The 57,671-nt window shown below is 66.6% G+C and carries 45 protein-coding genes, 1 tRNA gene and 1 pseudogene (1 of these 47 only partly in view); 23 read left to right on the forward strand and 24 right to left on the reverse strand.

Annotated features, from left to right (window positions below; genetic code table 11):
- Window positions 1–103 precede the first annotated feature (103 nt).
- From ASE95_RS11860 to ASE95_RS11870, 3 genes are all read left to right on the forward strand, one after another.
- Complete coding sequence (locus ASE95_RS11860; RefSeq protein WP_056636442.1) at window positions 104–1,000, forward strand: DUF6528 family protein; 897 nt, start codon at window positions 104–106, stop codon at window positions 998–1,000.
- Window positions 901–2,160, forward strand: a complete 1,260-nt coding sequence (locus ASE95_RS11865) for a hypothetical protein (RefSeq protein WP_156348017.1) — start codon at window positions 901–903, stop codon at window positions 2,158–2,160. The genes ASE95_RS11860 and ASE95_RS11865 overlap by 100 nt, the downstream gene beginning before the upstream one ends.
- A 134-nt stretch (window positions 2,161–2,294) precedes the next feature.
- Window positions 2,295–3,347: an ROK family protein gene (locus ASE95_RS11870; RefSeq protein WP_235528297.1), complete on the forward strand. Its 1,053-nt coding sequence runs from the start codon at window positions 2,295–2,297 to the stop codon at window positions 3,345–3,347.
- 45 nt (window positions 3,348–3,392) lie between these two features.
- On the opposite strand, the pseudogene ASE95_RS18040 reads toward ASE95_RS11870, so the two are convergent.
- Window positions 3,393–4,214: pseudogene (locus ASE95_RS18040) on the reverse strand (glycerophosphodiester phosphodiesterase family protein); the annotation flags it as partial.
- A 469-nt stretch (window positions 4,215–4,683) separates the two neighbouring features.
- Between ASE95_RS18040 and ASE95_RS11875 the strand changes: the two are divergent.
- Together ASE95_RS11875 and ASE95_RS11880 are read left to right on the forward strand one after the other, a co-directional pair.
- A complete protein-coding gene (locus ASE95_RS11875; protein WP_056636449.1) occupies window positions 4,684–6,573 on the forward strand; it encodes a hypothetical protein in 1,890 nt (629 codons plus the stop codon).
- Between the two features lie 225 nt (window positions 6,574–6,798).
- Window positions 6,799–9,399, forward strand: a complete 2,601-nt coding sequence (locus ASE95_RS11880) for a TonB-dependent receptor (protein ID WP_162234685.1) — start codon at window positions 6,799–6,801, stop codon at window positions 9,397–9,399.
- Between the two features lie 234 nt (window positions 9,400–9,633).
- Here ASE95_RS11880 and ASE95_RS11885 read toward each other — a convergent pair whose 3' ends face one another.
- A complete protein-coding gene (locus tag ASE95_RS11885) occupies window positions 9,634–10,431 on the reverse strand; it encodes an IclR family transcriptional regulator (RefSeq protein ID WP_056636850.1) in 798 nt (265 codons plus the stop codon).
- 209 nt (window positions 10,432–10,640) lie between these two features.
- Here ASE95_RS11885 and ASE95_RS11890 point away from each other — a divergent pair, with 209 nt between their 5' ends.
- From ASE95_RS11890 to ASE95_RS11900, 3 genes are all read left to right on the forward strand, one after another.
- A complete protein-coding gene (locus tag ASE95_RS11890) occupies window positions 10,641–11,465 on the forward strand; it encodes a FadR/GntR family transcriptional regulator (protein WP_082450106.1) in 825 nt (274 codons plus the stop codon).
- Between the two features lie 61 nt (window positions 11,466–11,526).
- On the forward strand, window positions 11,527–14,397 hold the full coding sequence (locus tag ASE95_RS11895) for a TonB-dependent receptor (RefSeq protein WP_082450107.1): 2,871 nt from the start codon (window positions 11,527–11,529) through the stop codon (window positions 14,395–14,397).
- Window positions 14,398–14,462: 65 nt separating this feature from the next.
- A complete protein-coding gene (locus ASE95_RS11900) occupies window positions 14,463–16,145 on the forward strand; it encodes an alpha-L-fucosidase (RefSeq protein WP_327196717.1) in 1,683 nt (560 codons plus the stop codon).
- A gap of 159 nt (window positions 16,146–16,304) precedes the next feature.
- Here the strand turns inward: ASE95_RS11900 and ASE95_RS17710 are convergent, their stop codons facing one another.
- The 3 genes from ASE95_RS17710 to ASE95_RS11915 all read right to left on the reverse strand — a co-directional run bounded on the left by ASE95_RS17710 (window position 16,305) and on the right by ASE95_RS11915 (window position 19,839).
- Entirely contained in the window at window positions 16,305–16,847 is a 543-nt protein-coding gene (locus ASE95_RS17710) for a hypothetical protein (RefSeq protein WP_156348018.1), read from the reverse strand.
- Window positions 16,848–17,003: 156 nt separating this feature from the next.
- Window positions 17,004–18,074, reverse strand: a complete 1,071-nt coding sequence (locus ASE95_RS11910; RefSeq protein ID WP_056636458.1) for a DUF1176 domain-containing protein — start codon at window positions 18,072–18,074, stop codon at window positions 17,004–17,006.
- Between the two features lie 601 nt (window positions 18,075–18,675).
- Window positions 18,676–19,839: an MFS transporter gene (locus tag ASE95_RS11915; protein ID WP_056636460.1), complete on the reverse strand. Its 1,164-nt coding sequence runs from the start codon at window positions 19,837–19,839 to the stop codon at window positions 18,676–18,678.
- Window positions 19,840–19,935: 96 nt separating this feature from the next.
- On the opposite strand from ASE95_RS11915, the gene ASE95_RS11920 reads away from it, so the two are divergent.
- A complete protein-coding gene (locus tag ASE95_RS11920) occupies window positions 19,936–20,841 on the forward strand; it encodes a LysR family transcriptional regulator (RefSeq protein WP_056636462.1) in 906 nt (301 codons plus the stop codon).
- Window positions 20,842–20,965: 124 nt separating this feature from the next.
- Here the strand turns inward: ASE95_RS11920 and ASE95_RS11925 are convergent.
- A tRNA-Thr gene (locus tag ASE95_RS11925) sits at window positions 20,966–21,040 on the reverse strand.
- A gap of 87 nt (window positions 21,041–21,127) precedes the next feature.
- Between ASE95_RS11925 and ASE95_RS18050 the strand changes: the two genes are divergently transcribed.
- Window positions 21,128–21,265: a hypothetical protein gene (locus ASE95_RS18050; protein WP_200918815.1), complete on the forward strand. Its 138-nt coding sequence runs from the start codon at window positions 21,128–21,130 to the stop codon at window positions 21,263–21,265.
- Window positions 21,266–21,267: 2 nt separating this feature from the next.
- Here the strand turns inward: ASE95_RS18050 and ASE95_RS11930 are convergent, their stop codons facing one another.
- Window positions 21,268–23,067, reverse strand: coding sequence for an aminopeptidase P family protein (locus ASE95_RS11930; protein WP_056636853.1), 1,800 nt, complete (start codon window positions 23,065–23,067; stop codon window positions 21,268–21,270).
- Between the two features lie 148 nt (window positions 23,068–23,215).
- On the opposite strand from ASE95_RS11930, the gene ASE95_RS11935 reads away from it, so the two are divergent.
- The 7 genes from ASE95_RS11935 (at window position 23,216) to ASE95_RS11960 (ending at window position 28,353) form a co-directional block, all read left to right on the forward strand.
- Complete coding sequence (locus ASE95_RS11935) at window positions 23,216–23,785, forward strand: HNH endonuclease (protein WP_056636464.1); 570 nt, start codon at window positions 23,216–23,218, stop codon at window positions 23,783–23,785.
- A gap of 27 nt (window positions 23,786–23,812) precedes the next feature.
- Window positions 23,813–24,250, forward strand: a complete 438-nt coding sequence (locus ASE95_RS11940) for a hypothetical protein (RefSeq protein WP_162234686.1) — start codon at window positions 23,813–23,815, stop codon at window positions 24,248–24,250.
- A gap of 116 nt (window positions 24,251–24,366) precedes the next feature.
- Window positions 24,367–27,039, forward strand: a complete 2,673-nt coding sequence (ppc, locus tag ASE95_RS11945) for a phosphoenolpyruvate carboxylase (protein WP_056636468.1) — start codon at window positions 24,367–24,369, stop codon at window positions 27,037–27,039.
- 133 nt (window positions 27,040–27,172) lie between these two features.
- Window positions 27,173–27,343, forward strand: coding sequence for a hypothetical protein (locus tag ASE95_RS18055; protein ID WP_200918816.1), 171 nt, complete (start codon window positions 27,173–27,175; stop codon window positions 27,341–27,343).
- Window positions 27,340–27,600: a hypothetical protein gene (locus ASE95_RS11950; RefSeq protein WP_056636470.1), complete on the forward strand. Its 261-nt coding sequence runs from the start codon at window positions 27,340–27,342 to the stop codon at window positions 27,598–27,600. Before ASE95_RS18055 ends, ASE95_RS11950 begins: the two co-directional genes overlap by 4 nt.
- The gene (locus tag ASE95_RS11955) at window positions 27,597–28,172 is read left to right on the forward strand and encodes a hypothetical protein (protein ID WP_056636472.1); all 576 of its coding nucleotides are present in this window, start codon (window positions 27,597–27,599) and stop codon (window positions 28,170–28,172) included. The genes ASE95_RS11950 and ASE95_RS11955 overlap by 4 nt, the downstream gene beginning before the upstream one ends.
- Entirely contained in the window at window positions 28,153–28,353 is a 201-nt protein-coding gene (locus ASE95_RS11960; protein ID WP_056636474.1) for a hypothetical protein, read from the forward strand. Before ASE95_RS11955 ends, ASE95_RS11960 begins: the two co-directional genes overlap by 20 nt.
- A gap of 95 nt (window positions 28,354–28,448) precedes the next feature.
- On the opposite strand, the gene pepN is transcribed toward ASE95_RS11960, so the two are convergent.
- Window positions 28,449–31,046: an aminopeptidase N gene (pepN, locus tag ASE95_RS11965; protein WP_056636477.1), complete on the reverse strand. Its 2,598-nt coding sequence runs from the start codon at window positions 31,044–31,046 to the stop codon at window positions 28,449–28,451.
- 126 nt (window positions 31,047–31,172) lie between these two features.
- Here pepN and ASE95_RS11970 point away from each other — a divergent pair, with 126 nt between their 5' ends.
- Both ASE95_RS11970 and ASE95_RS11975 read left to right on the forward strand, forming a co-directional pair.
- A complete protein-coding gene (locus ASE95_RS11970; protein ID WP_082450109.1) occupies window positions 31,173–32,861 on the forward strand; it encodes a M28 family peptidase in 1,689 nt (562 codons plus the stop codon).
- Window positions 32,862–32,945: 84 nt separating this feature from the next.
- Window positions 32,946–33,542, forward strand: coding sequence for a hypothetical protein (locus ASE95_RS11975; protein ID WP_056636479.1), 597 nt, complete (start codon window positions 32,946–32,948; stop codon window positions 33,540–33,542).
- A 162-nt stretch (window positions 33,543–33,704) separates the two neighbouring features.
- On the opposite strand, the gene ASE95_RS17715 is transcribed toward ASE95_RS11975, so the two are convergent.
- The 3 genes from ASE95_RS17715 to ASE95_RS11985 all read right to left on the reverse strand — a co-directional run bounded on the left by ASE95_RS17715 (window position 33,705) and on the right by ASE95_RS11985 (window position 35,667).
- Window positions 33,705–33,869 (reverse strand): hypothetical protein, encoded by a 165-nt coding sequence (locus tag ASE95_RS17715; protein WP_156348019.1) that lies wholly within the window; start codon window positions 33,867–33,869, stop codon window positions 33,705–33,707.
- A 20-nt stretch (window positions 33,870–33,889) separates the two neighbouring features.
- Window positions 33,890–35,191: a UDP-glucose dehydrogenase family protein gene (locus tag ASE95_RS11980; protein WP_056636481.1), complete on the reverse strand. Its 1,302-nt coding sequence runs from the start codon at window positions 35,189–35,191 to the stop codon at window positions 33,890–33,892.
- 83 nt (window positions 35,192–35,274) lie between these two features.
- A complete protein-coding gene (locus ASE95_RS11985; RefSeq protein WP_056636483.1) occupies window positions 35,275–35,667 on the reverse strand; it encodes a hypothetical protein in 393 nt (130 codons plus the stop codon).
- A gap of 84 nt (window positions 35,668–35,751) precedes the next feature.
- Between ASE95_RS11985 and ASE95_RS11990 the strand changes: the two genes are divergently transcribed.
- Together ASE95_RS11990 and ASE95_RS11995 are read left to right on the forward strand one after the other, a co-directional pair.
- On the forward strand, window positions 35,752–36,822 hold the full coding sequence (locus tag ASE95_RS11990) for a polysaccharide pyruvyl transferase family protein (protein ID WP_056636485.1): 1,071 nt from the start codon (window positions 35,752–35,754) through the stop codon (window positions 36,820–36,822).
- A 1-nt stretch (window position 36,823) separates the two neighbouring features.
- Window positions 36,824–38,191, forward strand: a complete 1,368-nt coding sequence (locus ASE95_RS11995; protein WP_235528318.1) for a Coenzyme F420 hydrogenase/dehydrogenase, beta subunit C-terminal domain — start codon at window positions 36,824–36,826, stop codon at window positions 38,189–38,191.
- A gap of 113 nt (window positions 38,192–38,304) precedes the next feature.
- Here ASE95_RS11995 and ASE95_RS12000 read toward each other — a convergent pair whose 3' ends face one another.
- From ASE95_RS12000 to ASE95_RS12035, 8 genes are read right to left on the reverse strand one after another with little or no spacing between them, the layout of a single operon-like run.
- Complete coding sequence (locus tag ASE95_RS12000; protein ID WP_056636489.1) at window positions 38,305–39,975, reverse strand: FAD-dependent oxidoreductase; 1,671 nt, start codon at window positions 39,973–39,975, stop codon at window positions 38,305–38,307.
- Complete coding sequence (locus ASE95_RS12005) at window positions 39,972–40,796, reverse strand: aldo/keto reductase (protein WP_162234687.1); 825 nt, start codon at window positions 40,794–40,796, stop codon at window positions 39,972–39,974. The genes ASE95_RS12000 and ASE95_RS12005 overlap by 4 nt, the downstream gene beginning before the upstream one ends.
- A 2-nt stretch (window positions 40,797–40,798) precedes the next feature.
- Complete coding sequence (locus ASE95_RS12010) at window positions 40,799–41,695, reverse strand: glycoside hydrolase family 16 protein (protein ID WP_056636493.1); 897 nt, start codon at window positions 41,693–41,695, stop codon at window positions 40,799–40,801.
- Window positions 41,671–42,564: a glycosyltransferase gene (locus tag ASE95_RS12015; protein WP_056636495.1), complete on the reverse strand. Its 894-nt coding sequence runs from the start codon at window positions 42,562–42,564 to the stop codon at window positions 41,671–41,673. Before ASE95_RS12015 ends, ASE95_RS12010 begins: the two co-directional genes overlap by 25 nt.
- Entirely contained in the window at window positions 42,561–43,871 is a 1,311-nt protein-coding gene (locus tag ASE95_RS17940) for a lipopolysaccharide biosynthesis protein (protein WP_056636497.1), read from the reverse strand. Before ASE95_RS17940 ends, ASE95_RS12015 begins: the two co-directional genes overlap by 4 nt.
- Window positions 43,872–43,914: 43 nt before the next feature.
- Complete coding sequence (locus ASE95_RS12025; protein ID WP_056636499.1) at window positions 43,915–46,032, reverse strand: GumC family protein; 2,118 nt, start codon at window positions 46,030–46,032, stop codon at window positions 43,915–43,917.
- 32 nt (window positions 46,033–46,064) lie between these two features.
- Window positions 46,065–47,381, reverse strand: coding sequence for an outer membrane beta-barrel protein (locus ASE95_RS12030; protein ID WP_162234688.1), 1,317 nt, complete (start codon window positions 47,379–47,381; stop codon window positions 46,065–46,067).
- Between the two features lie 20 nt (window positions 47,382–47,401).
- Window positions 47,402–47,983 (reverse strand): polysaccharide biosynthesis/export family protein, encoded by a 582-nt coding sequence (locus ASE95_RS12035; RefSeq protein WP_056636502.1) that lies wholly within the window; start codon window positions 47,981–47,983, stop codon window positions 47,402–47,404.
- Window positions 47,984–48,217: 234 nt separating this feature from the next.
- Between ASE95_RS12035 and ASE95_RS12040 the strand changes: the two genes are divergently transcribed.
- Both ASE95_RS12040 and ASE95_RS12045 read left to right on the forward strand, forming a co-directional pair.
- Complete coding sequence (locus ASE95_RS12040) at window positions 48,218–49,363, forward strand: glycosyltransferase (RefSeq protein WP_056636504.1); 1,146 nt, start codon at window positions 48,218–48,220, stop codon at window positions 49,361–49,363.
- A gap of 91 nt (window positions 49,364–49,454) precedes the next feature.
- Complete coding sequence (locus tag ASE95_RS12045) at window positions 49,455–50,447, forward strand: NAD-dependent epimerase/dehydratase family protein (RefSeq protein ID WP_056636857.1); 993 nt, start codon at window positions 49,455–49,457, stop codon at window positions 50,445–50,447.
- Between the two features lie 84 nt (window positions 50,448–50,531).
- Here ASE95_RS12045 and ASE95_RS12050 read toward each other — a convergent pair whose 3' ends face one another.
- The 5 genes from ASE95_RS12050 to ASE95_RS12070 form a co-directional block, all read right to left on the reverse strand.
- Window positions 50,532–51,728, reverse strand: a complete 1,197-nt coding sequence (locus tag ASE95_RS12050; RefSeq protein WP_056636506.1) for a glycosyltransferase — start codon at window positions 51,726–51,728, stop codon at window positions 50,532–50,534.
- 26 nt (window positions 51,729–51,754) lie between these two features.
- Window positions 51,755–53,146: an oligosaccharide flippase family protein gene (locus ASE95_RS12055; protein WP_056636508.1), complete on the reverse strand. Its 1,392-nt coding sequence runs from the start codon at window positions 53,144–53,146 to the stop codon at window positions 51,755–51,757.
- A gap of 140 nt (window positions 53,147–53,286) precedes the next feature.
- Window positions 53,287–54,522, reverse strand: a complete 1,236-nt coding sequence (locus ASE95_RS12060; protein WP_162234689.1) for a DUF1996 domain-containing protein — start codon at window positions 54,520–54,522, stop codon at window positions 53,287–53,289.
- A 208-nt stretch (window positions 54,523–54,730) separates the two neighbouring features.
- Window positions 54,731–56,098, reverse strand: coding sequence for a DUF1501 domain-containing protein (locus ASE95_RS12065; protein WP_056636512.1), 1,368 nt, complete (start codon window positions 56,096–56,098; stop codon window positions 54,731–54,733).
- Window positions 56,099–56,110: 12 nt separating this feature from the next.
- On the reverse strand, window positions 56,111–57,671 hold the 3' portion of the coding sequence (locus tag ASE95_RS12070) for a DUF1800 domain-containing protein (RefSeq protein WP_056636514.1). It continues 242 nt past the right edge of the window; only the last 1,561 of its 1,803 coding nucleotides appear in the window; its start codon lies beyond the right edge, outside the window; the stop codon is at window positions 56,111–56,113.

Genomic DNA, 57,671 nt, shown 5'->3' on the forward strand with positions numbered 1-57,671 from the left:
ATCTCGCAGATCTCGGGGTTCCACGCGGCTTTCAGTTTAAGCACTATGCGTGACAATATGGTGACCGTTGAGTATTATCGCTCCGGGCAACGCGAGGAAGGCAATGAGTACGATGATTCGAATGGCCGCGGCGTCGCTCGCGATGGCCACGCCAGGATCGGCTCAGGCTGCCGAGCGCCTTTATGCCTGTGGCGACGATCAGGTCCGCGAATATGATGTCGACCCCGCATCGGATGCGGGGCCACACGCTACCGAAATCTGGCGGTGGAGCGCCGCAACTGCGGCCGACCTCCCCGCAGCCTATCGGACGCGGCTCCTCGCGCGCATCGACGAATGCAAACCGATCGATGAGGGGCGTGCGATCCTGATTACCGCATCGACGGGCGGTGTCGCCGTGGTCGATCGTGCGAGTGGCCGCGTATCGTTCCGTGCCACCGCGCCGATGGCCCACTCGGCTGCCGTCGTGCCGGGCGGCCGGATCGCCATGGCGCTTTCGCTTCACGCACAGGGCGACCGGCTGCAACTCTACGATCGCAACCGCGGCGGAACGCCGTTGCTCAGCAGGCCTCTGCCGTCGGGGCATGGCGCCGTCTGGGACGAGCAGCATCGCCGGCTGTTCGTCCTGTCGCACGACCTGATCCAGGCCTATAAGGCAGGAGGAGAGCGTGGCGCATCGCACTTGACCGAAACATCCCGCTGGACGCTGCCGGGACGTCGGGATGGACATGATCTGTCGCGCCGCGCCGACGGCGGATATCTCGTGACGACCGATGATGGGGTCTGGACCTTCGACCCGCGCAAGGGCAGCTTCGTGCCGTTCGCGGCGCTCAACCCGAAGCTGAAAGTGAAATCGGTCGACATGCACGGGCATCTCGCCTGGGTGCAGGCGGAGGAAAGCTGGTGGGCGAAGGGCTTCACGATCGCGCGCGCGGACGGCGGCGATCCGGTGCGGGTACCGGTCGAGGGGATGCATCTGTACAAGGTCCGCTGGGTCCGCTGAACTGGGGCCGCGTCTGGCTGGCCTATGGCATCGCTCACGTCGGCAAGAGCCTGTTGTGGACGGCGAGCGACCTGCTGACGATCTATCTGCTCGTATCGCTCTATGGGGTCGATCCAAGGATCGCAGGCGGGCTGTTCCTGGCTGGCCTGGTTGCGAACGGCACCGCCGACCTGTGCGTCGGCCTGTGGCTCGATCGTCATCCGTATCGTGCCGCACCGTTGGCGATGTGTTCGCTGGTGCTGGCCGCCGCCAGCTTTCCCGCCACCATCCTCCTGGCGCCGCATGGGCCATGGGCGTTGCTGGCGGCAACGCTGGTGTTCCGCATCGCTTATGCCGGATGCGACGTCCCGCATAACGCGCTGATGACGCGGTTGGGCAGCACGCCGCCACGCGCGGCCTGGCTGGCGCGCGTGCGGACCATCGGCACCGCGCTCGCGTCGCTGGTCGCCGCATGGGGCGCGCGGGGCACCGATGCGGCTGCGACGGCGACGTCACTCTGGATCATGGCGCTTGCCGCGCTGCTGGTAGGATCGGCGATGGTGCCATTGCTCGCGACGGCGCCGCTCGCCGCGGCGAAAGCGGCACCCACGACACGGGCGTGCCGGCTGACGGGATTGCCGGTGTCGTTTCTCGCCGCAAGCATCATCGGCATCGTTGCGCTTGCCGGCCTGGCAAAGGCGGTACTGCACCTGCCCGCAGCTTCGATCGACGGTTCGATGATCCTTGCGCTGTTGATCGCCGGACGAACGCTATCGGCACTGCTGCCGGTGCCGAACGGCACGACATCGTGTGGATCGACCAGCCTTTGTGGCACCTATCTCGCGGCAGCCGTGATCGCGGCGACCTGCGCATATAGCATCGGGGCCGTCACAGTCGTGCTGCTTGGGTTCGCGATGGGCGCGACGAACCTTGTCGGATGGGCGTTGCTGCCGGCGCTGGCCGACGGCCCCCGCGCTTACGGCGTCTATACCATGACGTCGAAACTGGCGCTCGGCGCAAGCGGCCTCGTGCTGGCCGGCGGGTTGGGCGGCGTCGCGACGTTCGGACCTGCCACCTTCTCCGCTTTCGCTCTGGCGGTCGCTGGTGCCTGCATCATGGCAGCCGTGCTGGCGCGCATTCCCTTGACTCCGCCGGTTCATCACGCCTTCCCAACATCATGACCGGTATTTCCGCAGGCACTTACCCAACGCGCTTCCTTCGTGAGGATGCGCGCCGCACCGCGACAGCGAACGAGCGCGTCATACTCGAACTGTTGTCGCGGATCGGGGCTGCCAGTCGAGCGGATCTCGCGCGCGTGACCGGGTTGGCCCCGCATTCGATTACCCGCCTGGTCGAACCCCTGCTGGCGCGGGGCCTGTTGCAGGAGAGCGCGCCGGTCACAGTGGGGCGGGGCAAGCCGAGCACCCGATTGTCGCTGATCGGGAGCGCCGCTTTCTCGGTCGGCGTCTCGGTCATGACCGACGCAATATCGCTCGTCTTGCTGGACCTTGCCGGCGCGACGGCCGCGGCGCGCAGCGAACGGCTGATCGATCCCGACATTACCCCCGCCTGCGCCCAGATCCGGACGATGGTCGACGCCGCCATCACCGACGCCGGTTGGGACCGTACGGCGCTCGTCGGCATCGGCGTCGGTGTCACCGGCTATTTCATCGGCGATGGTGCGCGGCTCAATCCGCCGCGCCTGCTCGACCCTTGGGCGCTGATCCCGCTGGACACGATCCTGGCGGACGCGCTCGGCCAGAAGATTTGGGTCGACAATGACGGCAATGTCGCTGCGGTGGGCGAGGCCATGCTGGGCCACGGGCGCGCGGTACGCGATTTCGCGTATCTGTACTTCTCGGCCGGTTTCGGAGGCGGCGTGATGTGCAAGGGGCATCCTTTGCGAGGGCACCACGGCAATGCCGGTGAATTCGCGTCGATCCTGCCGGTGGGCTGGTCGCAACCCAACCTCGAGGCGTTGCGGATCGCCTTCATCGACGAAGGGGTGCCATATCCCGATCTGCACGCGATGCTTGCCGCGTTCGATCCCGATCATGTCGCGGTGGATCATTGGCTGGACGCGTGCATTCCGTCGCTGGATCTGGTCGTCTCCTCGATCTCTGCAACGCTCGATCCCGCGATGATCGTACTCGGCGGACGGCTGCCATCGTCACTGGCGCAGCGCATCGTCGAACGCATCTCGATCACCAATCCCGAACGGCGCGGATTTCACCGTCCGGTCCCGCGGATCGTCGCCTCCACCCTCGATGGTGATGCTGCCGCCATCGGCGCCGCGGCCCTGCCGTTGCGCGCGGCGTTCTTCGGCGCTCCCGAAGCCGATGGCACGATCGGGGACGAAGCCAACTGACCGCGCACCGAAGATCGGTCGGGGTGCGGTGACGAACCTTCGCAGCGGCACAGGCTGATCGGGCTGGATGATCGAGACGCCGCTGCGGATCAGGCGTCCCCACACCGCATCAGGGTGACGCATCGCCTCCGCGTCGCCGCCGATGCCTGCAATGAACCCGTCCCACAAGCTGTTGGCCCAGAGCCGTCCGCCAGCGACACGCGCGGCCACCACCACGGGTGTCAGCGCCGCCAGCCGCATGCGCGGGACTTCATAACCGATCGGCTTGCGGGAGCCGCTCGCCTGTCGGGCGATTACCTGCGGCAGATCGTCGCTGCCGGAAAGCATCGGCATGAACCGCACCCGGTCGAACGGCGACAGTGTCGCCAGCGGCGGACTGGCGATGCCGGCGGCCGCCTTGACCAGCACGCGATCCTCCGCTCCGGCACGGTGGACCGCCGCGATCGTCTCGACATGGACCGCATCCTTGATGTCGAGGTTGAGCACGATCCGCCCCGCCGAAGCTGCGAGCATCGCCTCCAGCGTCGGGATGCGATGTTCGGTCAGCACGCTGGACGGACCACCCATATCGCCGCGCAGACGCAGCGCCTGCAACTGCGCCAGCGTCAGGTCCGCGACCTTGCCACGACCGTTCGTCGTGCGATCGACCGTCGCATCGTGGACCATCACCAGATGCCCGTCGCGGGTCATCCGCACGTCGTGCAATGGGCAGGTCGCCACGCGGCGTCGGTCTTTGAATGACCTTGATGCAGCGGTGTCGCCGATCGCGCCGCTTGTCGCATCTGATCGGCTCGTTGCGCAGTCGTCCACCTGAGGTGCGGGGCTGCCGATCGCCTTGAGCAGGCGGGCGGAGTTGTAGGCGGCCATGAGTTCGGCAGGTGCGTCGGAAGCTGCTCCTGGCAATCGTAGTGGAAGAGTTTGGCGGTCGCTTGCTTGATGGTCGGCTCGGTGAGCCGATGCTTGATGTGGTCGCCTCGCAGATCATGTCGAAGCGCATCTGACATGACTATGGAAAAAGCCGATCGCATCCGCTCCGCAAGCTCGATTCCGGAGCGCCGCCGGTGAGGGCATTCACTGCCCTTTTGAACGAGGTGGACACACGGTCATGCGGATGAGGGTGCAGGTCCGTCGTCCTGAGCCTCGACCGCCGGGAATTTGCGTCACCTCCGGCTTTCAGCAGGCGTGGCGTGGTGGTAATCGGCCTAGACCTTAGCTCGCCCGCGAAAAGCCCTCTCGTCTATAAAAATATAATTTGAGAAGCTTCAAAGCTGACCCTACCAGGTGATGAGCGAACCCGGTGATCGCCGGTGATCCGCGATGACATTGGGGGCGGGCGATGACCGATGACGGCGATACGGGCGATTATTCCGCAATGGATGGCCGGCTCAGGCGTCGGCGCGTCCTGACCGGCGGGGCGCTCGTCGCCTGTGCGCCGTTTGCCGACGTCGGCCAGGCCCAGGTGCGCGATTTCGGTCAGGTCGGGGGACGTGCGGGTGGAGACGTTTCTGGGACGCTGGAGCACATGCTCAACATGGTCCACGACAATCCCGGCGAACCGCCATTCGTGACCAGATATCATGACCCGGCGTTTCTGAAGGACAAGGGCTATACCGGACAGGTGCCGCGCACATTCCTGCCGTGTACCGTGACCTATGCGGCGATCGCGCCCGGGCTGATGCCGCCCGGCTCCGCCCAGCGTCGCAAGGTGGAAGCCTATGCCGCGACGCTGGACCTGCTGTTCGCGCGTGCAAAGGCGGCGGGGATGCCGGTGTATCCCTTCACCGACCTGCTCGTGTTGCCGAAGGCGTTGGTCGAGACCGATGGCCCGATGCTGGTCACCGAGGCGCAGCGCGCGGACCATGCTACGTTGGGCGGCGCATCGCTTGCGGCGAACGTCCTGGCGCCGCGCACCGAGCAGTTGTTGCGCGCCCAGATCGCCGAGATCTTCGACCGGTTCCCGACGATCGACGGCATCACCACCCGTTTCGGCGAAACCTATCTGTTCGAATGGCCCGAATATGCCGGCAGCAGCCCGGCACGCACGCCCGAGGAGCAGGCGCGGCTGATCGCGATCCTTCGCGACGAGGTCTGCGTCAAGCGCGGCAAGCGGCTATTCTATCGGACGTGGGATTTCGGGCGCGTGCACACGCAGCCGGCCTTGTATCTGGCGGCGACCGATCCGGTTGAGCCCCACCCGCTACTGACGATGTCGATCAAGCATGTCGGTGCCGATTTCCTGCGCTTGCAGCCGTTCAACCAGACACTGGGGATCGGTCGCCATCGGCAGATCGTCGAAGTCTCGTCCAGTCAGGCGGGCATCTACGGCAAGAATGCACATCCCTATTACTTCGGGCAGGGCGTCATCGACGGGTGGCCGCGTCATCCGTGGATCGACGCGGTCGAGCGGACGCCGTGGCGTTCGCTGCGCGAACTGACCGCGTCGCCGCTGCTGACGGGTGTCTGGACCTGGTCGCGGGGTGACGGATGGCGCGGACCCTATACGCCGGACGAAATGTGGGTCGACCTGGGCGAGGCGGTGATGCGCGGCTTTCGCGACGCGCCCGCCACGCCGGAGCCTGTGCTGTTCGCCGCCGCGGCCCGCGCCGTCACCGGTGTCACCGACCGCGACTTGCCATTGCTGCGCGACCTGTCTCTGCTGTCGGCGTCCGCTTCGCTGGCGGGGCAGGATACCGTGCATATGACGCCCGCCGAATGGAACCGGCGTGCCGGCGTTCTGCCGAAGGATTTCGTCCTGTCCGGATCGTACCCGCAACAATGGTGGTGCCGCGACGACGGCATCTCGGCGATCGACCTCACGCCCGTCATTCTGGCCGGCAAGGCTGCGCCGGTCAGGGCGGAGAAGGCGCGGGCCGTCGCAGACTGGCAGCGGATCGAGGCGTTGTCCCGGCGGATACGGCTGCCTGATCCGACCCGTCAGGCCTTCCTCGAAATCTCCTGCGCCTATGGTCGGATCAAATATGCGTTGTTCGAGCAGATCTGGCTCATGCAGCTGCTGGCGGCCGAGGCCGCCTTGTCCAACCGCCCGCTCGCGCGCGTGCCGATGCGTCGGGCGATCGCCGCGTACGACCATCACTGGGGCGAGTGGGAGGCGCTGCACGCGTCCAGCCCGCTTTGTCCGACGCTCTATTCCGATCGCTCGGTCAAATATGTCGATGCCGCGCCGTTTCGGGAGGTGCTGGACGCCTACAGAAATCAGGTCGCCTGACCTCACCAGTAAAAATGCATTGCATATATCCAAAATGAACGACATCGTTCTCCGATAAGAACAACCGGGGGGGGAATGGCTATGAACAGGTTATCCATGCAATCGTGTCTGTTGGCTGGCGCTGCGACGCTGGCGGTGCCGGCAAGTGCCCAGGTGGGGGCGCCGCCTGTCGACAGGCAAGCAGGGCCGGCGGCTATCGTTGGCGAACCGCTGGCGGAAGATATCGTGGTCACGGGCTTCAGGTCGAGCCTCGCCCGTGCACTGGACGCGAAGCGTAGAGCGACCACCTTCCAGGATTCGATCCTTGCGGAGGAAATCGGCAAGTTCCCCGACAACAACCTGGCGGAATCGCTTCAACGTATTCCCGGCGTTCAGATAGAACGGACGAACGGCGAGGGGACACGCATTTCGCTGCGTGGGTTAGGGCCGGACTATACGCGCACGACGTTGAACGGGCTGCCGATGATGCCGCAGATTGCGACCGATGGCGTCGGCGGCCGTGGCGTCGATTTCGATCTGTTTCCCTCGGAACTATTCTCCCGCATCACCGTGGACAAGACCGCGCGGGCTAGCCTGATCGAGGGTGGCCTGTCCGGAACGGTCGACCTGTCGATCGCGCATCCGTTCGATCGCCCCGGCTTTCACGTCAGCGCGGCTGCGCAGGGACAATATAGCGAACAGGCCGACCGCATCACGCCCAAGGGATCGCTGATCATCAGCAATACCTGGGGCGAGAAGTTCGGCGCGCTCGTCGGCTTCGCCTATTCCAGACGGGACGTCTTCGACAGCATCTACGAAACGCTGAACTTCACCCGGCCCCGTGTCGATGCGAATGGCAATGGCGCGATCGACAATAGCGAGCGCGTCCGGACCGGGTTCCAGTTCAATCCGATCGCCCCCGCCACAACTGCCGGCGTATCGGCTCAGGCCCTGTCCCAGGGATATTTCGCACGCTTGCCGCGCCCCGCCATGTACCTGGGCAGCCGCGAGCGACTGGGGGTGATCGGATCGGTTCAGTTCCGTCCGACGGAGCGCGTGTCGCTGGATCTTGATCTCACTTATGTGCGGCTGTCGAACGATACCGATTTTCATAATAGCGCATTGGCGGTCCGCAATTCCACGCAGATGCGGCCGAGCGGCGTAGCGATCGATGCGAACAACACTGCAACCGCGGCGACCTTCACGAATCCCGACTTTCTTAACATCTCCGGCTTCGACGATACGAAGACGCGCTTCTACCAAAGCGTCCTCCGTGGGCGCTGGGAAATTAGTGACGATTTACTGGTTGATGCCAGTCTGGGCTACGGCAAGTCGATATCGCGCCGGCGGTTCGGGTCATTCCTGTTCGATTATGCGGTGCCGAACAGTTCGACGGTAAGCTACGCGATACCGGATACGCACGAGGCGCTGCCGGTCGTGACCCCCAGCTTCGACATCACCCAGCCGAACGGGTTCAACCTCATCAGCGTCCGCAATCAGCCAAGCTATCGCTACACCGAAAATGTCAGCGCGCATTGGTCGGCCAGGCTGGGCGACGACCAGACGAACCTGCGCGTGGGCGTCGATTACGATCGCGAGAACCGCCAGCGCCAATATATACAGTACAACAATCCCGCGACCTTCTATGCCTCGACCTTCACGCAAGCCGAAGTGTCGGCGCTCACGGAAGCGAGCCCGTCGCGTTACTTCTTCAACGTCGACGACAGGATCGGGTATCGGCGGTTCGTGGCAGGGAACCTGCCTGCGCTCGACCGTCGCTTCAACTTCGACGCCATGCAGGCCGCGGCCCTGGCCACCGACACCGGGCCGACCATCTCGCGAGAAAGCAATCTTGGCATCTACGCCGAGGCCAACGGCATCCTCGACATCGCAGGAAACGATCTGCGTTTGAATGCGGGCGTGCGCGGGGTCAACACCGATCAATATGTGCGGTACATCTTCAACAAGGCGCCCATCACGTCGGATCGAAGCTATTTCGAGTTGCTGCCCTCGTTGAACGCCGCATACAATGTCGGCAAGGACCTGACGCTGCGCTTCGCCGCGGCGCGGACGATGACGCGTCCTAACCCGAACCAGATCGAGCCGGTGACCGGCGTGTCCCTGGCCGGCGACGTGTCGACCGGCAACCCGATGCTGCGCCCGTATTTCTCGAACCAGGTCGATCTGGGGGCCGAATGGTATTACGCGCCGGGTGCGGCACTGACCGTCGCCTTTTTCTACAAGGGCATCGACAATTTCGTTGCGCCCTCCAACTTCCAGGCACCGTTCAGTCAGTCAGGCGTCGATCTCACGACGCTCGATTCCCAGATCCTCAAGGCGCTGACGAGCGGTGGTAACACCATCGTCAACTACTCGACCCAGCAGAATATCGGAGAGCGACAAACCCTGAAGGGGATCGAAGCCGGTTTCCAGCAGCCGCTGTCGATGCTGATCGCCGGGCTGGGCTTCATCGGCAACGTCACCTATGCCGATGCGAATGCGAAGTCCCAGATTCAGGGCCTTTCCCGATACGCCTACAACGTCACCGGCTATTACGAAAAGGGAGCGGTAAACCTCCGCCTTTCGTATAATTATCGGTCGAAATACAACGTTTGCGCCGGCCCCTGTCAGGACTTGCTGCCCGATCCGATCGTGGTGCGTGGCAAGGGGCAGATGGACCTCTCGTCCAGCGTCAAGCTTCCTTTCGCCCAGGATCTGGCGCTAACGTTCGAGGCGCTCAATCTTACCGACGCGGACGAGCGCAGCTATATGGGCGTGGCGAACCGGTTGGTCGGATATCGCAAGCCCGGTCGGCAGGTGTTCTTCGGCGTTCGGGGTTCCTTCTGACTTGTCTGTCGGCCGACACCTGCACGGGTGTCGGCCACCGGGCTTCGCCGTCGGGATGCGCTCTTCGCCGACATGGCCGGGGAGGTAGAATATTCCACATCATCCCGACCCGGTGACTGGTCCGTAGCGTGCGAGCAATGTCGACCGACATGAAGCACGAGTTCCGTCTGCGACGTCTGGCCGATGGCGCAGCAGGGGTTCTATCGATCAGGGCGGCTCGACGCGACGGTCTGTTCAGATGCGGTAGTCGGTCGCGGCGAGTTCAGCGGAGATGGCTCGTGCGATCTCCTTCAATATCGCCAGGCAACCATCGAGATCGACTGGTAACGGTGCCTTGCGCACGAATGGCATCGTCAGCGCCGCAGTCGCCAGATCGCCTCGCATGATCGGGGCGGAGATGTCGGTAACGCCTGGCATGACGGTGCTGTTCTGCTGGAAACTTCCCTGACGCAGGATTTTGTCGGCGTCGCGGCGCAAGCGTACCAGCTGGTTGTCGCTTAGCGCCGGCTGGAACTCACTTTCCCAATTCTCCCGCACGTCATACGGCTGGAACGCATATAGCACCATGCCCGATGCCGCGAGCGGGATGGGACGGCGATAGCCCAAGCGCACCGAGTAGCCGAGCAGACCCGATGATTCCATTCGCGAAATGATGACGATGTCGCCGCCAGCGCGCACCGCGAGGTGGCAGCTCTGCTCGGTCCGGGCCGACAGCGTGCGCATCCAGGGCAGCGCGAATTCCTGCAACGTCTTGATCGGCGCTTGCTCCATGGCGAGCTGAAAAAGTCGCGAGGTCGGCGCGTACCCGCCGCCGTCCACCTGGCGGATGTATCCTCGCCGTTCGAGTACCAGGATCATCCGGAACAGTTCGCCGGTCGATCGGCCGAGTTCTTTGGTGATCGCGCTGAGAGTTAACGGTGTCGGCGCGCGTGACACCAGTTCGAGGACGTCGATGCCCTTGTCCAGCGCCGGGGCACGGTAGCGCTGCGCTTCCTGATCGTCCGCTCGTTCCGTTTCGGGTCGCCTGGGCACGTCAGATCCTTGCCTGTTCTGCACGGTCTAAGCACGCCCGATGGGTACGACGCCAGTCTTTACAGTCGCTTCGCCTGCTTCGGATCAGGTGCCCGCAACGCGGGAAGCCTTCTGCCCCGCAATAACCGGCCTGCGCTCGATCGCGACCTCCGCAAGTGGCGCCACATGCCGCTTGATGACCAGGGCGCACCCTTGTGGTAATGTCAGATATGAGCATCGACGAGAAGCGCAGCGGAAAGCGCACGTCCGCAGGTCCTGTCCTGCCGTCTGGTCAGACAACTAGCGGGGGGGGGAAGCTTTACCGGGTCGTCATTGACACCCTGCAGCAGGAAATCGCATCAGGGGTTTTCCCGACCGGCAGCCGCCTGCCGCCAGAACGCATTCTGGTCGAGCGCTTTCTGGTCAGTCGTCTGACGATTAGGGAGGCGTTGATCGGCATGGAGATACTGGGGCTGGTCGAAGCGCGGCAAGGCTCGGGATTCTACGTCATCGGGGCGACGCCCAAGCCGCAGGTGCAGCCGGACGCGCTCGATATCGGAGCTTTCGAACTCACCGAAGCGCGGCGCATCGTCGAGGTTCAAGCCGCCGCGCTTGCGGCATTGGCAGCCACGGATGAACAGATCGACGACATGAGCAAGATCCTCGAGGAGATGGATCTGGAAAATCGTGAACCAAGACGGGATGACTGGGCGGCGGATCGCAGTTTTCACATGGCTATCGCCAAGGCAACGCAGAATAACGCGATCGTCTTGATGATCGAGATGTTGTGGGATGTCCGCAGCAGATCGCCTCTTTGCCATGCCATGCTGCAGCGGATCAACGCCGCCGGCGGCACACCCCGCATGACGGATCATCGCCTGATCCTGAACGGCATCAAGGCTCGCGATCCCTCCGCCGCACGGGACGCCATGCTGGCCCACCTCGATCGCGTCTTAACCGACTTGCTCGCATTTACGGAAAGTGATGCGATCGAGAAATTGAACGCAGCAAACGCCAGAAAGCGCGCGACGGCAACGCGGAGACTTTCTGTCTGATAACGCTACCACTGGTAAGTAGTTTTTATCAGATGAAATTCTATTTGACACATCTGATCCCATGCGTAATTTGTCCGACATAAGCGGTGGAAACCGTAAATGGAGGAGAGAGTCGATGACAGGTTTCTGTCGGGTCGGGGCGCAGGCGCTTAAAGTTGCACTCCTTGTGGGAGTTGCCGCGTGGCCGCTCGAATTGCTGGCCCAGACGGCTTCGGTTGCCGTTCAGCCTGGCACTTCCGCCCAGACGGTGGCGTCTGTAAGCGGGACCGCCGAGGACGCTGAGCCCGCAGATATCGTCGTGACCGGTTTCCGGCGGTCGCTCCAACTCGCCAACGAGCAGAAACGCAGCGCCGACGTCGTCAGCGACGGCATCTCCGCCGAGGACATCGGCAAGTTCCCGGACCAAAATCTTGCGGAATCCCTTCAGCGGATCACAGGTGTTCAGATCACCCGCAGCCGCGGCGAGGGCTCGTCCGTGAGCATTCGTGGACTGGCGCCGGATTTCGCCCGCACGCAGTATAACGGACGTACGCTGGGCAGTGGTGGAAGCCGGTCATTCGATTTCACCGCCTTGTCCGCGGAGTTCGTCAGCGCGGTCGAGGTCGCCAAGTCGCCGACCGCGGATATGATCGAAGGGGGTCTTGCCGGAACGATCAACGTCAAGACCGCGCATCCGCTTGATATCGGGAAGACCAGCTTCAACGGAACTGTCGAGGGCGTCTACGAGGATAATTCGAAGAAGCTTTCACCGCGGGTTGCCGGTCTCGCCAACTACGTCAACGCATCGAAGACCTTCGGCGTCAACGTCGGCGTCGCTTACGAGCAGCGGAAATATCTGGCCGTGTCCTACGAGGGATATGGTGCCGAAACCGGGGTCGAGGCGCAGCGTAATCCGCCGATCGACTATAATCGCGATGGCGATTTCGGCGATACCTACACGTTCAACCATGCGCAGGCTTATCAGGCGTTTCCCGGAACCCGCAAGCGGCTCTCGGTGGTTGCGGCGGCGCAGTACAAGCCGACCGATGACATCAATGTGTTCGCCGATTACTTCCATTCGGATTTTCGCGACAAGGGGTTGTGGTACGAGAACGCGACACGCTTCACCAACATCGCTCCGGCACTGCCCGGCCGGCCCTATGGCGTGACCGCGAGTACGATCGATACCAGCCTGGTGCCGCAACTCGTTTCGGGATCGCAGGGTTTCATCACGTCCATGACCGCAACCGGCCTGGATCATCGCGCATCCACGTTCAGCCAGGACAGCCGCAAGATTCTGAATTCCTATGCCGCAGGCTTCGACATCACCGACGGCGACATGAAGGTCAGCGGTCAGGCCAGCTACTTCAAGTCGACGACCGACAGCCTGAACAATGGTTTCGCGACGATCTCCCGCGGGGTCGGCACGATCGCGCACCCGGATGGCCTGGGCAGTCCGCCGCAGGTCACCTATGGTGCCGGCTACGATCCCCTCGATCCGTCGACGTTCTTCCTTTTGTCGCAGGATTTCTTCGGCGGTCGCAATTCGGACCGGAACTACGAAGGCCGTCTTGACGCGGAATATACCATCGGCGACGGGTTCCTGAAGTCGTTGAAGGCCGGGCTTTACTATGGCGACCGCCAGAATACGTCGGTCGATGTCCGTTCCAGCGCAAACGCAGCGACGCTTGCGCGGCTATCGGGCGGGAAGCTGGCGCTGGTGCCGAACGTCGAGGGTGCCAGCGGTGCCGTGAACGCCGGCGCTATCCTGAAGCCCGTCTCGTTCGACACCAAGATCCCGTATTATCCCGGCAGCTACCTGGTTACCGATCTCAACGCCTATTACGGTATCATTCCCTATTCGACGGTGATCGGCGCGGTGCCGCCGCAAGTCGTCTCGGGCAGCGGCTATGATGTCGGGGAGCAAACGATGGCGGCCTATGTGCAGGCCGGCTTCGGTTCGGCTGACGGGCGACTTGGCGGCAATCTGGGTGTTCGCTACGTCACCACGCAGACGGTGTCGAACGGGCTGGTGCCCGACCTTGACGGGATCATCATCGAACCGGGCGGCGTCTTCACCACCGTTCCGACCGGCGTGCCGACCAAGGTCAAGGGCGATTACGACTATTTCCTGCCTAGCTTCAACCTGAAGTACGAATTGGCGAACGATCTGATCGTGCGTGGTGCACTGGCTCGCGTCATTGGACGACCCGGGCTTGGCAGCCTGTCGGCGGGCACCAGCGTGAACGCGAATGTGCGCAGCATCAATTCCGGCAACCCCGCGCTTCAGCCTTATCTCTCGGATCAGGCCGATCTGTCGCTCGAATATTATCTGCCCAAGCAGGGGTTGCTCTCTGCTGCGGTATTCTACAAGCACCTGACCAACTATATCATCAATGGGCAAGTAACCCAGACGCTTACTGCTCAGTTGCGAGGCGGCGGTACGCAAACGCTGGTGTTTCGACGTAACCAACCGCTGAATCTCGCATCGGCCGATATCAAGGGCGCCGAAATCGCCGCTCAGATACCGCTCGCCTACATCGGTGACGCATTCGACGGTTTTGGCATGTTCGGAAGCTTCACCTACATCGACGCACCCGAGGTTCCGCAATTCGAGGGAGGGCCGAATGCTCCGTTGAACGGAGTTTCCAAATACAATTATAACGTCGGCGGATATTTTGAGAAATACGGCTTGGGGTTGCGGGGAAGCTATACTTATCGTAGCGAGTACTCGTCGGGGGACGGTAATTTCTTCGGTGACGGCTCGTTTGTGCCGGCGTACGGGCAACTTGATGCATCGCTAAGCTATCAGCTCACGCCGGCGGTTTCACTCAGCGCCGACGTAACCAATCTGCTGGACGCATTGCAGAAGACGGAGAACAATTTCGGGCTGGCCCGCATCCAATCGCAGATCGGTCGACGTATCACCGCCGGGGTACATCTCCGGTTCTGACCGCATCTTTCCCCGATGGTCGGGGAGCACCCGGGACAACAAACGACAGGATCTAAGCGATGACCATGAACCGTCGAGACGCGCTATCCACCTTCGGTCTGGCGGGGAGCATGGCCGGCATCAACGTCGCGATGCCTGGCATGGCGATCGCACAGGCCCGCGGTCCGACGCAGCCTTTCACGGCCGACTGGCCATCGCTGGTCGCGGGCTATCGCGCGCCCGACTGGTTCCGCGACGCGAAATTCGGGATGTGGGCGCATTGGAGTGCACAGTGCGTTCCGGAGGAAGGCGACTGGTACGCCAGGGACATGTATCTCCAAGGCTCTCGCGCGAACAAGGCGCATCTGGCGAAATACGGGCATCCCGCCGACGTCGGCTTCATCGAGATCGTCGCCAAGTGGAAAGGCGAGCGCTGGGATCCCGCGCGCCTGCTCGACCTCTACAAACGCGCCGGCGCGAAGTACTTCGTCGCGCTGGCCAACCATCACGACAATGTCGATACCTATGCGTCCAGTCATCATTCGTGGAACACGACGCGGATCGGGCCCAAAAAGGACATCATCGGCATCTGGGAGAAGCTGACGCGCGAGCGCGGCCTGCGTTTCGGGGTTTCGAACCATAGCGCTCACGCATGGCACTGGTTTCAGAGCGCATACGGCTACGATCCCGAAGGGCCGCGTGCCGGGGAGCGCTACGACGCCTATCGCCTGACTGCCGCGGCGGGCCGTGGCAAGGCATGGGAGGGGCTCGATCCGCAGGCGCTCTACACCGGCCGCACGATGCCGTTGCCCGACGGCATCCGGACGATCCAGGAAGCCAATGCCGTTCACGAGCGGACCGATCGCATCTGGACCGAATGGGCACCTCCTGAAGCGGCGGCCTTCGTCCGCAATTGGGCGTTGCGCTGTCGCGAACTGGTCGACAAATACCGACCCGACCTCATCTATCTCGATAATTTCGACCTTCCGTTCAATCAGGTCGGGCTGGAAATGGCGGCGCATTACTACAACGCCAGCCGGGCCTGGAACGGAGGCAGGCTGGAAGCGGTGCTGAACGTCAAGATGGTGCCGGCCGAAAAGCGCATGGGGCTGGTCGAGGATGTCGAGCGCGGCGGCAAGTCGCAGATCGAGACCTATCCCTGGCAGACCGATACCTGCCTGGGAAACTGGCATTACGACCGCGCGCTGTACGAGCGCGACGGATACAAGAGCGCCGCCACCGTGCTGCACACCCTGTGCGACGTCGTGTCGAAGAACGGCAACCTGCTGCTGAGCGTTCCCGTGCGCGGGGATGGATCCATCGACGAGAAGGAGGAACGGATCGTCGAGGACATCGCCGCCTGGATGGGGCGGTACGGCAGCGCGATTTACGGCAGCCGGCCGTGGCGGCTGCACGGGGAGGGGCCGACCCGGCCCGCATCCGGCATGTTTGCCGAAGGCGGGCCGGTATCGCCATATAATGCGCGCGACATCCGCTATGTCCGGAAGGGTGCGGCCGTGCACGCGCTCGTGCTCGGATGGCCGGAGAACGGCGTCGTGCGGCTGTCGCTGCTCGGCAGTGGTACGCCCATCGGACGCGGCGAGGTGAGGCGAGTGACGTTCCCGGGCGACGATACACCTCTGACCTTCCGGCGGACGGCGGCGGCGCTGGAGGTCGATGTACCAGCGGCGCGGCGCAACGCGATCGGGCTGGCGCTGGTGATCGAGGGGAACGGCCTGACGGCGGGCAGCCTGGGCGAACCGGGCTGATCGGGCAGGAGCGATGCCGTTGAACCGACCCGACCTGTGCGGGGCGACCGGCGGCCGACATATTCCGGCTTGCGGTGCAGGTCCGGTTTAAGGCGTGTCAGGCGCAAGAGGCTGTGTTCCGGTTGCGCGGCCAGCGCGTTCCCGAATGGCCGGATGTCGTCACGGCCGAGGGGCGTCTGCGGGAAAGGCGATTTGGCATCGGCCTTTTTCCGCGAGCAGCGACCTTGCCCGATCGGTCAGCGCGATATGATCGGGCAACAACGCCAATGTCTGTGCCGCCAGCATGGTGCTGCCCACGTTCGCATCAAAGGTAAGAAGGCTGTCGCGAAAGGCGAAGCTCAGGTTCACCGTTGATCCGGCGCTTCGGACATCGACCTGGATGATTTCATCCCACCGCCTGAACCGCAGTCCTGCGATCCGATAGGTGATGCCGTCGGATCCGATGACGAGTTTGGGGTTGAGATTGTTGCTCGCCAACCCGATCCACGGCAGGCTCCGCAATCCGTTGAAGGTGGCGATCAGCGGCACGATCTTCCGACCGTCACCGTCGTCGATGATCGGCAACGGCGTGATCGACGGTCGACCTGATCGCAGCCAGCGCCATACGAGCCATGGCAAACCGAAGGTCACGAGCAGGCCAACGAGAAACAGCAGCGTCTCAACCATGAATTTCTGTGCCGGCTCACTCATCCAGTTTGCCACATGTCGCTCCAGCCAGGTCTCCGGCGGGCCAGAGGTTGTTGGAAAAGGAGACGCCCTGGGCGATCGAAGTGCTCCGGCAAGGCCAGCGTGTCTCTGCGCCGGTCATGATCCGCCTTGCGCTCATCCGGCAGAGCGGCGGCGGCGACGGGATCCGGATCATCGCCGCGTACGATAGAGCACTGGCCAGTCTCCCGGCATCGTACCGCCGCAGCGCGCCTGCCACCGGAACGCCGAGACGCGAAAGACCCTGCCGTCGAACGCCCATTCCGTTGCGCTGCCGCAATCGGCGATGCCCCGTCCCTTGGAAAACTCACTGAAAATGCGAGAATCGGGATCGTAGGCGCCCTCGATATACTCGCCGACGCTGTCGTCATCGGCCGGTGGAGCTGCCGGGGGATCGGGTAGCTTCAGCAACATCGCCGCAGAGGGCCGATCACGGGGGGTGCGGAATACGAGTACGGAGGTCTGGTAGGCGTACCGGCTGCAACCCAGCACGACGATCGCGTCCGATGTCGTCAACGGATAGGCGGCATCTTCGCCATCCGGCTCACGGTCGCATTCATGTCCCGCGAAAATGCCTGAGTGGAACTTCCGCACTGCCGCGACCAGCGCCTTCTGGTTCCTCAGTGGCGGAGCAGGCGGTCCCGTCCGAACGATTGGACGCGGAGCCGGGGGCGGCGTTGCGCTCGCAGGGGCCGGACCGGGACGCATCAGCGCGCTGGCGTTGCCGATCCGGCCCTGCGCCTCATCCATCGTCAGCAGAACCGCCGCCAGTCCCCGTAACGAGAGATGAGCCGTGCCGGTCGAACCCGGCATGAGCCGCGGCGCGTCGACGATGGCGCGAATGAAACGACGCGCCGGATCACCCGAAAGCGTGGCGTTCTCCCCGTCGTCGCCCGGTCGCCACGGCAGGCGGGAAAGCGGCGCTGCGCCGGATGCGTGGAATCTTGCAGGGTCCAGCGGGCGGTCGGCCCACGCCCGCACCGTGATCGCGCCGTTCGGTCCAGCCTGCCGGACAATGTCCATGCCGATATTCTCCGGCTCAACCTCTGCACGCTCCTGGGCCGGATCCGGTGCGTGCCGCGCGAGGCAGCCACGCGTGTTATCGCAGGCGATCAGCCAGTCGCCGATTTCGCGATAGACCGGGCGTACCGTCTGCGCCGTCGCGGTGCCGGAACAGGCAGCCACCAGCGCAATCGCAGCCAGACGGGGTGATACCATCTTCATCTGATCGGCCGTCGATTGCACAGCCCCCCACCTGCGACGGGAAGGAGGCCGGACGGATCAACGGCAGCGTCCGGTATCGCACCATGATCCAGACAGTCGTGCGTTGCCGCGTTACGAGGCGATCCCTGCCGCGTGATCGATGCGCTCACCACGATTGTCACTGCCGCAACGATGAACATCGCATTGCCCCCTCAGGTCAGCCGTCGACACAGAGGGGTAATAGGCCTCGTGCGTTCTTCACGTGACTCCACGAGCTCTGCCGGCCGGTCAAGTGATGCCGTGCGCCGGCATCTAACCGCATCGGCCCCCGCCACTCGTGAGAGCCGCTTCCCGGATTTCAAATTGACGGGAATGCCCACGCCGTCTTGATCGCTGTTGCGCCGTGATGCCCGCCAGTCGACGGTCGCACTGGCGCGGCAACTCACCTGTCCCGGACCGCCATACAGGCCCGGATTGCCCGGCTCGAGGGAAGTGGCATCATCCTGGGTTATGCCGCAACGATCGCCCATGACGCCAGCGGCGGGGTTGCCGCCTTCGGTCGTCGGTAAATCTTGCCGGGCGTGGGATGATGGCTCGGGCTGCGCTTATATCGACGCATGCTTCAGGCAGGACACGACACAGCCCTCCGCCGCCGCCCGACCGCCATCAGCATGACCAGTGCCGCCGCCGCCATTGCCGCGCCCGCCAGCGATACCGCCGGCAGACCCAGCCCCGCCCCGATCACCCCGCCGCCCAGCGCCGCGCCGATCGCGTTGCCGAGGTTGAACGCGCCGATGTTCATCGCCGAGGCGAGGTTCGGCGCGTCGGCGGCGGCCTCCATCACTCGCATCTGTAGCGGCGGCACGATCGCGAAGCTGGCAATGCCCCAGATCAGGATCGCCGCCGCGGCGGGCAACGGCCAGTGCATGACGCCGGCGAATGCCACCAGCGCCGCGGCAAGCACCGCGAAGCTGCCCACCAACGTCCGCTCGATAGATCGATCGGCCAGCCGCCCGCCCAGCGTGTTCCCGATCGTCAGTCCGATGCCATACAGCACCAGCATCGCGGTCACGAAGCCGGTCGAGGCCTGCGTTTCCTCGCGCAGGATCGGCACGATGTAGGTGAAGACCGTGAACATCGCGCTCGCCCCGACGACGGTCAGCGCCAGCGCCGCCAGCACCGGACCGCGCGTGAGAACCCGCAGCTCGGCCCGCATGTCGCTATTCTGCGTGACCGGTAGCGACGGCAGCGCGAGCCGCAGCGACAGCATCGCCACTGCCCCCACGCCGGCGATCCCGGCGAAGGCGGTGCGCCATCCCAGTACTTCGCCAGCCCATGTTGCGAGCGGTACGCCGCCGATCGTCGCCACCGTCAGCCCGGTGAACATCGCCGCCACAGCGCCCGCGCGCTTGTCCGCAGGCACCAGCCCGGCCGCCACGACCGATCCGACGCCGAAGAACGCGCCGTGGTTGAACGAGGTGACGACGCGCGCGATCATCAGCGTCCAATAGCCGTCCGCCAGCGCCGACAGCGCGTTGCCGAGCGTGAAGATGCCCATCAGTCCGACCAGCAACGTCCGCCGGTCGATCCTTGCCGTCGTCAGCGTCATCAGTGGTGCGCCGATCAGCACGCCCATCGCATAGGCGCTGACCAGCAGCCCGGCGGCGGGGATCGACACGCCCAGATCGCTGGCGATGCCGGGCAGCATGCCCATCGGCGCGAACTCGGTCACGCCGATGCCGAATGCGCCCGTTGCGAGCGCGAGCAGGGGGAGATTGAGGCGCATGACGGACGATCCTTTATTGCTCGCGCCGAGATGATGGCTTGCGTGTCCGGTCGGTAGACGGAGAATGGGACCAGCAGCTTTGCTTCGGAGTCACAGATGGACGTCGGCGGTCGATCGGGAGAGATGGCGGTGTTCGCCAGCGTCGCGGCGCAGGGCAGCCTGTCGGCGGCGGCGCGGGCGCTCGGGCTGACACCGTCGGCGGTCAGCCGCATCGTCGCGCGGATCGAGGCACGGCTGGGCGTGCGGCTGCTGGTCCGCACGACGCGCGCGCTGGCGCTAACCGGGGAGGGCGAGGCGTATCTGCGCGCTGCCCGCCGCATCCTCGCCGATCTGGCGGAAATGGAAGGCACCATCGCCGATCAGGCGTCCCCGCGCGGCCGTCTGCGCGTTACAGCGTCGCTGGCGCACGGGCGCCTCTATATCGTGCCGCTGCTAGGCGACTTCACCGTGCGCTATCCGGGGATCCTCGTCGACCTGAACCTGTCGGACCGGATCGTCGACGTGCTTGCCGGGCAGGCGGATGTTGCGGTCCGCTTCGGCCAGCTTGCCGACAGTCCGCTTACCGCGCGCAAGCTGGGCGAGACGGGACGGGTGGTGGTCGCCTCTCCCGCCTATCTGGAACGGCACGGCATGCCGCAGGTTCCCGACGACCTGCTCGCGCACAATTGCCTGAGCTTCAATTTCCGCCGCGCCGAACCCGGCTGGCCGTTCCGCGAAGACGGACGAGACCGGGCATTGGCGGTGACCGGCCAGATCGAGGCGAACAACGGCGAATCGCTTGCCCAGCTCGCGCGCGCCGGCGTCGGTATCGCGAGGGTCGGGCGGTTCGCGGTGGAGGACGACCTTGCCGCAGGCCGACTGGTGCCGCTGCTGGAAGCGTACAACCCGCAGGACCGTGAGCCGCTCCATGCCCTGTTCGTCGGCGGATCGACCATGCCGGCGCGGGTGCGCGTGTTCGTCGATTTTCTGGCCGAGAGACTCGGTGCGCGCGGCACCGGATAAGCGCCGGCGACGGGGCCAAAACCCGCCAGCGGCGAACTTTGCTGACAATGGCCCGCTTCAACCCATAGTCAGCAGCCTCTTTCGAGGCCTGCTTCCGCCAAATGACGGTAATGTTGAGAAAAAATGGTGCTGCCGGTGAGGATTGAACTCACGACCTCAGCCTTACCAAGGATGCGCTCTACCACTGAGCTACGGCAGCACTTCTCGCGTCACCGCGGGAGCGGGCCTAAGAGCCGACGTCGCCGCCGTTGTCAAGGCTGTTCGGCAAGCGTAGTGCATATTCGCGATGACCGATCGGGACGAACGCGCCGCGCGATTGGCCGCGCAGTTGAGGGCCAACCTGCGCCGACGCAAGGAGCAGGCGCGCGCCGGGGATGCGGAGGCATCCGCCGGCGCGGCGCAGAAGCGCGAAGACACGCTTTGACATCAACCGGCTAGCGGCGCGCAGCGGGTCGCCAGCCACGCGCGATCGTGATCGGGCAGCAACGGCGACAACGCGCCCTGGACCCAGGCGTGGTAATCGTCGACCCACGCCGTCTCCCGCTCGGTCAGCAGCGCCGCGTCGATCAAGTTCCGGTCGAGCGGAGCGAGCGTCAGCGTCTCGAACGCCAGCATCTCGGCCTCGCCTTCCGGCACCGCGCGCGCGACGACCAGCAGCAGGTTTTCGATGCGGATGCCGAACGCGCCTGCCTTGTAATAAGCCGGTTCGTTCGACAGGATCATGCCCGCCCGCAGCGGCTCGGACGGGCCGCCGCCGGGATAGCTCGGCTTGGCGATCCGCGCCGGACCCTCGTGCACCGACAGGAAGCTGCCGACGCCGTGCCCAGTGCCGTGGGCGTAATCCAGCCCCGCCTGCCACAGCGGCCCCCTGGCCAGCGCATCCAGTTGCCCGCCGGTCGTGCCGTGGGGGAAGACCGCGGTGGCGAGTGCGATATGGCCCTGCAGGACGCGGGTGTAGCGATCGCGCATTTCGGGCGTGGGGGCGCCGATCGGAACCACGCGCGTCAGGTCGGTGGTGCCGTCGTCATACTGCCCGCCCGAATCGATCAAGTACAATTGTCCCGGCTCGATCGCCCGGTTCGACTCCCCGGTCACATGATAATGCGGCAGCGCGCCGTTCGGGCCGGTTGCGGAGATCGTGTCGAACGACAGGTCGCGGAGCATGCCACCCTCCTCGCGCAGCGCAAGCAACTGCGCCGCCGCCGACAATTCGGTCTGGCCCCCGCGCGGGCCCGCGTCGGCGATCCAGCACAGGAACCGCGTCACCGCTGCCCCGTCGCGGAGCGAGGCGGCGCGGTGCCCGGCGATCTCCACCGGGTTCTTGCACGCCTTGGCCACGATCGTCGGGTCGCGCCGCGCGATCGTGGTTCCGCCGCCGGCCTCCACGCCATCGAAGATCGCCGCGACGGCCAGTGACGGATCGATCGCGACGGTGCGGCCTGCAAAGCCGCGCAACGCGTCGGCGAAGGCGTGTCTGTCGCAAAGCCGGACGGCATTGCCGAGATGCTCCCGCACCGCCGCGCCGACCTTGTCCGGCGCGACGAACAGGTCGGCGGTGCCGTCGGCGTGAACGATCGCATAGGATAGCGCGACCGGCGTGCGCGCGACGTCGCGCCCGCGCACGTTGAACAGCCAGGCGATCGACTCGAGCGCCGGCACGACCAGTGCGTCGGCGCGCTCGCGGGCCAGCCAGTCGGCCACCTCCGCGCGCTTGGCCGCGGAGGACACACCGGCCAGGGTATCGGGCTGGACGGTCAGTTCGGCGGCGGACGGGGCAGGGCGATCATGCCAGATCGCGTCGATCGGATTGGCATCGACCGCCACCAGCGTGATATCGACCCGCCCTAGCGCCGCGTGCAGATCGACGATCGAGGCGCGGGTGTGCAGCCACGGGTCGTAGCCGATCCGTGCGCCCTGCGGCGCATGATCGGCCAGCCAGCCGGCGACGCTGTGTTCCGGCACGCCGACGAAATCCCAGTCGGTGCCCGACACCTGCTCGCGCACCTGGATCGTGTAGCGGCCGTCGGTGAAGATCGCCGCGCGCTGCATCAACACGGCGGCGCTGCCTGCCGATCCCTCGAACCCGGTCAGCCACGCCAGCCGCTGCGCATAGCCGCCGACATATTCGCTCATATGTTCGTCGGTCAGCGGCACGATGAAGCCGTCGAGGTTGGTGGCGGACAGTTGCGCACGCAGCGCGGGAAGGCGGTCGGGATGCGTCGTCATGCCGGACTGGTGCCACAGCCCGCCCGATCCCGCCAGCACCGCCGCAGCGGGCGCTTGATGCCGTACCGCCGTCCTGTCATCATGGCGTCATGCCACGGCGCGAAAGCACGCGGCACGATGAGTTAAGGTTCAAGGAGGACGTCCCGACGTGTTCCATCCCGACCTGATGCGGCATCCGGACTCGTGTCCGACGCTGGTGCTCAATGCCGATTACACGCCGCTATCCTATTATCCGCTCAGCATCTGGCCGTGGCAGACCGCGATCAAGGCGGTATTCCTGGAGCGGGTCGACATCGTCGCGCATTACGAGCGGGAGGTGCACAGCCCGACGCGTACGATGCAGCTGCCGTCGGTCATCGCGCTGCGGCAATTCGTCCGGCCCTCCCAATTCCCCGCCTTCACGCGGTTCAACCTGTTCCTGCGTGACGCTTTCGCGTGCCAATATTGCGGCAGCCATGCGCGCGATCTGACGTTCGATCACGTCGTGCCGCGCGCGCAGGGCGGTAGAACCTTGTGGGAAAACGTTGTTACCGCCTGTGCGCCGTGCAATCTGAAAAAGGGCGGGCGTACCCCGAAGCAGGCGGCGATGCCGCTGCGGATCGATCCGATCCGTCCCACCAGCTGGCAGTTGCAGGAACATGGTCGTCGCTTTCCGCCCAATTATCTGCATGAGACGTGGCACGACTGGCTATATTGGGATGTAGAGCTGGACGCGTAGCATTCGGGAGCCGGGACGGACATGCAGGTGAAGATAGTGGGTGCCGCGGCATTTGCGGGCGCGTTGATGCTTGCGGGATGTTCTGGCGGCGAAAAGGAACCGAGTGCCGAGCAGCAGGCAGCGTTGACCAATTACGTGCCGCCGTTCGTCATGTCGCGGCTCGACTTCGGTGGCGTGGTGGAACGGCGTTTTCGCCGGCTGGACGTCAACAACGACGACCGGCTGTCCCGCAACGAAGTCACCAAACGGCTGGCTGCGCGCTTCGACGAAATCGATCGCAACAAGGATGGGGCGATCTCCAACGAGGAGGGTAGCACGTGGATGATGGCGCGCTTCGATGCGCAGGACATCAACCACGACGGCATCGTCACCAGCGACGAACGCGAGCGCGCGCGCGAACTGAAGGACGCCGACCTGCCCACCCCGGCCGAGGAGCCGGCGAAGGCATCCGGCACGCCGAAGTAAGCGCCGCCAGCCACTTGCGTGCGGCGCCCGCGCAGGTGACCTGATCGACCGCAATGCGGGCCCGGACCGTGGCTTACCCCATTGACCCGGCTCGTACCGCGGCGCAGCAATAGCGTATGAGCACGCTGCCCCCGATCACGAACAATCCCGATGTCCGCTATCTCGGCCGCGTGCTGGGCGACGTCATTCGCGCTTACGGAGGGGAGGCGTTGTTCGAGCGGACCGAGGCGATCCGTTCCGCTTCGGTCGAGCGGCATCGTGGCAATCACCAGGCATCGCCCGATGCGGAACTGGGCGCACTCGATCTGGACGAGACGCTCGATTTCGTGCGCGGCTTCATGCTGTTCTCGATGCTCGCCAATCTTGCCGAAGACCGACAGGGTATCGCCGCGGAGGAGGGCGCGGACGTCGCCGCGGCGCTGGCGCGCCTGGAGGCTGCCGGGGTCGGGCACGATCGTGTGCGCACGCTGCTCGAACAGGCGCTGGTCGCTCCGGTGCTGACCGCGCATCCCACCGAGGTGCGGCGCAAGAGCATGATCGATCACCGCAATCGCATCGCGCAGTTGATGGCGTTGCGCGATCGCGGGGTGGAGACGACGCCGGACGGCGATCTGGTCGACGAAGCGATCGTGCGGCAGGTCGCGCTGTTGTGGCAGACCCGCGTGCTGCGACGCGAGCGGCTGTACGTCGTCGACGAGGTGGAGACGGCGCTCAGCTATCTGCGCGACGTGTTCCTGCCGGTCATCCCGGCGCTGTACCAGCGCTGGGATCGCGCGATGGGCGGGCGAGTCCCGGCGTTCCTGCGGCCGGGCAGCTGGATCGGCGGCGATCGCGACGGCAACCCGTTCGTCACCGCCGGTTCGTTGCGTAGCGCCCTGTCGCGCGCCGCTCAGGCGGTGCTCGGCTTCTACCTCGAACAATTGCATGCGATGGGCGCGGAGCTGTCGATCTCCGCGCATCATGCCACGGTCGATGCCGGGGTGCTGGCATTGGCCGAGAAAAGCGGCGACACCGGCAAGACGCGCAGTGACGAGCCGTACCGCCGCGCGCTGGCCGGCATCTACGCGCGTACCGCCGCGACCTACCGTGAACTGACCGGGCAGCCGGCACCGCGTCCGGGCCACCTGACCGGCGAACCCTATGCCGATCCGGGTGCCCTGCGCGCCGACCTGATCGCGATCGCGCGGCCGTTGTCGGAGGGTGGCGATGGGCTGCTCGGCAGCGGCGGTGCGATCGGGCGGCTGATCCGTGCGGTCGACGTATTCGGTTTCCATCTCGCCACGCTCGACCTGCGGCAGAACAGCGCAGTGCACGAACGGGTCGTGGGCGAGATGCTGAGGGTCGCCGGCGTGTGCGCCGATTATGCCGCGCTCGACGAGGATTCGCGGGTCATGCTGCTGCGTCAGGAACTGGCGACGCCGCGCCCCTTGACGACGCGCTTCGCCGATTATTCGGAGGAGACCGCCGGCGAACTCGCGATCGTGCAGGCCGCCGCGAATGCGCACGCCACCTTCGGCCCCGCGGCGATCCGCCAATATATCGTCTCGATGACCAAGTCGGTGTCCGACCTGCTCGAAGTGCATTTGCTGCTCAAGGAAGTCGGTCTCTACCGCCCCGGCCCTCCGGCTGCGGCGACGGTCATGGCAGTACCCCTGTTCGAAACGATCGAGGACCTGGAAGCGGCGCCGGCGATCATGGCCGAATGGTTCGCGATTCCCGAAGTGCGGACGATCGCCACTGCGCGCGGCCATCAGGAAGTGATGATCGGCTATTCCGACAGCAACAAGGATGGCGGCTATCTCACGTCCACGTGGCAATTATCCAAGGCATCGACGGCGTTGAAGCCCGTGTTCGATGCGGCGGGCGTTGGGATGCAGTTGTTCCACGGGCGCGGCGGCGCAGTGGGGCGCGGCGGCGGCAGCAGCTTCGCGGCGATCCGCGCGCAACCGCCCGGCACGGTACAGGGCCGCATCCGCATCACCGAACAGGGCGAAGTGATCGCGGGCAAATACGGCACGCGCGAGAGCGCCGCGACCAACCTGGAGGCGATGGCGTCGGCAACCTTGCTCGCCAGCCTCGAACCGGAGGCGCTGTCGAACGGTGACAATGCGACGTTCGCCGCGGCGATGGACAAGCTCTCGGGCGACGCATTCCGCGCCTATCGCGGGCTGGTGTACGAGACCGAAGGTTTCCGCACCTTCTTCCGTCAGATGACGCCGATCGCGGAGATCGCCGGGCTGAAGATCGGCAGCCGTCCCGCCAGCCGCAAGCAATCCGACGCGATCGAGGATCTGCGCGCGATCCCTTGGGTGTTCAGCTGGGCGCAGGCGCGCGTGATGCTGCCGGGCTGGTACGGCGTCGGGCAGGCGATCGCCGCGTTCGAGGATCGTGCCCTGCTTCGCGACATGGCGCAGGGCTGGCCGTTGTTCGCCGCGACGCTGGCGAACATGGAGATGGTGCTGGCCAAGTCCGACATGGGTCTGGCCAGGCGCTACGCCGGGCTGGTCGAGGACGAAGGGTTGCGCGACCATGTCTTCGGGCGGATCAGTGATGGCTGGCAACAGACGCACGACGGGCTGCTCGACGTTACCGGACAGGCCCATCTGCTCGAACGTCATCGTGCGCTCGATGCGTCGATTCGCCTGCGGCTGCCCTATATCGAGCCGCTGAACCTGCTTCAGATCGAGCTGATGAAGCGCCACCGCGCCGGCGAGGCCGACGAGCGCGTGCGGGAGGGCATCCTGCTGTCGATCAATGCCATCGCCACCGCATTGCGTAACTCGGGCTGATGCGCGCTGAGCGGCAGGCACGTCATTAGGACATAACGTGTATCCATGTTACAAGATGTTATCGTCGGTAAACAGCCCCAAGCGCCGATGACTGAGAGCCCGTGCGCTCCCGCTTGTGATCAGGGAGCCGCTCATGGACCTCAATTATCTTTTCCATCGGCATCAGGTGTCGTTGATGATGTCCGCCGCTGCCGTCGGTCTGGAAGCACGTAGCGCGCATGCGCAACTGGCGCGGCGCTATGCCACCCGGATCGCCAGCGCGCAAAGCGACGGCGGCGTCCACAATCTGTTCGTCGCCGCATGAGCGAAGAGCAACCGCGCGCGACCCGCACGTTCCGCGCCGCGCGCGTCCGCTACGACCCGGCACGGGCCGAGCGGCAGGGCCGGGTGACGCGGCTGGCGATCGAGCGACTGGGCGCTTCGGCCGCCTTGCCGTTCCTCAACGCCGACCATGCGGATCTGGGCGCGCGTCCGCTTGATCTTGCCGGGGAGAGCGCCGAATCGTGCGCGCGGGTGGAGGCGTTGATCGCCGCGCTCGATCCGGCCGCCGCGGCGGCGTGACCCCCGGCGACGCGGCACCTCCGGCACCGGACGTCGATCCGCGCGACGCCGCTGCCGCGACGCTGGCGCGCGCCACGGCCTTCCTGCGTGCGCAGGCGCATCAATCGTGGCTCGATCAGCCTTGGTGCGATCGGCAGCGGATGGTTCGCTCGCGCGTGATCGGCAACTGGATCGGCGAACTCGACCGGTTGCTCCACGTCCTGCTCGACGCCGCGGCCGACCGCGCCGGTCATCCGGTCAGCACGCGACAGCGCAACACCGCCAACAAGCTGGTGACGTTCTGTGCGGAGGCGTCATGGGGCATGGCGCGACTGGACGGCATGGCCCGCGCGCGCGCCACGTTCCGCTATACGCAGGGTGCGGCACGGCGGGCCGACGTACGCGGCGGCAGTCACATGACGGTGGGCTGGTCCGGACCGGGCGGCGCATTACGCCGCTTCCGCATCGGAGAGCGGATACACTTGGGCGGCAACGCGTTGGTGGAAGTCTGCGATCTTTACGACGAATTGGCTGCGCAGGTTGTGCGTGCGCCGTTCGTGCAACGCAAGGGGCTTGGTCATCAAGGAATATGAACGCTTCGAGGCGATCGCCGCCCAGCATCGTCGTGACGGCAATGATGCCACGCTCGACAACGTACGCGAGCGCTGCCAGCGCTCGGAAGATGCGTGGCTTAAAATGGCGGCGCAGTCGCGTCGGACCGAATTGCGCCGCGAAGAGCGTGATCGCAAGACGGTGATGATGGCGGAGGCGTAACGCCTCTTCCGCCTCCGATCGTTCCATGCGGGCGGCGGCTGTTCCGCCGCCTGATGGTACATCGAGCGGCAAACGCCGGTTCGACCCTGCCGCGGTTATCCGTCCAGACTCTTCGACGCCTGTTCGAACAGATCCTTGCTGATGCCGGGGGTCGCCACGATTCTTTCCAGTTCGGCCCGCATCGCCGTGCCTCGAACCGCGTCGAACCGACGCCAGCGACCCAGCGGTGGCAGCAACCGCGCCGACGTCTGCGGGTTAAGTTTGTCCAGCGCCAGCAATTGTTCGGTCAGCCACCGATACCCCGCGCCACCCTCGGCATGGAAGGCGCGCTGGTTGACCGCGAACGCGCCCACCAGCGCACGGGCACGGTTGGGATTGGCGAGGCTGAAATCGGGATGCTCCGCCAGTTCGGCGACGCGCGCCGGCGTATCGTCGCGTGATGACAGTCCCTGTGTCTGGAACCATTTGTCGAGCACCAGCGGATTGCCGGCATAGCGGTTGTAGAACTGGTCCAGCGCGGCGTCGCGCTCCGCCGAATGGCCGTTGGCAAGTACCGCCAGCGCGCCTTGCCTATCGGTCATATTGTCCGCGTTCTCGAACTGCGTCCACGCCAGCGCCGCCGCATCCGCCGCGCCCGACGCCGCGATATAGCCGAGCGCGACACTACGCAGCCGCCGGATGCCCTTGTCCTCGGGTGTGTAGGCATAGGGGCGGAGCAGGGCGGGATCGCACGCCGCGCGCCAGCGGCCCTCAAGCCCACGGCCGAGCGCCCGGCGCAGCGTCTCGCGGGCGCGGAAGATCGCGTCGGGATCGACGACGCCCAACTGGTCGCCGATGAAATTCTCCGCGGGCAGCAATACCGCCTCGGCGACGAACGCGCGATCGAGCGACGGATCCTCGAGCGTATCCGCCACCGCCGCCACCACGGCGTGCGCATCGGCCTCGCCCTCCACCGCGGCGGCGATCAGCGTGTCGAGCATCAACTGCTGCATCGCCTCGTAGCGCGCGAACGCATCATCGTCGTGCCGCGCCAGGAACGCCAGATCGGCGGCGCTGCGGTCGCTCTCCACGATCACCGGGGCGGAGAAGCCACGGTTGAGCGACACGACGGGCCGCTCGGTGACCGTCTCGAAGGTTACGCTGGCACTGGCGTCTGACAGCACGACCAACTGCTCCTCGCCCAGCGGTTGCCCGGTTTCGCCTCCGAACAAGCGCACGCGCAGCGGCAGTACCTGCGGATGCTTGACCGGCTGCCCCGGCGTCGCCGGTACCTTTTGCGCCAGATTCAGCGTCGCGCGCCCGCTCCCTGCCTCGTGCAGCAACGTCGCCGAAACGCGCGGGGTGCCCGCCTGGCTATACCACAGCCGGAATTGCGTCAGGTCGATCCCGCCCGCTTCCTCCATGCTGGCGACGAAATCCTCGCAGGTGGCGGCGGTCCCGTCGAAGCGGTCGAAATACCGGTCGGTCGCGGTGCGGAATCGCTGCGGCCCCAGCATCGTCGCCATCATCCGGATCAGCTCGGCACCCTTGTTGTAGATCGTGGCGGTGTAGAAGTTGCTGATCTCGATATAGCTTTCCGGGCGTACCGGATGCGCCAGCGGGCCGGCATCCTCGGGGAATTGCGCGGCGCGCAACACACGCACGTCCTCGATCCGCCGCACCGCCGCCGACCCCTGATCGGCGGAGAACCCCTGGTCGCGGTAGACGGTGAAGCCTTCCTTCAGGCTCAGCTGGAACCAGTCGCGGCAGGTGATGCGATTGCCCGACCAGTTATGGAAATATTCGTGCGCGACGACCGCGGCGATCGCGTCGTAATCGTAATCGGTGGCAGTGTCGGGATCGGCAAGGATGTAGCGGCTGTTGAAGATATTCAGCCCCTTGTTCTCCATCGCACCGAAATTGAAGTCGTCGACCGCGACGATGTTGAACACGTCCAGATCGTATTCTCGGCCATAGACGCGCTCGTCCCACGCCATCGACAGCTTCAACGCGGCCAGCGCATGGTCGGTCTTGGGCAGGTCGACCGCCCGTACCCAGATGCCGAGCCGGACTTCGCGCCCCGACCGGGTGGTGAAGGAGTCGGCATTGACCGTCAGGTCGCCTGCGACCAGCGCGAACAGATAGGACGGCTTTGGCCATGGGTCGTGCCATTCCGCCCAGTGCGTCCCGTCGTCGTTATCGCCCGCGCCGACGGGATCGCCGTTGCCGAGCAGCACCGGGAAGCGCGCCTTGTCGGCGGTCATCCGCGTGCGATAGACCGACAGCACGTCGGGCCGGTCCGGGAACCAGGTGATCCGGCGGAAACCCTCGGCCTCGCATTGCGTGCACAGGTTGCCGCCCGAGGCGTACAGCCCCATCAGCTGCGTGTTGCGATCGGGCGCGATCTCCACCTCGGTCTCGACGACATGCGCATCGCCGGTCAGCAGGATGACCAGTTGTTCGCCCTCGATCCGCCAATCGTCGGTCGCGGCTCCGTCCACCCGCACCGACAGCGGTATCTGCCCGGCACCATCCAGCCGCAGCGGGGCGTCGTGCGCGCCGTTGCGCCGCACGTCCAGCCGCGCGGTGACCCGCGTCGCGATCGGATCGAGCGCGAAATCCAGCGCCACCTCCGGCACCGCCCAGGCGGGCGGCGCGTAATCTTCGCGCCGCGTGACGGCAGGAACGGCGAGGGTGGTGCGTGCATCGGCCATGGCGCAACTATACAAGTGCCGTCGCCGCGTTCCATCCGAAAGCGCGGCACGCAGCGAGATCGTCTCGACGGCAACCATTTGCGTGCCTAAGATGCGTGGTTCCTTCCCCCCTGTCCGGGCGTTTCCATGTACCGTTCCCTTGCGTTTCCGTTGCTTGCGGCGTGTGCCGCGAACGTCGCGGCCCAGACGCCGCCACCCCGCACTGCTTCGATCGCTTCCGCCGCGAAGGCGGATCTTGCGAAACGCAACGCCGCGCTGAACGCGCCGCTGCCCGCCGATCAGGCCGCGATGAAGGCGCACGTCATGTTTCTCGCGTCGGATGCGATGAAGGGCCGCGATGTCGGCACGCCGGAATATGACATCGCCGCGCATTACGTCGCCGCGCAATTCTACGCCGCCGGGCTGAAGCCGATGGGCGACGACGGCGGCTATCTCCAGGCGGTGCCGCTGACCGGCTACAAGGCCGACGGGCAGGGCCGCGTCGCCTGGACACCGGCCGGGGGCAGCGCGCAGCCGCTGGTGTTCGGCAAGGATTATGCACCCGCCGCCAACCCCGCGGCGAAGGCAACCAGCGTCAGCGCGCCGGTGGTGTTCGTCGGCTACGGTCTGGAAGCAGCGCAATATGGCGTGAACGATTATGCCGGTGTGGATGTGCGCGGCAAGATCGTCGCCTATGTCGGCGGCGTGCCCGCCGGCCTGCCCAGCGAGGTCGCCGCCACCTTCGGCAGCGCGGCCGCGCGACAGGCCGCCGCCGCGCAGCACGGCGCGGTCGGGGTGATCGCGATCGCCGACCTGCGCAAGGCAGGGCGCGGTGCCCCGTCCTTCGCCTCCGTCACCAAGGGGTATGCGGCGGAGCGGATCACCTGGGCGCTGCCCGACGGCACCGGCAGCACCGCGACCCCCGCGGTGCCGTTGCTCGGTACGCTGTCGAGCAGCGGCGCGGCCAAGGTTTTCGGCGCTCAGTGGCGCGCGCTCGCCAAGGCCGCGGCGCGCAAGACGCTGAAGGTTCGCCCGGTCGCCGCCGCAGGTACGCTGTCGGTCGCGACGACCACCGCTTTCCGGCCGATCGCCAGCAGCAACGTCGTCGGCATGATCCGCGGCAGCGACCCGGCGCTGTCTGCGCAGACGGTGGTCCTGTCCGCGCACCTCGACCATGTCGGGGTCGGCACGGCGGTGAACGGCGACACGATCTACAACGGCGCGCTCGATGACGGGATCGGCATCGCCAGCCTGATCGAGGAGGCCAGGCGCTTCAAGAACGCGCCCGCGCCGAAGCGCAGCATCATCTTCCTGGCGGTCACGGCCGAGGAAAAGGGTCTGGTCGGCAGCGACTATTTCGCCAACCATCCGCCGGTCCCGATCCGCGACATCGTCGCCGACGTGAACCTCGACATGCCGATCCTCACTTATCGGTTCGAGGATATGGTCGCGTTCGGCGGCGATCACTCCACGCTTGGTCCGATCATCGCGCGCGCGGTCGCCGGGATCGGCGTCGGCCTTTCGCCAGATCCGATGCCCGAACAGGCGATCTTCGTGCGCAGCGACCATTATCGCTTCGTTCAGAAGGGGGTGCCGTCGGTGTTCCTGTGGCCGGGCTACAAGGGGCCGGGCAAGAAGGCGGTCGAGACCTTCATGGAAAATTGCTACCACAAGCCCTGCGATGACCTGACCCAGCCGATCCTGTGGGATCAGGGCGTCCGCTTCGTCGATGCTAATTATCGCATCGCTCGCGAGATCGCCGACGCGCCGGAGCGTCCGATGTGGAACAAGGGCGATTACTTCGGCACCCTGTTCGGCGGGCCGATGCTGCCATAACGGCGCGCCCGCCTTGCCAAGCGCGGCGGGGCGGGCGATGGTGACGGGCGATCAAGGAGGACCGGCGATCGGGGGAGACGGGTCATGACGAACGGACGAAGTGACATCCTCCGTCGCACCACCATCGAGCTTGGCCCGCTCCGCATCACGCGTGAGTATCGCTGCGTGCCGCTGGACCCGAACTACCCATTTGCGGACGCGCCGCGCGCGCGTTCAGGTGGCGGCTGGCGGGCCGCCGCGGCGCTCGGCGTCGTGCTGGCGGTCAGTGCGGGGGGACTGTCGGTCGCCGCCACCCGCGCCCCGATGCCGCGTCCACCAGGCTATTCGATCAGCCTGCCGGTGCCCCAACACGCGATTGCGGCGGCCCGGCCGCTGTCGACGAAACGCGTGGTGGCGCCGGCAACGGCACCGGTTCCCGTCCGCTCCACGGTCGTAGCCCCGGCGGCGGCGCACGATCTGCCGGACGATACCGGCAGTCGCGCCGCCGCCATCGCCGCGGCGATGCGCAGTGGAGAAGTGCAGGAATGGTTTGAGGCGGCCGGGCAACTTCACGGCTTCGTCGTCGTCGGAGAGGCGAGTGCGGAGGGAACGCAGACCTGTCGTGCGCTGTCCGTCCTTACCCGTGCACCCGGCGGCGCGGACCGGGTCGATCAACGCCGCGCGTGCCTGCCGACCGGGTGAAGCCGGAGCGAGGGGACGACATCCACCACGGGGCCGGCTGCGTCGCGACGGATCGGCATCAAAGGCCCGGAACCGTAGCGCCTCGCGTGATCGTCACGCACCGTGCCGGCCTCAAGCCGGTGCGGAACCTGCGTAACCGCCGGAAAGTGGCGCCACCCGCAATCAATCGACATCCAGTACTTCACGACTGTCGGACTGCTCGCCGACGAAGATGATCCGTCCGTTCGTCATCGCGAGCGTGGCGGAGCAATGACGGCGTTTGTCGCGATCCGGCTGACTGGCGATCCGCCCCGGCACCGATACACGCCGGAATAGGGGAGCGGCCAAAACCGCCCCCCACCAGCCGATTACCGCCCGATGCTGGTGTAGCGGAAGCCCTGCGCCGCCACTTCGGCCGGCGTGTAGATGTTGCGCAGGTCGATCAGCACCGGCTCCTTCAGCAGCGACTTGACCCGCGGCAGATCCAGCGCGCGGAACTCGTCCCACTCGGTCACGATCGCCAGCGCATCGGCACCCTCGATCGCCTGATACGGGCCGTCGCAATATTCGATGTTCTCCAGCACCAGCTTGGCCTGCTCGGTGCCTTCGGGATCGAACGCCTTCACCTTGGCCCCGGCATCCTGCAATGCCTGGATCACCGCGATCGCGGGCGAATCGCGCATGTCGTCGGTGTTCGGCTTGAAGGTCAGGCCCAGCACCGCGATGGTCTTGCCGCGCACGTCGTCGCCCATCGCGTGGATGATCTTGCGCCCCATCGCGCGCTTGCGGTTGTCGTTGACCGCCACGACGGCCTCGACGATCCGCTGCGGCGCATCGTAATCCTGGCTGGTCTTCAGCAGCGCCAGCGTGTCCTTCGGGAAGCACGACCCGCCGTAACCGGGGCCGGCATGCAGGAACTTCGAACCGATGCGATTGTCCAGCCCGATGCCGCGGCTGACGTCCTTCACGTCGGCGCCGACCTTCTCGCACAGGTCCGCTATTTCGTTGATGAAGGTGATCTTGGTCGCCAGGAACGCGTTGCCGGCATATTTGATCAGCTCGGCGGTGCGGCGTGCGGTCACCAGGATCGGCGCGGCGTTCAGGTACAACGGGCGATAGACCTGCCGCATCACCTCGGTGGCGCGATCGTCCTCCGAGCCGATCACGATGCGGTCGGGGCGCTTGAAATCGTCGATCGCCGCGCCTTCGCGCAGGAATTCCGGGTTGGAGACGACGCCGAACTCGGCACCCGGCGCGGCCTCGCGAATGATCCGCTCCACCTCGTCGCCGGTGCCGACCGGCACGGTCGACTTGGTGACGATCACGCTATAGCCGGTCAGCGCTTCGCCGATCTCCTTGGCGGCGGCGAAGACGTAGGACAGATCGGCGTGGCCGTCGCCGCGGCGGGTGGGCGTGCCGACGCCGATGAAGATCGCATCGGCCCCCGCAACCGCTTCCTTCAGGTCGGTGGTGAACTTCAGCCGCCCGGCCGCGACGTTGCGCGCGACGAGGTCTTCGAGACCCGGCTCGTAGATCGGCATCTTGCCGGCCAGCAGCCGCTCGATCTTGCCGTTGTCCTTGTCGACGCAGATCACGTCATGGCCGAAGTCGGCGAAGCATGTGCCTGAAACCAGGCCCACATAGCCCGAGCCGATCATGGTAATGCGCAAGACGGTCGCTCCTTCGAATGGACCGCCAGGCGGCGGCAATCATCCCCGACCGCTACCGGCAAGCAGGCCATCAAGGCAAGCGTTCAGGTGGATGCAATCGGTGCACGCCTGCTTGCCGTCGACGAAACCGCACCGGTTCGGGACGGGGTCGCCGTCGCGATCGCACGACGCAACCGCCGGCGACGCCATGCCCCGACCGCAGTGATCGCCGCCGGCCACAACATCGTCAGCGCGAAGTCGGACAGCGTGTCGCCCCATGTCCATCGTGCGCCGGCGGCCAGCCAGTCCATCGCCTCGTTGCCGAGTTCCGCGGCCAGCACCACCTGCAGCGCCACGATCGCGCCGCGACCGGGCGGGGCAGCCGTCAGCACCGCCAGATAGATCGCCATCCCGACATGGACGTGGAGCAATGCCGCCGATCCCGCCTGCGCGACAATCAGGTCGATGATCGACTTGTAGAAGTGCACCAGATCCATGTGACCGGCCTAACACGGATAAGTTGCCAAAGCGTCATCGCTCGCCCGCCGGAACCCTGCCGCTTCCCGGCGATTGACGCCGCAATGAGCGAATCGTCCGCGCAGGTCGGCGTACTGACCTTTCACCGTTGCATCAATTATGGATCCTACTGGCAGGCGCGATGCCTGGTGGAGGGGCTGCGCGTCATGGGCCATGATGCGCATCTGCTCGACCACCACAGCCCGGCGGTGGTGCGCGCCGAATGGCGGTGCGCGCTGCAACCGACGCTGCCGGAGCGGACCCGACGCGAGGATCTTCGCGCCTACAAGGCCAAGGCGCGGCGGTTCGTCGACGCGATCGATCGCCTGCCGCGCTCGGCGGGATTCGCGCTCGACGATCCTGCGGCACTTCCCCCGTATCGCGCGATTGTCGTCGGCAGCGACGAGGTGTGGAACTTCCGCCATCCCTGGTATGCCAGCACGCCATTGTTCTTCGGCGAGGGGCTGCATCCTCAGCGCCTGGTGTCCTATGCCGCCAGCTTCGGTAACCACGATGCCGCCGACGGTATCGGTGGCGAATGGGCGGAGCGGTTGCGGCGGTTCACGGCGGTGTCGGTGCGCGACGCGAACGCAGAGGATCTCGTGCGGCAGGCACTCGGCGAAACACCGCCGCTGGTGCTCGACCCCGTCCTGCAATTCGCTGACCGCGTGCCGCGCGACGCCGTGGACGACGCGCCTTATGCCCTGATCTACGGGCATGGATTTCCCGAATGGCTGGCGCAGGCGCTGCGTCGCTGGAGCAAGCGGCACGGTATCCGGCTGCACAGCCTCGGCTACCGCAACGACTGGGCCGACGTGCAGGAGATCGATGCCGGGCCGGAGGCGTTCGCGGCGCGCGTTGCCGGGGCGAGTGCGCTGGTGACCAATTTCTTCCACGGTTGCGTGTTCGCATTGGTCAACGGCACTCCGTTCGTCACCGCGCCCTCGCCGTACCGCTTCAACAAGGTTCGCGATCTCGCCGCGGCGCTCGACGCCCGCCGCCACATCGTCGCGCCCGGGACGCCGGATGCGGAATATGATGCGCTGCTGACCGAGCCGCACGATCCGCGGATCGCCGCGCAGGTCACCCGCCTGCGCACCGCCTCGACCGATTTCCTGGCCGCCGCGCTTGGCTGAAGTGCTATCCCGCCGCGACATCGTGCAGTCCGGCCTGTGCATCGGCTGCGGCGGGTGCAGCGGGGCGGGGGAGATGGTCATGGACCGCGACGGGCTATGGAAGCCCGATGCCACCGCGCCAGATTATGCCACCCCCGACGCCGTATTCACCGCGCGCTGTCCGTTCTCGCCAGCGGCCGCCGCGAACGAGGATGTCATCGCAGCCGACCGTTTCGCTGCGCCGGTACAGCGCACCGACCTGCTCGGTCGCTTCGAATCGACATGGGTCGGCCATGTCGCCGAAGGTGGCTTTCGCGAGAACGGCAGCTCGGGTGGGATGGTCAGCTGGGTCGCCGCGGAGCTGTTGCGTACCGGCACGGTCGATGCCGTCGCGCACGTTTCGCCGGTCCCCGACCCGCAGCATGACGGACGCTTCTTCACCTATCGCCTGTCACGTAACGCCGCCGAACTCGCCGGTGGCGCGAAGTCGCGTTACTATCCGGCCGAACTCTCGGCGGTGATCGCGGCGATCCGCGCGACGCCGGGGCGCTATGCGATCGTCGGCGTGCCGTGCTTCATCAAGGCGGTTCACCTGCTGCGCCGCACCGATCCCGTCATCGCAGAGCGTGTGACGCACCTGCTCGGGCTGTTCTGTGGACATCAGAAGAGCGCGCGGCTGGTCGACAGCTTCGCATGGCAGCTTGGCGCACCGATCGAACGCGTCCGGGCGGTCGACTACCGGATCAAGGATGCCGGCCGCCCCGCCAACTGGTATCGCGCGCACCTGACGCTCGACGACGGCAGCGCACGGGCGGAGGATTGGTGGCACCTCGCGGACGGTGACTGGGGTGCGGGCTTCTTCCAGAATCCGGCATGCGACTGGTGCGACGACGTGGTCGCCGAAACCGCCGACGTCGCCTTCGGGGATGCCTGGGTGGAGCCTTATTCCTCGGACGGGCGCGGCACCAATGTGGTGATCGCGCGCGCGCCGCAGGTTCATGCGATGATCGCCGCCGCGGTCGCCGACGGGCGGCTGGCGTTGACCGGCGTCGACGCGGCGTTCGTCGAACAGACGCAAGCCGCCGGTTTCCGCCACCGCCGCGAAGGGCTGGCCTATCGCCTCACTTGGGGACGGCGTGGCATCCGGCCGGTCAAGCGCGTCGCGCCCGCCGCGGCGCTGCCGCTGCGTCGCAAGCTGGTCTACCGGATGCGTCACGCCATCGCCCGCGACAGCCACCGGTTCGCGCGCGCCGCTTTGCGGCTGGGCCGCCCGGCGCTGTACACGACATGGGCGCGCCAGATGCTGGCGGTGTACCGCGGGCTGGCATGGTCGCATGGCCGGTTGGGCGGCTGGATCGACCGGGTGCTCCCCGACGCCCGCCCGCGTTAGCCGTCAGGCGCATCGGCGCTTTGTCGGCCGCCGGCTCCGCAAGCCCGGCTGTCGGCCGACCGGGCGCCGGTCGTTCCCCGTCGGGCGGCCGAACCTCGATCTGCCCCGGCCGGTCAGCGGGAAGCGCGCAGGTGCTCCGCCAGCCGCAGCGTCAGGGCGAGCAGCGTCAGGGTCGGATTGGCGAAGCTGGATGTCGGGAACGCCGCTGCCCCCGCGATGTACAGCCCGCGTGTCCCGAACACCTCGGCGTTGGCGTCGCACACGCCGTCCGTCGGCGTATCGGCCATGCGGGCTGTGCCGATATGATGCCCGCCGACCGGCACCGGATGGTCGCTCCACGCCTCCGCTTCGGCATCGCCCAGCGTGATCGTCGCCGTGCCGCTGCGGTTCACCGCCGCCGCGATCGTGCGCACGCCCGCGATCATCCGCGCGCGATCGTCCGCGGTGCAGCGCCAGTCGATGATCGCCCGCCGCATGCCGGACGGATCGCGCTGTTCGCCCAGCATCACGCGGCTGTCGCGATGCGGCTCCTGCTCACCGTTCAGGTCGAGCGGGTAGACCCCGCCGCGCTCGGCCAGCAGCACGCTGGGCAGCTTGCGCCGCGCCAGGATGCGCCGTCGCGTCCAGTCGATGCCGAACGCCGCCAGCCGGGGCGCGCCCAGCAGCACGTTGCGCAGGTGCGCGGCGTGGAAGCTGGCCGACGATCCGCCGCGCCGCGCCCGCGCGTCGTGCTCCAGCGCGGTCATCTTGCGCGCATATTCGGGGACGATCATGTTTTTGGCGAGGTACATCGCCGACAGGACGGGGTGGCGGTGCGCCGGATCGACGATGCCGGGATGCGCGGGACGCAGCACCATGCCGGCCAGCCGCTCGCGGCGCTGCGCCTCGGGCGCCAGCCACAGATATCGCCGGCAATAGATGCCGTCGTGGGAGCGGAAATAGTCGAAATGTGCATGGCCCGCCGGGGGATGGAAGGCGATGGTGCCCAGCGTCCCCTCCAGATGGCATTGATAATAACGGCCGACCAGATCGTGCTCGTTGCCCAGCCCGCCGCTGCGCGCTTCGTCGCTGGCCAGCAGCAGCCGCGCGGTTTCGATCCCGCCGGCGGCCACGACGACCGTCGACGCTGCGACGATAACCCGCGTGTCGCCTTCCAGCCGCAACCGCACGCCGGTGGCGGTCGCGCCCTCGTCATCGGTCAGGATCTGCTCGACCGCGGCATGCGTCAGCACGCGCAACCGCGCCGCCTCCGTCAGCCGTTTGCGATACCACCCGCCGAAATCGGTCGGATGGCTGAACCGCTCGATGCGCTCCACCACCGTATCCGCGCCGGCATCCGGCATCGCGGGATCCAGCCGCGGTTCGGCGGCGGCGGCCGTAAACTCCGCCGCACCCGCTTCGGCCAGCGCCATCGCCTGCGGGTAGAAGCGCGCGACCTCCTCATAGGCGATCGGCCAGCGCGCCGCCGGCATCCAGTCGCGCGTTTCGAAATCGATCGGATCGAACGGGATGCAGCGTCCGCCCCATACCGCGCTGGTCCCGCCCAGCTGCCGCCGCCGGTACATCTCCCCCGGCGAGTGCGCGGGCGGCGACACCGATTGCGCGCGCAGGAAATCCTGACCGACCTTGTCGAAGCGATCGCCGCCCGCCTCGATCAGCACCACGTCGCGGCCGGCGTCCGCCAGCGCGAGCGCCAGCGTGATCCCGGCCGGTCCACCGCCGACGATCGCGACATTCGCCTCGATCCGTTCCGGCAATCCCGCGCGGCGGGCGTCGATGATCATCGTGCCGCCTCCCGGTTGGATCCGCGGGCGATCGCCGCCAGCGCGCGCAGATGCTCGACACGCCCGGTCCCGACGACCGTGCAGGCGACCGCGGGATGCGCGATCGCGCGCGCTACCGCCTGCGCCGGGGTCAACCCGGGTTGCTGCGTCACCACCTCGCGCGCCAGCACCAGATGCCCGCGCGCCGCGATCGTCTCGGCGCGCTTGCCCAGCGTCGTCAGCACGTTCCACGGCAACTCCAGCGTGTCGTAGCCGGGCTGGTCGAGCGCCGCGTCCAACGTTGCCAGATCGTCGCACGATACGCCGATCCGCAAGGCCTTGCCCGCCGCGCGCGCCGCGACCAGCGCCAGCGCCAGTTCGGCGTCGCCGGCGACATGCGCGGGCGGGCTGTGCAGCAGAAACGCCTCGACCCGGTCGGTGCGCAGCCGGCGCAGCGACGCTTCCAGGCTGGCGACGATCGCGCGCGGGCGCCAATCGGCGCGCATCGCCTCGCTGCGCTGCGCGGTCACGGTGTTGGCCGGGCCGGCGCGCCGCGCCAGCAACGCGCGCACCAGCGGCTTGGCGGTGCGCAACAGCCGGTATTTGGCCGAGAAGGTCTGCCCGCCCTTGGTGACGACGAAGGCCGTATCGCGCCGCCCGGCGATCGCGCGCCCGATGATCCGCTCGCTGTCGCCCTGACCATAGATACTGGCGGTGTCGATGACGTTGACGCCCAGGTCGAGCGCGATCCGCACCAGCCGCTCGCTCTCCGCGGCGGGCGCGGGATTGCCGAACGAGCCGAACTTGCTGCCGCCCAGCCCCAGCCGCGTGATCCCCGTCATGCTCAACGCTCCGCCAGTCGGTAACCGCGCACCCGGTCGATCCGCATCCGCGCCGGCCATTGCTGGTCGGCGGCGGGCGCGCCCGGCCACTTGCCGCCGATCGCCAGATTCAGCAACAGATACAACGGCTGATGGAAGTCCCGGTTGGGCACCCGCCGCACTTCGTGATCGTCGAAATACCAGATCAGCTCCCTGGGCGTGACCATCATGCCGTAATCGTGGAATTGCGACAGGTCGGTGCCGCTCTGCCACGGCATGCCGTCGCCCTTCTTCTGCTGGTTCGGCAGGTCCGGGAACCAGGTGAAGTACAGCTTTCCCGGTTCGCCGATCGATTCGAAGACGTCGATCTCGATCGGGGCGGGTTGTTGCTGCTTGCCCCCCTTGAGCGCCGGAACGGGGAGCAGCCAGAACGCCGGCCAGATGCCCTTGCCGCTGGGGAACGCCACCCGTGCCTCGACATAGCCGTAGGTGAACTGGAACGACCGCTCGGTCGTGATCAAACCCGAGAGATAGGGCAGGTGGTTCGTTGCCGGGTCGGCGCGATACGGGTTGGGGCGCGCCGCGATCGTCAGCACACCCGGCTTCCACTCGAACGCCGACATGCCTTCGGCCGGATCGCCGTAATATTCCAGCTCGCCGTTGGGGACAAGGGTGCGCGGTTCCGAACCCTTTTCGGCGCGGGTCGGCTGGACGCCGAACCAGTAGTTGGTCTTCCACCGGCCGCGCGGATTGGTGGTGGCGTTCCAGAAATCCGGCGCCCGGTCGAACTCTTCGGTGAAGATCGGGCGCAGCAGCTTGCGGTCCAGCGCCGCGCCGGCGCCGGTCGCGGACCAGCCGGCGAGGATCGCGGCGCCCAGCAGCGCCAGCCGCACGATCATCGCCACACCGATCCGCCGCATTCGCGGATATAGGCGGCGGTCCTGCGCGAGATCGCCTTGCGCTCCGGTCTGCCGTCCCGCTTGCGCCAGTTCAGGAACTGCCGCACCGCGCCCGTGACGCTCGCCTGTCCGCGCTGGCGCAACAGCAGATAGGGCGTGAAGAGCGCCGCGTTCACCAGCACCTCAGGGAACGGCATCCGCAGGTAGCTGATGATGTATTTGTTCGCCAACCGCTGCGTCTGCACCCGCTTCTTGGCATCGCGCCCGTCGGGATGCTCCAGTTCCTCGCAACTGACCGCCGGGTCGTAGCGGATTCGCCATCCGGCATCGATGATCCGGTACGACAGCTCGATCTCTTCGAGACCATAGAAGAAATCGGGCAGGAAGCCGCCGACCTCGCGCAGGCACGCGGTGCGGAACGCCACGCATCCGCCGACGAAGCGGAAGGTAAGGAACGGTTGCGTCAGGTCGACGTCCTTGCGGGTGTGCGGGATCAGGTCGACCCGGCGGCGGGTCTCGCCGCGGACGTGCTTGCGTACGGTGATCGCGCCGAGCCGCTCGTCCTCTGCGAACCGGGCGGCGAACAGGTCGAGCATCGCTGGCGTCTCGACCATGACATCGTCGTCGAGCAGCACGACATATTCCCCGCGCGCCGCATCGAACCCGTCGTTGCGCGCGTGCACGCCCTTGTTGCCGCCCGAGAAAAGATACTGATGATGCGCGAACGGCGCCAGCAGCGCGTCGCGCGTCCCGCGCTCGGCATTGTTGTCGACCAGGATCACCTCGTAATCGTCGCGCGGGCCAAGGCACGTCGCCAGCCTTGTCAGACAGTCGGCGAGGATCTGGTCGCGCGCATAGGTGAGCACGACGACGGAGAAGAGAATGGTCACGTCGATAACTCCGACAAGGTGCCGTGGCGGACATGGCGGCGCAGGGCGTGTCGCTCCGCGATGCCGAGCAGGACGATATTGGCCAGCTGGCTCGCCGCGATCGCGATCGCCATGCCCGCCACGCCGTGCGGGATCGCCAGCACCAGCGCGGCCAGCGTGACGATCGCGGTGGCGGCGCGCGTTACGAACATCGTCCGGCTGGCGCGCAGCACGATCAGCAGCGTTTCGGACGGCTGGTTGAGGCAGAACAGGAAGAACGCCGCGCACAGCAACTGCACCTCACGCTCCACCCCGGCATATTGGCCGTGGAAGACCAGCGCGATCAGCGGATGCGCGAACAGCGCCACGACGGCGAGGTACCCCCCGGTCATGACGATCAGCGTGCGCCGCGTGCCGCCGATCGCCCGCCGCAGCCCCGCCGCACCGTCGTTGGCGAGCGCGGCGGCGGCACGCGGCTTGTCGATCGAATCGATCGCCGAGACGATGCTGACCGCCGGATTGGTTAGCGTGCGCGCCGCGGTGAACACCGCCGCCGCACCCGGCCCGAGCAGCGCGCCGATCAGGATCACGACCGTTGCGGTGCTGTAGACGGTGTAGGGGAAGATGTTGAGCGACAGCCAGCCGGCGAACCGGGCGTGCGGCGCGAACATCCGCCACGCGCGCCGGGCCGCGGGCCGGGCGGGGCGCAGCACCAACAGCGCGGGCAGCGTCGCAACGACGGCCGCCACTCCCCATGCCGCAGCCCCCGCCGCCGCATCGGCGCGCCACCGCGCCGCGATCAGCGCACCTGCGATCAGCGCGACGAAGAACAGGGCGGAGACGATCGCGGCCAGCCACGCACGTTCCTGTTTATAGAACCAGCGGCGTACGAAATCGGCGGCGAGCAGCGGCGGGGTGATCGCCGCGCCCAGCATCAGCGGTTCGGCCAGCCAGCGCTGCGACGGCAAAGCGACCCGCACCGTAGCGGCGATGGCGAGCAGCGCGATCGCCAGCGCCAGCGCCGCAGCGACGTTCAGCCACCACCAACCGGAATGATAGGCGCGGTCGGCGCCGGCATCGCCGGGTTCGCGATGTTCGGTGACATAGGGGAGGGTGATCGCCGAGCGATGGAAGCCGGCGACGAAATAATAGGCGCCGATCGCCACGCCGACCGCGCCGAACGCGTCCGGCGCGAGGCTGCGGCCGAGGATCGCGCTCGCGACGATGCTGCCCAGACCCTGAAAGCCCTGGTCGGCCAGCGCGAACAGTCGCGCCAGCCGCCGGTCACGCAGCCGTGTCGGCAGCGTGTGAAGCAGTGAGGATGCCATCTGGCGCGGCCGGCGCGATGCGGGTGGTGCGGTCGCGCCCGCGTCAAGACTGGGCGTAATAGTCCTTCATGTAATCGGCGTAGTAGCTTGGGTCACCGAAGCCGGACTGGGACTGCACCTTCAGATTGACCATCGTCAGCGCGACGCCGGTCACCCCCGCACCGACCGAGGTGATCTGGTGCAGCGCCGCGCGGGCGGCGCGTGCCGGGGTCGAGCGCCAGCGGACCAGCAGCGCGAGCGCATCGAAATGGTGCGCCAGCACGCGGGTGTCGGCCACGGCCAGCACCGGCGCGGTATCGACGACGATATGTTCGTAGCGGCGACGCAGCTCGGCGATCAGCGCGCTGAAGTCCGGCGTCTCGAAGATGTGCGACGACGTGCCGATCGTCGGTGCCAGCGGCAGCACGTCCAGCCCGGTCGCTTCCTCGCGCACGATCACCTGATCCAGCGTGGCGGTACCCGCCAGCACTTCGCTCAGGCCGATCTGCGCCTGCGGAGCGAGCGCGACCGTGACCGAGCGGCGGCGGAGGTCGGTGTCGAGCAGCAACGTGCGCGAACCGCCCGTCGCCAGCACCCGCGCGACCGACATCGACGTGGTGGTCTTGCCCTCCTTGGGAAGCGCCGAGGTGATGCCAAGAACCTTGCCGCCCTGCACGCCCGAGACCGTAAAGCTCATGCTGGTCGCAAGGTTGCGGAACGCTTCGGTATAGGCCGACAACGGGTGGAGCAGCGTCGCCTCCGCCGGGTCGCTGGTGCGCGGCTTCTCGATCGAGCTGGCCGGCGTCGGCACGCTGTTGAAATAGTCGACGCCGAGCATCGTCTCGATATCGTCGACCGTGTCGAGGCCCTGCACCCAGCGTTCGCGGATGTAGGCGATGGCGAGACCGACCGCCAGGCCGAGCACCGCACCCATGAACATCAGCACCGGCACGTTGGGCGAGCTGGGCTTCAGCGGCAACGCCGCCGGGGCGGCCAGCCGGCTGTCCGCGCGCATGATCGACTGCTGGGCATTCTGCTGCGTGCTGGTGGTCAGCAATTGCTGATAGGCATCACGCGCGTTCTGCGCCGTGCGCTGCAATTCGGCGAGATCCACCGACGAACGCACGTTGTTGGCAAGGCGCGACTGCGCGGCGGCGAGGCTCGCCTCCAGCGAGGCGGTGGTCGAACCCGCCGCCTGCGTCGCATTGCCGGCCGAGCGCGACAGGTCGCGCATCTCACGCGACAGCTGCCCGTCGATCGCGTCGAGTTCCTTGCGTGCGTCGGCAAGCGCCGGATACCGTTCGCCATAACGCGACTGGAGCGCGGCGACGCGCGCCGCGACTTGCGCGCGCTGCTGGCGCAGCGTCGACATGGTCGCGGTGCTGTACGGGCTGTTCGTGCCGCCGCCGACGATGGTCGAGCCGCTGACCGCGCTGCGGGCGCGTGCCGCGGCTTCCTCAGCGCGCGCCGAGGCCAGCTGGCCGCGGATCGAGGAGATTTCCTGTTCGGCGGTCACCGAATCCGGCTGGCCGAGCAGGTTGTTGCGCACGCGGTAAGCGGCGACCTCCGCATCGGCGCGCTCGACCTTGCTGCGCAATTCTTCCAGCTGGCTGTTCAGACGGCCGTCGACCTCGCGATATTGCGCGATCTTGGTTTCCATGTCCTCGGTCATGAACGACTGCGCGAAGGCGTTGGCGATCTGCATCGCCTTCAGCGGGTTCTTGTCGGTGTAGCCGACCTCGAACAACGAGGTGGTGCCGACGCGCGCGGCGCTCATGTTCGCGAGCAGCGCACCGGCGATCGCCTGCTTGCCGGTCGCGGCATCGGTGGCGAAGTCCTTGGCGGCGTCGCGCAATTCGGGGTCGCGATCCAGCTTGAGCTGCTCGACGACGCGCACAGCCACGGGCAGCGACTTCATCGTCTGCACCTCGGCATCGATCTTGGCATCGCGGCCCAGATCGGAAAGCTGCGCCTGCGGCGCGCCGGCGACAGCGTTCTGCGGTGTATATTCCAGCTGCGCCGACGCGGTGTAGCGCCGCGGCAGCACCTTGCTGACCGCCCATGCCAGCACCACGGCCACGATCACGCAGGCCAGAATGATCGGCAGGTGCCGTTTCAGGCGGGAAAAGAGGCCGGCCAGATCCTGGCGTTCCTCAGGCCGCATGTTCGTTGCATCCGCCATCGCTTACCCTTTTTACTTGCCGTTCGTCCGGCTCAGCGCCGCAACGTCAGGCTCAGCCCTGCGCGTACTTCGTTGAAACGTTGACCCAATTGAGCCCCGCCGCTGTCACGGTTCGAGTAATCGATCGACGGTGTCAGCACCATCGATCGATTGAGCGTGTACACCGCGCTTGCCCCAACGTGGAACAGCGTGTCGTCGCGATCGATGCGCGAAAAATCGTCACGTTCCAGATCGACGCGCCCGACCAGGATCAGGCTGCGCAACAATTCGTGATCGATCTCCGCGGCCAGTCGCGACGCGGTGTAGCCGGGCGATCCCTGCACGATCGCGTCGCGCACGTCGCGCCGTGCCGACACGCTGATCGTGGTCAGCTGGGTGACGAGGTAGTCGACCTGCGCATCGAAGGCGAGGCCGCTGAGCGTCGACACGCCGGCGGTGTCGTAATGCCGCGTCAGGTAACCCACGCCCAACCGGGTGCGGATCAACGGCGTGACGTCGAACGCCGCGCCACCGACCACCCGCAACTCGTCGCCGCTGCGATCGAAGTCGAAATTCACCACCTTGTAGTCGTGGAGCGTATAGACGCCCTGCACGAACAGCGAGGTGACCGGCGAGATGTTGTATTCGGCGCGCGCGGTCAGCCGGGTCGCGGTGCGATCCAGATAATCCTGATCGATCATCGTGCCGTCCAGCGCGCGCGTATCGCTGTAATCCAGCCGCGTGACGTTGACATCGCCCATCAACTGCAGACGGTTGAGGCCGTAGGTGCCGCGCAGCGATGCCACCTGACGGTCGAGCGGCACCGAAGCCGCCGCGAACCGCGGGAAATCACCCGACAATTGGTTGATGTAGATGCGATCGGCGTTCACCGCCGCCCGCAGGTTCGACTCGCCGACGATATCGAGCCGGCTTTCGATCCCGACGTCGTAGCCATCCTCGTTCTTGATCGAATAATCGAGGAAGCGGCGGAAGTTGCCGCGCACATGGCCAAGCAGCTGGTGACGCGACCACGTGCTGCGCGCGTCAAGCCGCGGGGCGACGATCGCATAGGCGTCCGACACCGCGTCGTTGGTCGCACCGAACACGTTGCTGGTGGCGTTTGCGGAAACGTCGACTTGCGGGAAGACCAGGAACGCGCCGGCGCGCACGCCGAGCGGGTCGATCTCGGGATGCGGGCGTTGCAGCACCGTCACCCGGTCCGTCTGTGGCAGGTCGAACGGGATGCCGGTGTCGAGCACCGCGCGCGATACCTGCGCATGCGCCGTCGGCGCGCCGACGGTCAGCGCCGCGATCAGCAGGGTGCCGGCCGTCAGCAGCCATGGCGCGGCCATGCGCGCCGAAATGGACATCGCCGGACGCATCGGGACGATCAGAAAAACCGCTCGGCGACGCGGATCGTGTCGCCCGGACGCACCGCCAGTTCCGGCGACGCCTCGACCTTGGCCTCACCGCCGCCGCTTTCGGCGCGAATGAAGACCTGGTTCTGCTGCGCGCGGTAGCTATAGCCACCGGCGAGCGCCACCGCCGCCTCCAGCGTCATCCCGGTCTGATAGGGATATTGCCCCGGCTTGTTGACCTCGCCCAGAATGTAGAACGGACGGTAGGTCAGGATCGAGCCGGTGACGCTGGGATTGCGCAGGTAACCCTCGGACAGCCGCTGGCGGATCTGCGCACTCAGCTGGTCGATCGTCATGCCCTGCGCCTTGACCGCACCGATCAGCGGCACGTCGATCGTGCCGGCCGGGTTGATCGCGTAATTGCGGCTGAGATCGGCCTCGCCATAGACGGCAAGCGCGATCTGGTCGCCCACGCCCAGCTGGTAGGTGGCGTCCACTGGGGACGCGCGGTCGCGCCCCAGCGAGGAGGCGGTCTGCAACGGAAGGTCGCTGCCGCGCCCGGCGCATCCCGCCAGCAGCGCTACTGCCGACAGCATCATCGCCAGCCTGGTCATATCGGTTGTTCCCCCGGGTCAATGCCGCAAGTGCGAAGTGGCGCCGTGGTAAGCGATGTCGCTGCAAATGCAAGCGATCTTGCCGCCCGATTTGGGACGGCGTCCCCAAGCCTTCTTGCAGGAACGCGTGCATCCGCTATGGCTTAGCGCGAACACGGGGGCTTCTTCGCCGTAGGGCCAAAGCGTACGGCAAAAGCCGTCGTCAGGCAGGATTAGGGATCGGCAAACGCTAGCATGATCGGGGTGTACGCCATCGCTGCCGTGCTGTTGCTGGTGCTCGCCGTGCACCCGTTCCTCATCTATCCGGCCACGCTGCGGCTCTTTCCGCGTCGCGCGCCAGCCATTTTGTCCCAAAACGGGGCAGAGCGGCCGCCGCTCGCGATCTGCATGTCCGCCTATAACGAAGCGCGGTCGATCCGTCCGCGACTGGAACGGCTGATCGAGGCGGCGCAGGCTTATGGGCCGGCGACGATCCACGTCTATGCCGACGGGCCGCGCGACGGCACGATCGAGATCCTGCGCGAATATGCCGATCGCATCGACCTGATCGTGTCGCACGAGCGCAAGGGCAAGACGGCGGGCATGAACCTGCTGGTGACGCGCTCGACCGCCGGGCTGTTGATGTTCACCGACGCCAACGTGATGCACGACGTGGACGTGATCGCGCCACTGATCGCGCCGTTCGCGGACCCGGACGTCGGCTGCGTCAGCGCACGGCTGGTATATTCCAACCCCGACGACAGCCCCGCCGCGGCGACCGGCGCCGCGTACTGGCGGGCCGAGGAAGCGATCAAGGCGATCGAAAGCGGCACCGTGGGGCTGATCGGCGTCGATGGCGCGATGTTCGTCCTGCGCCGCGAACTGCACCGGCCGCCGCCGCCGCACCTGATCGACGATCTGTACCTCAGCCTGGTCGTGCTGGCGCAGGGCAAGCGCTTGCTGAGTTCCCCCGACGCGCTGGTCTACGAACGCAGCGCCACGGAGGCGGAGGAGGAACTGGTGCGCAAGCGGCGCATCGCGTGCCAGGCGATCAACGTCCATCGCGCGCTCTGGCCCGAATTGCGCCGCCTGCCGTGGCCCGCGCTGTACGGTTATGCATCGCACCGGATGCTCAAGTGGGTGACGCCGTTCCTGTTGTTGGGCGCGCTGCTGTGCGCGTTGCCGGTCGCGGTCGCGCTGCTCGGGCTGGAGTGGGTGCTGGGGCTGGCGGTCGGCGGAACGATCGCGCTGGGAGCGGCGCATGCGCTGCGCATCGGCGTCGCGCAACGCGTGGTCGCCGCGCTGCTCAGCCTGTTCGGCGTCGCGCTGGGCGTGATCGATTCGGTGTGGAGCGGCAAGACCTACGCCGTGTGGCAACCCGCGGAGTCGGTACGCGAATAAGGCGTGGCGAGTTGCCGCGGACGACGCCCGCCTCTACGACGCGGGTGCAGCATGAACGCGCCGTCGCGGGCGCCGATCGAAGGAAAATATGATGAGCGGCCGCACCGATCCGATACTGGTCACCGGCACCGCCGGCTTCATCGGCCATGCCGTCGCACACCGGCTGCTCGATCGCGGGGAGCGCGTGATCGGCGTCGACATCGTCAATGATTATTACGATCCCGCGCTGAAAGAAGCGCGGCTCGCGACGTTCCAGGGGCGCAACACCTTCGACTTCCACCGCGCCGACATCGCCGATGTCGAGGCGATGGCTGCGATCGTCCGCGATCAGGGCGTGCGCCGCGTCGTCCACCTCGCCGCGCAGGCGGGCGTACGCTACAGCCTGGAGAACCCGTTCGCCTACGAACGTTCCAACCTGGCCGGTCACCTGTCGATCATGGAGGCGTGTCGCCACGCCGAGGGGTTCGAGCATCTGGTCTACGCCAGCTCCAGCTCGGTCTATGGCGACAAGCCGATGGGCGGGGCGGGTTTCACCGAGGACGAGCCGGCGACCGACCCGGTCTCGCTCTACGCCGCGACGAAGCGCGCGTGCGAGCTGATGAGCCAGTCCTACGCCAAGCTCTACGGCTTCCCGCAGACCGGCCTGCGCTTCTTCACCGTCTATGGCCCGTGGGGCCGCCCCGACATGGCCTATTTCTCGTTCACGCAGAAGATCATGCGGGGCGAATCGATCGAGGTGTTCGGCGAGGGGAAGATGGCACGCGACTTCACCTATATCGACGACATCGTCGACGGGATCGTCGGCGCGCTGGACCACCCGCCCGCAACCGGCGAGCATCGCGTGCTCAACATCGGTGACAGCCACCCGGTCGGCCTGATGGAGATGATCGAGACGCTGGAGGACGCGATCGGCCACAAGGCGGAAAAGGTGATGCGCCCGATGCAGCCCGGCGACGTCACCGCCACCTATGCCGACGTGTCGAAGCTGCATGCGCTGACCGGTTACCAGCCCAAGGTGATGCTGCGCGAGGGGCTGCAACGCTTCGCCGAATGGTATCGCGGCTATTATGGGCCGACGGCGTAAGGCCAGACGCCGCCACGCCATCGCAGGGGTGGCGAAGCGATCCTGACCGATCCCGGACCCGGGGAGAGACGGAACGGCGGACGCTTACGGCGCCGTCACGGCCTTCTGCGCCGCCAGCGTCATGTCGCGCAGGTATGTCGATCCCCGTCCTTCCTCCACCCACCGGGTGATCATCGTGCTCCAGTCCGCAGCGATCGTGACGCGTGCCCAGGTCGCCTCGGCCGCCTGCGACAGCGCGGCGTAGAGCGAATCGTCGCGAAGCAGCCGCGCGACCTGCCGCGCCAGATCGCGGTGGTCGCGCTGGGTGAACAGCAGTGCGTCGACACCGTCCGCAAAGGCGGTGGCGAAGATCGGATGGTCGCTGCACACGATCGGCGTGCGCGATGCGATCGCCTCGAACAGCACCAGCGGAAACCCTTCCTGGAAGTCGTGGCGGCTGGGCACGATCACCGCGTCGCTTTCGCCCATGATGTCGAACGCGCGGTCGTTGTCGATCAAGCCGGTCATGTGCACCCGGTCGGCGATGCCGAGTTCGGTCGCGAGATCCTGCATCGCCGCCACCTCGCCGCCACCGACGATCGTCGCCTGCACGTCGATGCCGTCGTCGCGCAACGTCGCGACGGCGCGCAGCAGGTCGCCGACGCCCTTGCTCTCGTTGATGCTGCCCACATAGCAGATCGACTTCGCATCCATCGCGTTGCGGGTGCGGGCCGGACGCTGCGCCGGGCTGCGATGGAAGGGGATGTTCCACGCCAGCAATTTGTCGCGGCGGACCCCGGAGCGGGCCAGCAATTCCGTCGCCGGCGCGCAATGGTTGGCGACGAAATCGAAGCGCGGGCGGTTCAGCAGGAAACGCAGCAGCGTGAGGTTGGTGCGGGGCCGCAGCCCCGGCACGTTGAACGAGCTGGCCATCACCGACAGCGCGCGCTTGCGCGATCGCCAGATGTGATAATGCAGCGCCAGGCTGGGGAAGTGGCAGATCACCGCCGGGTTGGGATCGCGCCGGAACGCCTCGACCAGCACGAGATCGCGGTGATGCTGCCCGCCCAGCGCGGTGACGCGGACGTTGGGCAGGATCTCCCGCGGGGGATGGGCGGCTGCGCAGAAGCTGTAGATGTCGACCGGCCGGCCCCGCGCACCGATCGCGGCGAAGGTGCGGATCAATTCGTCGTGAGTGGCGTAGGATTGCGGCTCGCCCGCCGCATGGCGTCGCGCCGCCTCGACGAAATCACCGGCGTAGAAATAGGCGGATACCCCGCCGTTCGTGTCGCTGTTCTCCATACCCGCGCCCCCCTTCGGCGTAACCCTCAATGCAAGATGATCCGGAACAGGTCGGCCGGCGGCCCGGTGAGATGGATCTGGAACGTCACCCAGCGAAAGGCATAGGCGAGCGCCAGCAGCAGCGCGGTCGCCGCCACGTCCTGGCGCATGAACGTCACCCGTTCCCGCGCCTGCCCGATCATCAGGCACAGGTAACGCAGCACCTCCGCCGCCACGGTCGCACCCGCCGCGGCGACGACGCCGTAATGCGTCAGCCCCCATGGCAGGAAGGCGACCAGCCCGACCAGCTTGGCGACGCTGCCCAGCGCGCCGTAACGCGGCTTGCCCAGCCCGAGCATCAGATTCTCGTTCAGCGTGCACAGGATGGTCATCCACGCCGCCAGGCTCACCCACGGCAGCAACTGCGCCGCGCCCCGATAGCGATCGTCGTAGATCACCGAGATCACGACATCGGACAGGGCGATGAACCCGGCGACCGCGACCAGCGCCGCAGCGAGGAATTGCAGACGGCGATGCGCCAGCTTGCCCTGCAATTCGGCCCCGCGCACCGTCGACGCCGCCACGCTGGGGAAGATGATCTCGCTGCCCAGCTTGACGCTGAACAGCGCGAACACGTCCGACAGGCTGCGCGCCACGCCGTAGATGCCCAGCATCGCGAAGCTGACGTATTTCGCCAGCACCAGCCGGTCGAAGTTCGACGCCAGGAAGAAGATCACCGAGGAGACGAACACCCATTTGCCGAAACCGACGATCTCGCGCGCATAGCCGACGTCGATCATCAGCCGGTGCTTGATCTCCGGCTTGATGAAATAATACAGCACCGCCGGCACCATCGAAGCCAGGATGCTGCCGCCCAGCAACCCCCAGATATCGGGCGACAGCCACGAGGCGAGGATCAGCAGGACCGAAGCGATCGCGGCCGAGGCGATCTCGAACGGCACTGTGCGGTGCACCGCCATTTCCTTCACCGACAGCGGCAGCCCGATCGAGGTCACGCCGGTCAGGATAAGGAACACCGACATGAACGGCAGCACCATCTGCAGCGTCGGGTCCTTGTAGAAATGGTCGAACACCGGCAGCAGCAACAGCGCGACGAGCGCGAGCACCACGCCGCGCAGCAGCTGCAACGTCCAGGCGGTGTTGTAGAAGCGCGGGTCGGTGGCGTTGCGGCTGCTCACCACGTTCTGGGTGATGCCGATGTCGGTGAACAGTTCGATTCCGATCCGCAGCGACGTGACCAGGATCATGATGCCGAACAACTCCGGCGCCAGGATGCGCGTCAGCACCACGTTGGTGACGAAGCGGATGACCAGCACCATCATATAGCCGGAGGTCGCCCAGCCGAGCCGCTTGAGCAGCACCTCTGGCACATGCACGCGGGCGAACATGCGGGCGCGGAGCGTGGAAACGTCGGTCATGAAGGTCGTGTTACCCGTGAAAAGGCGATGGTCGCGCGCAGCCGGCGGGCCGTCGTCCGGCGGTTACCCGAAAATGGCTTCATGAACACCCGATGTGATCCGCAACGATCGCGACCGGCAGGAAAAAAGCCGACCGGAGACTAAGGCGTCGCGGCCGTGGTGCCGCCCGGTCGCGCCGGCACCGGCACCAGCCGTTGCGCGGTCTTCCACGAAAATTCGCCGCTCTGCACCAGCGCGCGCCCATTGCCGAGATCGCCGCTGTTGCAGCTCAGCAGCTGGTTGATGCAATGATCGGTCCACGCCGCCATGACATCGTCGTCCCACGCACCGAACCAGTCGGCGTGGAAGGTGGACCCCGCCGGCATCCGCTCCATGCCGGGCATCTCGTCCGACGACAGATACCATGTGTCGGCGCGCTGCGCGTCGACCGAATACCACGCGCCCATCGTGAAGGCCGGGATGACATAGGGATGCGATCCCGGGCATTTGGGATAACCCCAGCTGCCATAGCTGGTGTAGGCGACGTGGTCGCGGTGGTTGGCGCTGTCCAGCCGCTTGCCGTCCCAGCAATCGGGGGCGTTGATGACCGCGCCCAGCCGGTTGCCCGCGGGGCAATTCGCCGCCGCCTCGGTGATGGTCGCATAATGGCCGGGGGTCGCGGTCGGGCCGTCGCAGTTGAAATAGCCCGCACCGGTCGAGCGCGTGTTCGTCACCATGTCGTAGCCGAAGATGAAGCGCAGCCCGCGCGGCAACGCGACGCATTCCTTCCCCTGTCGCGCGCAATTCGGGTCCCGGTCGGGCATCCGCTTGTAATAGATCGAGACGTAGTCGGGCCGCACGACATGCCCCTTGCCGTCCAGCATCGCCGGCATCCAATAGGCCGAGCGGTTCAGGATGTTGACGCAGGTGCTCTGCCCGGTGGTGCGCAGGCTGGCATAGGTGGAGGCGGCGTTACCGGCGGTGTTGCCGAACCATTGGTGCAGGTGGCTCTTGCCGGGCTGATCGGGATAGACGATCGGGTCGTCGTAATTGACGTGGCCGGGCTGGCAGATGAAGCGGAATGCGCCGACCACGTCGGGCCGGCCCGACGGCGGTATCACCCCGGTGCCTCCGGTGGGTTGCAGTAGCGTGGCGACGCGCACGGTCGACGGGATCGCATCGGGCACCGCCGACACGTCCTCGCTCAACACCGGGCGGATCAGGTCGCCGTGCCGGCTGCCGACATTGTGCGAACCGCTGCCCTTCTGCTTCTTCGCCAGCGCGGCCTCGTTGGGCGTGCGCAGTTCGTACCCGACCTCGTCGGCGCGCAACTGTGCGGGACCGGGTGCGGCGCATGCCAGCAACGACAGGACGGCGATCATCGGGCGGCGGTACACGGTCGGTCTCCAGCAGGCGCGGCCACCATAGGGCATCCGCCGCACACGAACAAACGACCTGTCGGCTGTCCTACGCACGCCGGCTCGGTTAGTATCGCGGGCGGATCGGACATCGCCTTTCCCGCTTCCGACGGTGGGTCCCGAAAAGTCGCGTCAGTGTCTCAACATTCGCAACATTCGCCGACGATGGTACCGCGTATTCAATGCTTTAGCCGTAGAGGCCGATCGGGCCGCGTCCGTTGGTCGACCACGTGTTCCAGTTCGGGACGACATAGCCCATGTCGCCGTCCGCGACGCCGTGCCACTTCAGGATCGCGCCCAGATATTCCTCCTGCGCCATCGTCGGCAGGAAGCGGCCCTCGTTGCTGATGTCGTCGGCGCCGCCCAGCGTCGGATCGGGGTAGCGGCCGAACACGCTCTTGGGGGTCACCCCGCCGCCGATCACCAGATGGTTGTTGCCCCACGCATGGTCGCTGCCCAGTTGCGCATTGCCGCGATAGGTGCGCCCGAAGTCGCTCATCGTGAAAGCCGTGACGTTGTCCTGCAGGCTGAGCGCCTCCATCGCCTTGTAGAACGCCGACAGCGCCAGCGCGAGGTCGCGCAGCAGGTTGGCGTGGATGCCGGTGGCGACGCTGCCATTCGCGACCTGGTTGTCGTGGGTGTCGTACCCGCCCTGCGACACGAAGAACGACTGGCGCGTATGCCCGAAGGTGGAGCGGGCCTCGATCATCCGCGCCACGCGCTTCAGCTGTTGCGACACGTCGGAGGTCAGCGCTGCCCCGGTCGCGGGATCGACGAAGAACGCCTCGACGCTGCCGGTCGCGCCCAGCACCGCGCTGGTCGCCGCGGTCATCGCATAGGCGTCGGTCACGGTCTGCGCGGTGGAGGCGGTGACGTCGTCGAGGCCGGTGCCGCCCGCCAGGCTGGCCACGGCAGCCTCGACCGCGCTGTTGCCGCTATCCCAACGCGTCAGCACCGATCGCGACGGCAGCACCAGCGGCTGCGCCTGCTGCCCGATCAGCGCGACATTGTTGCCCGCGAACGAGATCACCGGCGGCACGCCGCTGCCCGTGCTCATCCGGTCGTGCAGGCGGCCCATGAAGCCGTCGCGGTTGACGCTCTGCGCGCGCAACCCCTGCCAATGCTCCTGCTCGTCGGAATGGCTCATCAGGTTTGACGGACGCAGATCCGGCCGGCTGAGGTAGGTCGCCTTGGTCAGCGGCGTGGCCAAGGTGCCGGCGTTCAGGACCAGCGCCATCGCACCCTTGTCCCAGATCGGCGCAAGGCTGGCCATCGCCTGATGCAGGCCAAGGCCGCTGCCGGCCAGCGGCGTCACCGCCGAGGGTGGCAGCGCGATGGTCTGCCGCGCGCTGACATAGGCACCGTAAGCGGCCGGATCGGTCGGGACCAGCATGTTCCAGCCGTCGTTGCCGCCGAACAGGAACACGCCGACCATCGCGCGGAAACCGCTGCCGGGCGCACCGTAAGCAACGCCGCGGCCGAACATGCCGAGCGCGGCGGCCGCGCCGGCGCTCATCGCCATATGGTGGAAATGGCGGCGGGAGATCAGGGTCATGGGATCGGATCCTCAGCGATCGACGAGGAAATTGGGGCTGGATGCGGCGATGTAGAGCAAGGCCTGCGCGCGCTTGCGGGCCTGTATCTGCGCGTCGCGGTGCGTGATCGACAGCGCGGCGGCGCGCATCGCCTGCTTCTGCGCCGACGTGGCGGAGTTGTTCAGCATCAGCAGGTTGACGACGGCGACCAGCCGGTCCGGATCGGTGCCGATCGCCTCCCATCCGCCCCACAACGGTGCGGTGCCGGTGAAATTGTTCAGGTTGTTGTTGAAGTTCCAGTCGCCGCGGTTCGCATCGCCGCGCATCGTCCATTCGTGGACGAGGTTCTGGATCGCGACCGTCCCGCCCGCCGACAAAAGCTTCGACGCCGGGCTGACCAGCCCGTTGCTGCGCGCCAGCGGGTAATCGGGCGGGTAGAAGTTGAAGACCGACGGTGCCTGGAACACTGGCTGGCCGATCGCGGTATCGCGGATCGTCATGCTGACGCCGTCGGTCTGAAGCCCTAGCGCGCGCACGACGGCGGTCATCACCAGCACCGGCTCCTTCACCTTGCCCGCGCCGCCGCCGCGCGGCTCGTCGCCGCGTGCTTCGGGATCGAGCAGGATCGCGCGCACCACCGCCTTCAGGTCGCCGCGCACGCCCTTGCCGTTGTCGACGAACACCGCGCCGATCCGCGTTACGTAAGCGGGCGAGGGATTGGACTTCACCAGATTCTGGATCAGCATCTTCGCGATGCGGGGCGGCGTGCTGGGATGGGCGAAGGCGGCATCCAGCGCGATCCGCACGCTCTCCGCCGGCGTTGCGCCCGCAGGTACGGTCGCGCCCAGGAACGATTTGGCCTGCGTGTCATAGGCCCAGTTGACCGGGCGAACGACCATCGGTTGGGAATAATCGATGCCGGCCCAGTCGGTGCGCCCGTTGGCCCGCGTATAGGTCCAGCCGGTCAGCGCGCGCGACACGCCCCTGACGTCTTCGGCGGTGTAATTGGGTACCAGCGCGCCGTTGCCGGCCAGCACCGGCGTGCCGTCCGCGTGCAGCTGCATCGGCCCCATCGTGAAGATCTGCAGCATCTCACGCGCGTAGTTTTCCGACGGCGCGCTGCGCACGCTGTCGGCCATCGACAGGTACCAGCCCATCGAGCCGTGCAACGTGACCTTGCCGAGCAGATCGCGGTAGTTGCCGAACGCGCCGTCGAGCAGCAATTGCTGATAGGCGGCGATGCCCGAGGTGCTGTTCACGGTATTGCCGGAGATGACGAGGATCTGCGACAGCGCGAACGCCACCCGCTGCCTCAACTGGTCGGGCGCGAGCGTGGCGTCGGCGTAGAAGCGCGCGGCGACCGGCACGCGCGTGAAGTGGTTCTGCCAGCAATTGGCGATCGTGCGATCCGAGCAGTAATCGTTCGGCACCCATCTCACGAGATCGGCATAGGTGCTGCCGCGCACCCGGAACTGTTCGTCGATCCAGCCGGGGATGCCGAGTTCGGCGATCCGCAACACCAGCTGCGGCGTCGCACCGAACGAGGCCTGGCGCGTCAGGCGCAGGACGTCGACCGGCACCGCCGCGGCACCG

This window comes from Sphingomonas sp. Leaf231 (genome assembly GCF_001421995.1).
Classification (GTDB): domain Bacteria; phylum Pseudomonadota; class Alphaproteobacteria; order Sphingomonadales; family Sphingomonadaceae; genus Sphingomonas.

What these genes read in the sequence shown, in the direction of transcription:
- ASE95_RS11860 (WP_056636442.1), top strand. Translation starts at nt 104, where the DNA reads ATGAGTACGATGATTCGAATGGCCGCGGCGTCGCTCGCGATGGCCACG.
- ASE95_RS11875 (WP_056636449.1), top strand. Translation starts at nt 4,684, where the DNA reads ATGACCGATGACGGCGATACGGGCGATTATTCCGCAATGGATGGCCGG.
- ASE95_RS11890 (WP_082450106.1), top strand. Translation starts at nt 10,641, where the DNA reads ATGAGCATCGACGAGAAGCGCAGCGGAAAGCGCACGTCCGCAGGTCCT.
- ASE95_RS11895 (WP_082450107.1), top strand. Translation starts at nt 11,527, where the DNA reads ATGCGTAATTTGTCCGACATAAGCGGTGGAAACCGTAAATGGAGGAGA.
- ASE95_RS11900 (WP_327196717.1), top strand. Translation starts at nt 14,463, where the DNA reads ATGAACCGTCGAGACGCGCTATCCACCTTCGGTCTGGCGGGGAGCATG.
- ASE95_RS11910 (WP_056636458.1), bottom strand. Translation starts at nt 18,074, where the DNA reads ATGAAGATGGTATCACCCCGTCTGGCTGCGATTGCGCTGGTGGCTGCC.
- ASE95_RS11915 (WP_056636460.1), bottom strand. Translation starts at nt 19,839, where the DNA reads ATGCGCCTCAATCTCCCCCTGCTCGCGCTCGCAACGGGCGCATTCGGC.
- ASE95_RS11920 (WP_056636462.1), top strand. Translation starts at nt 19,936, where the DNA reads ATGGACGTCGGCGGTCGATCGGGAGAGATGGCGGTGTTCGCCAGCGTC.
- ASE95_RS18050 (WP_200918815.1), top strand. Translation starts at nt 21,128, where the DNA reads ATGACCGATCGGGACGAACGCGCCGCGCGATTGGCCGCGCAGTTGAGG.
- ASE95_RS11930 (WP_056636853.1), bottom strand. Translation starts at nt 23,067, where the DNA reads ATGACGACGCATCCCGACCGCCTTCCCGCGCTGCGTGCGCAACTGTCC.
- ppc (WP_056636468.1), top strand. Translation starts at nt 24,367, where the DNA reads ATGAGCACGCTGCCCCCGATCACGAACAATCCCGATGTCCGCTATCTC.
- ASE95_RS18055 (WP_200918816.1), top strand. Translation starts at nt 27,173, where the DNA reads ATGGACCTCAATTATCTTTTCCATCGGCATCAGGTGTCGTTGATGATG.
- ASE95_RS11950 (WP_056636470.1), top strand. Translation starts at nt 27,340, where the DNA reads ATGAGCGAAGAGCAACCGCGCGCGACCCGCACGTTCCGCGCCGCGCGC.
- pepN (WP_056636477.1), bottom strand. Translation starts at nt 31,046, where the DNA reads ATGGCCGATGCACGCACCACCCTCGCCGTTCCTGCCGTCACGCGGCGC.
- ASE95_RS11970 (WP_082450109.1), top strand. Translation starts at nt 31,173, where the DNA reads ATGTACCGTTCCCTTGCGTTTCCGTTGCTTGCGGCGTGTGCCGCGAAC.
- ASE95_RS11975 (WP_056636479.1), top strand. Translation starts at nt 32,946, where the DNA reads ATGACGAACGGACGAAGTGACATCCTCCGTCGCACCACCATCGAGCTT.
- ASE95_RS11985 (WP_056636483.1), bottom strand. Translation starts at nt 35,667, where the DNA reads ATGGATCTGGTGCACTTCTACAAGTCGATCATCGACCTGATTGTCGCG.
- ASE95_RS11990 (WP_056636485.1), top strand. Translation starts at nt 35,752, where the DNA reads ATGAGCGAATCGTCCGCGCAGGTCGGCGTACTGACCTTTCACCGTTGC.
- ASE95_RS12000 (WP_056636489.1), bottom strand. Translation starts at nt 39,975, where the DNA reads ATGATCATCGACGCCCGCCGCGCGGGATTGCCGGAACGGATCGAGGCG.
- ASE95_RS12005 (WP_162234687.1), bottom strand. Translation starts at nt 40,796, where the DNA reads ATGACGGGGATCACGCGGCTGGGGCTGGGCGGCAGCAAGTTCGGCTCG.
- ASE95_RS12010 (WP_056636493.1), bottom strand. Translation starts at nt 41,695, where the DNA reads ATGCGGCGGATCGGTGTGGCGATGATCGTGCGGCTGGCGCTGCTGGGC.
- ASE95_RS17940 (WP_056636497.1), bottom strand. Translation starts at nt 43,871, where the DNA reads ATGGCATCCTCACTGCTTCACACGCTGCCGACACGGCTGCGTGACCGG.
- ASE95_RS12025 (WP_056636499.1), bottom strand. Translation starts at nt 46,032, where the DNA reads ATGGCGGATGCAACGAACATGCGGCCTGAGGAACGCCAGGATCTGGCC.
- ASE95_RS12030 (WP_162234688.1), bottom strand. Translation starts at nt 47,381, where the DNA reads ATGTCCATTTCGGCGCGCATGGCCGCGCCATGGCTGCTGACGGCCGGC.
- ASE95_RS12035 (WP_056636502.1), bottom strand. Translation starts at nt 47,983, where the DNA reads ATGACCAGGCTGGCGATGATGCTGTCGGCAGTAGCGCTGCTGGCGGGA.
- ASE95_RS12040 (WP_056636504.1), top strand. Translation starts at nt 48,218, where the DNA reads ATGATCGGGGTGTACGCCATCGCTGCCGTGCTGTTGCTGGTGCTCGCC.
- ASE95_RS12045 (WP_056636857.1), top strand. Translation starts at nt 49,455, where the DNA reads ATGAGCGGCCGCACCGATCCGATACTGGTCACCGGCACCGCCGGCTTC.
- ASE95_RS12050 (WP_056636506.1), bottom strand. Translation starts at nt 51,728, where the DNA reads ATGGAGAACAGCGACACGAACGGCGGGGTATCCGCCTATTTCTACGCC.
- ASE95_RS12055 (WP_056636508.1), bottom strand. Translation starts at nt 53,146, where the DNA reads ATGACCGACGTTTCCACGCTCCGCGCCCGCATGTTCGCCCGCGTGCAT.
- ASE95_RS12065 (WP_056636512.1), bottom strand. Translation starts at nt 56,098, where the DNA reads ATGACCCTGATCTCCCGCCGCCATTTCCACCATATGGCGATGAGCGCC.